Here is a 57,437-nt window from a genome sequence, read left to right on the forward strand (position 1 = left end):
CGAACTCAGAAGTGAAACCTCTTAGCGCTGATGGTAGTGTGGGGTTACCCATGTGAGAGTAAGTCATCGCCAGCTCATTATTCGAAAACACCCCCTTCAAAGCGAAGGGGGTGTTTTTTTATGCGGGAGGGAAAGGTAAATAAGAAGAAAAGCAGAAGAATAGAATAGGAAAATGAATAAGTTAAAGTGACGAATAAATGAAGATTTCTGAATCAAATATAAAGTTAATAGTCTTCAATATTTCTATAAAGTTTATTGATCCGCTGAAATAATTGATTGCGTTGCAGCTTTAAGCATATATAAGACTTGGCCTAATAAAATGTCCTTATCAGTCAATGCCACAATAATCATGGGGTGATTTTGCGCAGCAACAGATGTGAGTATTGCTTTTCCATTTTCTGCATCTAACGTTATATTCTGACAACCGACCAAATGAATTTCTTTGATAAATGCTGACACCATTGCAAGGATAGAGCTGCTAACCGCAGCTAACTTGCTATTGTTATATTGCCCACGTTTGTAAACACTCGTTAGCTCAAATCCATCTGTTGAACACACCATGATGAAATGAACGCCTCGTGCATTGTTAATAATATTATTTATTTGTTCACGGGCATGTTGTATTAACTCATTCGAAGCGGTGCGTTTTGTGACATTAAACATGTTTTGCTCCTTATGCAGTGATATAGTGATTTACTTCAATTGAGGTAATTAAAGCTTCAAGTAGCAGTAAAACGTCAGATTTTTTGCGACAGTCAATAAAGAATAGGGGCGAATATAAGTCCTGACTAATCAGCCAATCTTTGTAGATAGCAGTATTCGTTGAACTTGTGATTTCGTCTGTATGGGTAATTCCAATGGCTATGTTATCTGTATAGTTTTGGAAGGTTTCTAAGTAGCTTTCGAGTTCACTTAAGGGGTCATTAACATTATGATCAATCAAAATAATTGTACCGATTGCGCCTTGACAAATCACAGGCCAAATAAAATCAAAACGACTTTGTCCAGGGGTACCATATAAACCTATTTTTAAACCATCTTCTAAGGTCACTTCTCCGTAGTCGATACCTACTGTGGTTTCAAGTTTTTGATGGCTGGTTTGATCTGTATTAAACGCCTCGGTCAGTAAAACTGGGATATCAGAAAGTGAACGGATCGCTTCAGTTTTTCCAGCACCCATAGAACCAGCAAAGACAATTTTATATTGCTGAAGAATCATGTTTGATGTCCTATTCTAAAATCCAAATTTACGCCGTAATTTACGAAAGAAGTTTTGTACAAAGTTCTTTTCTTCTGTTGGTTCATGCGTTTCAGGTGGCGTGTAATGTTTATCCCAAAGATTTATTTTTTTAATATTCAGTGATGCCATATTCGCAGCAATGAACTGCCGAACGGTGCTGAGGGGTATATCATATTGTTCTGCAATGGTTGATATCTTTGCACCCTGGATAAAACATGCAGAAAGTTGAAAAATTTGTTTATGAGATAAATGTTCAGCAGGTTTTGGCCAGCTTAAAATTCGAAAATGACCATCTTCAGGAACTGTTTGGTAAAAATTCGGAGTTTGCCAAAATAGATTCCATATCCAGTCTTGAAGGATGACGGGGTGCTTTCGACTTACATGGGTCATATCTTCAATTGATGCGAAATCATATTTAAAACTAGCATCTGTGTGTTGAAGTTGACGCTCGAGGTTGAGCCAAGCTATATTTTGCGCGGTATCGATTACCGCTATTGTGCCTAGATCATCATATAGGTGTAATTTTTGATGATTATCTTCTGCATACATTTTTTTGAAGTAATCATCCTCCAAATTAAAATCGCTAAAGCTCTGGATTTGAACATGTTGAGCATGCTCAATGGATTCGTTAAGGTCATTATGGCTGACGAGATGTTTATCAATCCATTGATTGAGCTCTTGATTGTCATCCACGGGTAGGAACAGCGTATTATTTCTGACGCGCCCTGATTGTTGGTTGTCTTTCGAGATCTTGAGCCACGGTAAAGCGCGGCGTGTTAATATTTGTTGAATTCCTTCGGTGTCAAAAAAACGCTCATGAATAAATAGGCAATCGAGATTCACATCAGATGCACTTTTCCATTGGATATTAAAGTGCTGTGGAAAAATTGCGTAAAGCTGATGTTTGAGTTGATCTGAATCATGAATACTTAATCCAGCAATGCCGATATTGATATATTGCTTATTCATGGTGTTCCTCGACTAATTTTATTCAAATCTGTAAAACATTTTGGGAATAAAAAACCCTCTTATTGGCATAAGAGGGTTGGGTGAAATTAAGCAAAATCTAAATTTTTTTCATAAGTTTTTAATTCGTGTCGAGCCATGGCTAGGTTTGCTTTGGCACGATCAAGTACTAAATATAAGAATACGGATTCATTATTTTCCAGTGGACGAATCAAGTGATACTGCTTTCCTAAGGTAATTAAAATATCGACAATGTGATCATCTAAATTGAGTGACTGAGCAACACGTCTTTTGGAGCGAACCACTTCAGTATTTCCAGCAGCTGCTAATTCTAAATCAATATCTCCACCGCCTTGTGTCGCCATAGCTAGGCCACTTTCACCGTCTACCAGTGCCGCTGCATGAAAACCGTCGATTGTTGTGAGTGATTCTAATGAAACTTTAGCCATTTTTATGCCCCTCTTTTAGGTTATACATGATTATTATTTGTAGATATTTAGGTAATTAAACTAGCGTTTTTAACTACATAATTTAATTATAGGAAGCGTATGGGGCTTTGCAATAAAATTAATTTTTTGCTTTAAAAGGATAATATTTTCTAAATATAGCGTTAAGTTTTAGGATTTAAAAAATGTGATTTAATTTGCTATATATATTTTTTTATGTGTTTTCGGACTTTATTTTTGATATAAAATTTACCAAAAATTCAAATGTAATATTTTGTAAATGGTGTGACAAAACTCAATTTTTGCAGAATAAAGCTGAGTGATTTACATAAAGAAAACAAAAAGTGATCTAAAGGCGTGTAATTTAGAATATTCGATTTAAAAAAACCTGCTTAAGAAGCAGGTCATTGTTTTAGACAAATGAAGCCACTTAAGAAAAAATATTACAAGCTGCAGATGCCAGAATCCATAAAATCACCACTGCAACGATAGGCTCTACAATTTTTGACCAAGTTGGCACTTGTACTTCAGTTGTCACATCTTCTTGAGTATGTTGTTGATTAACCATTTGATTGAACTCCTTCATTGATGCTTCTAATGATATCTCTTCTTGCAGATTTGGTTTAGAACCAAGAAGCTCTGTTAGGTTGTTTGTTGACCAAACCCAATCATCCGCTTGACCAGAAAGGTGTTCAATTTGTCCATTGAGTAATTCTTGAATGCTTTGTGGTGAGTGTGAGCCGGTATCATGAAGTTGCTTTAATTCATTTAATTGTAAATGAAAAATTTCAGTTGTTAGGTGTTCAAGTTCAGAGCGTTCTAATATTGATGCATTCGATGGATTGGTGGTCAGATGGCGTGAAACTTCTTGAATATAGAGTTCATCAGGATGAGTAATTTCTTGATAAACCTTTTGAGCATTATTGCGGAGCTGATGAATCAATTCACCTAAAGTTAATGCATTAATTTCACGTATATGTTGACGTTTTTCTTCACGATTTAAATGACTTAAAAGCATAGGCTTTTGAGATTCTATTTGTTCGACAAAATATTGTACTAAATCAAAAGCCATTATTCGCTTCCTTATTCTTTAATCGAGCAACCTTAAACCTGGTTTTTTCTTCGGCTGCTCTTGTTGTTCTTGGTTGTTTGATTTTAAAGCATTTTGATCATTCTGAATACCTTCATATTCTTGAGGATCGAAGAACATGCCTTGACCATTTTCACGTGCATAGATACCTAGAACAGCAGAAAAGGGGATATAGAGGTTTTGCGAAACGCCACCAAAGCGTGCAGAGAAAGTAATCGTCTCATTGCTCATATGCAGCGCATGAGTTGCATGGGGTGCAATATTCAGGACAATTTGGCCATCTTGGATATATTGAACTGGCACCATCGTACCATTCTGTGTCGCATCGACAAGTAGGTACGGTGTAAGTTGATTGTCACAAATCCATTCATAAAGTGCCCGTGTTAAGTATGGACGCGTTGGAGTGAGTTGTAGTTCTTGTTCAGACATAATGCTTACTCGAATATTAATGGGAAATTAATTTTTTGCTAAAAGCTCGCTATAGCGATTTTTTTCCTGCAATGTCATCGATTTGATAAATGCAGGACGGCTAAAGATGCGTTGGCAATAGAGAAATATAGGGCGGCATTGCTGTTTGGGAAGCTCAATCCCCATGGCTTTTAGGCGCAGAAATACAGGTGCGAGCATACAGTCTAACATGCTAAATTGTTCAGACATAAAATAAGGATAATGCTGAAACAAGGGGGTTAGTGAAATGAGTGTATCACGTAATTGTTTTTGTGCTTTTTGCTTGGCTTTTTCATCGAGGGTATCGGGATGGCGAAGCATAATATCGGCAAGTCTTAACCAATCTTGTTCGAAGCGCCATACATATTGACGTTGCTCTGCACGAGGCATGGGTGCATCTGCATACAGTTTATTTTGACGATATCGGTCATCCAAATATTCGGCAATAATACTGCTGTTATAGAGTTTTAGGCCATTTTCAATCATCATCGGAAGTTGATTGTAGGGATTTAAACTCGCAAGATCTTCGTCTTCATCATCAGCAATAATTAAATTATGTTTGATTTGCTTCTCTGCAAGTACATAGCGTATCCAGTGTGAGCGAAAGTCATCCGCATGACTGTAAAGCGTAATCCCTTGGAGAGGTGCATTTTCGACTGACATAATCCGAGACGATGAGAAATGAATAAGATAGGATACTAAAATTAGACAGTAAAATCACGGAGACTTTAGCAATATCAATGCAACTACAGTGAAAATTACAGTTTTGTTTTATTTGATTTTATCTGATAGCTTTTCATGTCATATATTTACCTGATCGTCACCGCATGATGACCATTGCACTTGTACAAAAATTATTATTTTTAGCTGCTGTTATTTTTATGGGCATTGGCTTTTATACGGCACTCGCTGGAGGTTATGCCTCTGATTATGGAGCAGAGGATGATAGTCCTGAACAAAAAAGCAAAATGACCATTTGTACAATTACACTAACACTGTCGGTTTTATGTTTTATTGCGAGTTTGAGTCTCTTTGTTTATCGGATCGTTATTCTATTTGCATCATCTTCATAAAAATTAAGACATAAAAAAACCTTGGCATAAGCCAAGGTTTTTTGTCCGATTCGGTAAACGAATTAACGTTTAGAGAATTGAGGACGTTTACGAGCTTTACGTAAACCAAGTTTCTTACGTTCAACTTCACGAGCATCACGAGTAACGAAACCAGCTTGACGAAGAGCAGGTTTAAGAGTTTCGTCAGAAGCGATCAATGCACGAGTAATACCGTGACGGATAGCGCCTGCTTGACCACCGATACCACCACCAGCAACAGTGATGTAAAGGTCATATTTCTCAGTAGCTTCTAAAAGCTCAAGTGGTTGGTTAACAACCATACGAGCAGTTTCACGACCGAAATATTGTTCTAAAGAACGGTTGTTGATTACGAGTTTACCAGTACCAGCTGATAGGAAAACACGTGCAGTTGCGGTCTTACGGCGACCTGTACCATAGTTAGTAGCCATGTGCTGTATCCCTTAGATGTCCAAAACTTGTGGCTGTTGAGCAGTATGTGGATGCTCAGTACCAGCGTACACTTTCATTTTCTTGATCATTGCATAACCAAGAGGACCTTTTGGCAACATGCCTTTTACAGCACGTTCGAAGATTTCTTCTGGTTTGTGAGCAACTAATTTTTCGAAATTAGTTTCACGAATACCACCAGGGAAACCAGTGTGGCGATAATATTTCTTATCAAGTGATTTTTTACCAGTCACTTGAACTTGCTCAGCATTGATAACAACGATGTAGTCACCAGTGTCAACGTGAGGAGTATAAGAAGTTTTGTGCTTACCGCGTAAACGACGAGCGATTTCAGTCGCAAGGCGACCTAAAGTTTTGCCAGAAGCATCAACAACGTACCAGTCGTGTTGAACTTCAGCTGGCTTAGCGCTGAGAGTTTTCATTAAACCACTACCTATTATAGTTGGTTTGGACTATAGAAGCTGTCCAAACAAAAGGAGACGCGATTCTATACGAATACGTGAAGAATCACAAATGAAAATATAAAATTTCAAGCGCTGTATTGTAGTATATTTCTTCAGCAATAAACAGCAGATAATCCAGAAATTATAAAAAAAGTGGATGAAAGTAAATCATGTCGAATTCTAATCTGTTAAAAAACACATCTGAACCCTCATTTTGGCGGCAATGGTTGCAATTAATGGGCTTATGTAGCGCCTTGGTTTTAAGCCCAACTTTTTTGTATTTGGTGTATTTGCACGGGGCGGATGGTGCGATCATCGTTTTGTTAATGATGCTCACTTTATTTTTCCTTAGTTATTTATTGGTTTATCTGTTGATTGGATTATTGCTTGTGGGGGGTATGTCTTTTTGGCTGATAACGAAGTACCCGCAACATGTGTCAGCCGTTCAGCGCGGCATTGTAATTCTTATTGCATTGATTTGGATCATTGGCATTTCAGGTTTTGCTTTCGATTTCATTCCATACAATGTCGCACAACGCGCTTATTTTTGAGTTTTAGTCCAATATTTTTAGTCAATAAAATTAGGTCTGTCATGTGCATCACACAGTATAATAATGCTATTGCACACACAGGATACTCGCATGTTGCCTTTATATATCACCAGCGGTGAACCCGCAGGTATAGGACCTGATATTTGTTTGAGTCTAGCCAATCGAATAGATGAAAGGCCAATTGTGGTTCTTATTGATAAAGATTTGCTGATCAAGCGTGCTCAACAGTTAAAGCTCGAAGTTGAACTGATTGACTATGTTGGGCAGGAGGAGTCGGCAGCTCTAGGTCAGCTTTATGTAGAACATGTGCCTGTGACTAAACCTGTCATCGCAGGTCAGTTAGATGTAAGTAATGCAGCCTATGTGTTGGAACAATTACGTCGTTCTGCAGATTATGCGATGTCTGGCAAAAGTGTAGGTGTTGCAACTGCACCTGTGCAAAAGTCGATTATTAATGATGCCGGTATCCATTTCAGCGGACATACGGAATTTTATCAAGAATTTGCAGGCGTTGAACGTGTCGTGATGATGCTTGCGACCAAAACGCTCCGTGTCGCATTGGCAACAACACATTTACCGCTTCGTGATGTTTCAGATGCCATTACTCAAGAACGTTTGCATCAAGTCATTGATATTTTAATTCATGATTTAAAAACCAAATTTAAAAAAGATCATCCGCATATTTTAGTCTGCGGTTTAAATCCGCATGCGGGTGAAGATGGCTATTTGGGCATGGAGGAGATTGAAGTGATCAATCCGGTGCTAGAGCGTTATCGCGCTCAAGGGGTGAATATGAGCCTGAGCTTACCTGCTGATACCTTATTTACCCCTGAAAATTTAAAAGATGCCGATGCGGTTTTGGCGATGTATCACGATCAGGGCTTACCTGTGTTAAAGTCGCAGGGCTTTGGCGAAGCCATCAATATCACTTTGGGCTTACCGTTTATTCGGACTTCAGTGGATCACGGCACAGCACTGTCACTGGCTGGAACTGGTCTTGCTAAAAGTTCGAGTTTACAGGTGGCGGTTGATTTGGCTTTAGAATTAGCACGTGCGAAAAATAACGAAACTTAATAATAAAGGTTTGAATTTTATATGAATAATAGTAAAAAATTATCAAAAATAAAACAGGAAAATAACAAGATGCTTAGGGCGAAATCGATCATTCGCCCATTTTTTGGGATTGCGTTAGCGTTGATGCTGTCAGCATGCTCAACGCTCGCTACAGATCATCATTCTTGTGAATTAAAAGTATTATCGCTGCAAATTCCAAAACAGACGGAAGGATTTATACGTTTTGCATCACCGGCTGCCGTGGATGGCTTTAAACATAATCAGCAAAAATTTAATCAAGCGCTGACTGCGGTGCATAAAAAATATGCGAATCGTGATGGTGCTGATAAAATGCTTCAAGATGGACAGGCAATCAATGCTAATATTGATCTGCTTGTACAGCATCAAAATAGCCTGAGTGCGCTATATGAATCTCAACTTCTTGTAAGTGAAACCATTCCGGGTATTCAAGCTGAATATAACATTCTGGCTGATATGATGGCTAGAGGAAACAATTCAGCTATTCAAGCAATGATTGCCAAAAATCAAGTCTATATTGCGGGACGAATGTTGAGTTCTTTGCTGAAGTTAACTGATGTGAATTCTATTCATCCAGACGATTTAGATGACTTTTTAGCAGATTTTGAAACTTTCAATATTTATTTGAAGGCTCAACTGAATGGTAATCCCGAACTGGGTGTAGAGCGCGTAAACAATGCTGAAATGCGTGAAAGTTTGCTCTCTATTCAGGCGGAAACTGAAGAAATGATGAAATCTGAAACAATGGCTTTGTTGCAACAAAGAGAGCCATTGCTCAGTGTAATTAAAGCGGCTCGGGATAATGTGACCAAGTCCGAAGAAATTTTTGCTCGCTTGAGTGAATTTGAATCAAGTCAGTAATCGTTGTAATAAACCTATGCGGAGAATTTTATGTATCAAATTAATGCCCTAAACCCAAAAGATGAAGGGCATCACACGCGTAAGCGGTTTGGACAGAATTTCTTACATGATCAACGTGTTATTGCCAAAATTGTACGTTCGGTAAATCCGCGTACTGGTGACAATATTGTCGAAATTGGTCCCGGTCTTGCTGCGCTTACATCGCCTTTAATTGGTGAATGCGATGCTTTAACTGTGGTTGAGCTGGACCGTGACTTAGCCGCAGGTTTGCCGGGCCGTGTGCCTCATCCCGAGCGCTTGACCATTGTTGAAACCGACGCGCTGAAATATGACTTTACCGAGCTATTTGCCGAAGGCCGTCCACTGCGTGTGGTTGGCAACTTGCCGTATAACATCTCGACACCGCTGCTGTTCCATCTCTTGGAGTTTGGCGACAAAGTCAAAGACATGCACTTCATGCTGCAAAAAGAAGTCGTGGACCGTATTACCGCTTCACCGAATACCAAAGAATACGGCCGTTTATCGGTGATGATCCAATACTTCTGTAAACCGACGTTTTTATTTGAAGTGCCGCCGGGTTCGTTTAATCCGCCGCCAAAAGTCACCTCTGCGGTATTCCGTTTAGAGCCTTATGCCGTTAAACCGATTGTGGCGAAAGATGAAAAAGCGCTTGCGCGTTTGGTTTCACATGTCTTTACTCAGCGCCGCAAGACCTTGCGTAACAGCTTAAAAGGCATGTTGGTTGAAGATGGTTTTGAAAATGCAGGGGTTAATCCAATGGCGCGTCCAGAAACCCTAACACTTGCAGAATTTGTCGCATTAGCAGATCAAATGGTGGCTTAAATAATTATGACTCGCTCTATTCGCTATAACTATGTCATTGGTGATGTTCAAGGCTGTTTTGAAGCATTAAAAGCTTTACTGAAAGAGATTAAGTTTGATGCAGACCAAGATTTTATATGGTTTGCCGGTGATCTCGTCGCACGGGGTGAAAACTCGGTAGGCGCTTTACGGTTCATCAAAAAATTAGTGGATAGTGAAGTTGCGGCGACGGTACTGGGCAATCATGATCTGACTTTGCTGGCATGCGCTCGCGGTATTAAGGATATCAATCCTAAAGACAATATCGATGATGTGATTCACGCTTTAGAAAGTGATGATTTGATTGATTGGTTACGCAAGCAGCCGCTGTGTCTATTTCCGAATGAGCAAACCATTTTGACTCATGCGGGTATTCCTTTGAATTGGACTGCGCAGCAAACCGCAGACTTGGCAAAGGAAGTGGAAGCGGTGATTGGTCATGACGACTTTGATGTAGTCGATGCGTTTCTTCAAGTGATGTACGGTAAAGAGCCGAACCTATGGTCGGATGATTTATCTGGTCATGCGCGCTTACGCTGTATTACCAACTATTTGACCCGCATGCGCTTAACCGATGCAGAAGGCTGTTTAGAGTTTAGTTTTAAAGATTCACTCGATGACCCTATGCCGAAGGGTTTTCAACCATGGTTTGAGTTTGAGTCACAAGCAGCGCAGACCCATCAAATTCTTTTTGGTCACTGGGCGGCTTTGCAAGGAAAAAGCATTTCAGCAAAAATCCAAAATGTGGATGGCGGATGTGTCTGGGGCAATCAGTTGATGGCTTATCGTTTAGAAGATCAGCACATGTTTGCGGTCGATAATCCTGTGATGTAAGTATTTAAAAATAAAAAAGCCGCATTGATGCGGCTTTTTTATTGGTGTGAGGATTAGTCTAAACGAATCCAAGTTTGGTTACGGCCCAAGACTGAAACGCCAATACTTGCACGGATCGAAATACGTTTTCCTGTGCTGTTTAAGCGCACTTTAGCATCATAAACCTTGCCAGAAAGAGGGTCGATAATACGACCTTTTTCATAATTATTTGTATTATTAATTTGCTTTAAACCTTTAACAATTTCCATGCCGAGAATCGGTTGGTTGGTATAAGGCGCAGGGCACTTATTACAGTTTTTTTGCGGTGTATAGCCAGGACGTGGCGTAATTTTAATAATTTTACCGGTATAGGTATTATTGGATTCTTTGTGAATCGAAATAATCGCTTTGGCAGCTCCTGTTTTATCGTCAATTTGTTGCCACGTGCCAGTAATGTCATTTGCAAATGCGACATTCATCAATCCGAATGTACATAGGCTGAATAATATTTTTTTAAACATAATCGCTTTTCCCCTAGAAGCGTGATTTATGAGCACGTATGTTAGAAAGTTCACGAGAATAGTCAACTTAATTTTTTAAAATAATTTGAATACCTTAGGCATAAAAAAACCGCCATGGCGGCGGTTTTTATGACACTAAGCTTATTCTTGGCGAATCCAAGTTTGGCTACGACCGAGTGCTGATACACCCATATAGCCACGTAGCGTGAGACGTTTGCCACTGGCATTTAAGCGAACTTTTGTGTCGTAAATTTTGCCAGAAAGTGGGTCGATAATACGGCCTTTGTCGTAGTTATTGGTCCCTTCAACATGTTTTAAACCAGTTAACACATCAAGGCCTAAAATCGGTTTGTTTTTATAAGGTGCAGGGCAATTTACGCAGGTGTCGCGCGGTGTATAGCCTGGACGCGGCGTCACTTTGATGATTTTACCCACGAATGTTCCATTACTTTCTTTACGGATTTCAATAATGGCTTTTTGTGAACCTGTTTTATCGTCAATTTGTTGCCAAGTCCCTGAAAGGTCTTGAGCAAAAGCTGAACCACTCATTACAGCAGCTAAGAATAAGAGGCTCACTTTTAATTTTTTCATCAGATATTCCCTGTAGGTGGTTCACCTATATCAAATCAATTTACTGAATAAATTTAAAATTTATTCAACGCGAATCCATGTCTGTGTACGACCAATCGCGGAAATCCCCAGATATCCACGTAAATGTAAGCGCTTACCATTGGCAGAAATTTTGCCTTTTAAGCTGTAAATTTTGCCTGCTAAAGGATCAATAATTTTTCCTTGAGAGTAGGTATTTTCACTTTCAAGTTTCAGCCCCTTAAATACATCCATCCCTAAAATAGGCTGGTTGGTATAAGGTGCAGGGCAATTCACACATTTTTCCTTTGGTGTATAACCCGGACGTGGCGTCACTTTGACAATTTTGCCGGTATAGGTGTCTTTGGCATCTTTTCGAATTTCGATCAGTGCTTTAGGCGAACCGGTTTTATCGTCAATTTGTTGCCAAGTCCCTGTAAGATCTTGAGCATAAAGTGCAGAGCTTGTTACTACAGCACCGAATAATGCAGCCCATTTCAAACTTTTTCCGATCATATTAATAATCCTTTATCAATACACTTTGTGAGGGTTTATTGATCATACTAGGTAATATTTAAACTTAGAGCAACTACTCTAAGCATAAATATTTACATTTTATTCGGGAAAGTTGACATGTTGCACAAAAGTGCCTTTACCAAAAATGTAACATCCACAGCACATCGTTCAATGTGTTGTGGTGTACCCTAGAATTTATATTAAGTTTATTTTTTATACGAAACAATCATTTAAAAGTGATTGCTCAGTCACATATTTTGTAGATAGAGTATGAAAGTTGGCAACCAGATTGCTGTGAATACTGCATTTACCGCCATGCCAAATGCCGCATAGCGCCCAGCAATGCTGCCGCGCTGCCAAGCTTGAGCTGTGCCAATCGCATGTGCAGCAAGTCCTAAGGCGAGTCCTGATGCACGTTCATCATGAATATTTTTAAGTATGATGGGTGAAAATGCTGCGCCAATCACCCCTGATAAAATCACAATCAAAATCACCAAAGGAATCGGGGAATGCAGCAGCGTCGCAATGTTGATGGCAATAGGGGTGGTCACTGCCCGTGTAGCAAAAGCCATAATGGTTGGATCTGACAAATGCAGCAAATAAGCCAGCCCCATAGGGAGGGCAACGGCACTGATACTGGCAAAGACTAAAATCCCGCCCACGGCTTTTAAAGGCAAGTCATCGTAGCGCATCGCTGCTAAAGGAATAGCCAAGGCCACTGTGACATAGCCGAGTAAGTTATTGAACAGTGGATTCACGTGTGCCATATAACTTTCATAGGAAATGCCAAAAAGATAGAGCATACCAATGACGAAAAACATCCCAATCACAATCACGGGGATTTGCGGTAATTTTTTATTAATAGGTTTTGCGACAAGATAGGCGATCAGGGTAATGATGAATCCAGAGATGATTGAAAGCATGTTGATTCTCCTATAGCCATTTCTTAGACATTTTTGCGTAGACCCACAGCGGTATGAGGGTGCTGACAAAGAGAACAATCAAAAACATCGGAATTTCATCACCTAAATGCATCATCATCAGCAATGAGCCTGCACTAATGGGTAAGAAGGCAAACGCACTTTCTTTCATGATTTTATTATTGGTATCGACCAAACTGGCTGGAATTTTGTTGAATTTTCTCCAAAATGAAAGCACGATCAAGAGGGCAATCAAACCGACTAGATTGCCTAATTCTGGGTGATTGAATTGCTTCATGACCCAGACCGCGCCTTCACGGAAAATAATAATTAATGCAATAGTGCCTATCCAGGCTTTCCAGTCGATGCGCTTGATCCAGTCCATTTTTGTCTTTCGTTAAAATTATACTAATCAAGTTTTAACCGATTTAGTCTTTAATTTCAAATTCTTCAAGTGGACGTTGGAATTGTTGCGCACGCGTTCCCAATATTTCATCAATGGGTAAATGCGCCTGTTTAATCAGTTGTTCTAACTTATTCGGGGCGATGATGACATGCAAAATTAAGTTGCCTTGTTCATCATAACTTTCATTTTGGATCACATTGAGCGCATACAGTTGTGTTCTTAATTTGCCATAAGCTGGTTTTAGACGGACTTCAAAGCTTTGAATTTGGCCCATTAAGCACTCTTGAACCGCTTGGCGTAATAAGGGAAGACCTTTACCACTATGTGCTGAGACATAGACACGTTCCGGCTGATGTGGCTTGCCATAGATGATTTTAGGATCTTCGCCACTGACATCAATTTTGTTATAAACGCGCAGAATCGGAACATCGACACCAATTTCTTTCAGTACTTTTTCGACAGCCTCGATTTGTTCCATCATGTCCGGACTGCTGGAGTCAACGACATGTAACAATAAGGTCGCCTCCAACGTTTCTTCTAAGGTGGCTTTAAACGACTCGACCAGTGAGTGCGATAAATTACGCACAAAACCTACAGTATCTGCGAGAACTAAGTTGCCGATACCATCCCAATGTAGACGGCGTAAAGTTGGGTCAAGTGTCGCAAAAAGTTGGTCTGCTGCATAGACATCACTTTTTGCTAAATTATTAAATAAGGTCGATTTACCCGCATTGGTATAACCCACCAATGACACGGTAGGAACTGCAGCTTTTTGACGTGCCACACGACCTTGCATACGTGTTTGGCGGACTTTCTCCAGTTTCACTTTGAGTTGCCCCATACGGAGCTTGAGTAGACGTCGGTCGGTTTCCAGTAGCGTTTCACCCGGTCCACGTAGGCCGATCCCACCTTTTTGGCTATCGAGATCGCCACGACTACGAATCAGCCGTGAAGCCATATGTTGTAATTGAGCCAACTCAACTTGCAATTTACCTTCATAGGTACGTGCGCGTTGGGCAAAAATATCTAAAATTAATTCTGTACGATCGACCACACGACAACGCATGATGCGTTCAAGATTACGTGCTTGGGCAGGGGTGAGAGCATGGTCAAAGATGACCAATTCGGCTTCATATTCTGCGACTACTTCTGCAATTTCTTCAGCTTTCCCTGAGCCAATAAATAATTTGGCATCAGGCTTAATACGCTGAGCATGCACATGTTGCAGAATATTGGCACCTGCAGATTGAGCAAGTAAGTGGAATTCTTCGGCATCAAGGTCTGCAAGCATTTGTACTGCCACACTGACTAAAATTACGCGTTCACCGCTCGCTTGATGTTGATTTAAATTTTCCACTCAGCACACACTCCTGTTTAAAGATTCATTTTAGGCGAAAATGCAGTGCGGTGGTTAATCTAAGTGATGGATTAATGGCAAAGTTGCTGTACGACCTGCAGTTCAATTAGAGAAAGCTGCGAAAGCTCAGTGCCAGTAAAAAAAGCACACTCATATATATCAATGAAAAACCAGCAATGGCTTTTAACGCTTGCCATGAAGAAATAGGGGGATTGTCTGAATATGAATGATTCATAATTTTAACCTTTAAAACCGATATAAAAATAATATTTGATTTTTAAAAACGATTAAAATGGGAAAATATTATCTTCGACTTCGGTTTTTATGATCAATGCAAAAAAACTGTCTTCGGTATATGATGATGAAAATTTACGCCAAATTGTGGCACCGTGTCCTTTTAGTGAACCGTTTATGAATCAACCTCAAATCGTCAATACACCGCAAATTAATGTGTTTTCAAAATTTTATTTGTATTGTAAAAAAGTCGGTGCAGCAGCTGTTGCCGTGACGCAGGGTTTTTATTTGGTTTATCGTCATCAATTGTATAAAGACCCGAATAACCCGCAAAATACCCGCTATGTGCAGTATTTTTGTCGCAAGTTATGCAAAGTATTTAATCTTGAAGTCAAAGTGCATGGCGAAATTCCACGTCAACCAGCCCTTTGGGTAAGTAATCATATTTCATGGTTAGATGTGGCAGTTTTGGGTTCTGGCGCACGTGTTTTCTTTTTGGCGAAAGCTGAAATTGAAAAATGGCCAGTGCTGGGTAATTTGGCGAAAGGCGGTGGCACCTTATTTATTAAGCGTGGCTCTGGCGACTCGATTAAAATTAAAGAACAAATTACGGGCTTCTTAAAACAAGATACGCCGGTACTCTTTTTCCCAGAAGCCACCACTTCAGATGGCAGCAAAATTAAAAAAATTCATGGTCGTATTTTAGGTGCGGCGATTGAAGCTGAACGTCCAGTCCAAATTTGCTTAATTTGCTATGTGAATCAGGACGGTGAACTCGATAATATTGCGCCCTATGTCGGAGACATTAGCTTTGATCGACATGTCAAAAATGTCTTAGAAATGCCGAAAGTCACAGCGCATCTGATGACATTGCCCGCAATTGATTCGGCAGGTCATACTGTTGACAGTCTGACACAAGAAGTGCAGCAAAAAATGAATCAAGGATTGGCAGAACTTCAAGCCAAAGTCCTTAAAGCACCAGTTCCAGTTGAAGCTTAATGAATTAATGATTCAGGCTGCAAGGGGATGCCTTTGCAGCATAATCCTTACATAAAGCCTTCGAGCGGCAACCAAGAGATAAATTTCACCCCTGCTTTTTGCCACCACTTGATTTTCGGTTCACGTGGATAAATACGCGTTTGACCATTTGACAGCTTAATTTTCCAATTGATCTGTTGGTCTGCATTGAGCACTAACTTATAGGCATATTTACTCAAATTTTCATCCATGGTGTAGTGGACTGCTTTGGCTAAGCGTGGGCTATTCAGTAATACCCCAATTTCAGTATTTAAATATGCTGAGCGAGGGTCAAAGTTAAATGAGCCGATAAAGACTTGTTTTTCATCAATTGCCATCAGTTTGGCATGTAAGCTCGAACGGCTTAAGCCCTTCAGACTGACTTTAGCTTTTTCAGCGAGCTCTTTGGTATTGGTATTGAGATTTTCTGCATCAGGTCTAGACAGAAACTCATAGAGTTGAACATCGTGTTCCAAGAGGTCTTGGCGATATTTACTATAAAAAGCATGAACCAATGGCACGTCATTGGCCTGGAATGAGTTAGTCAAAACTCTGACTTTCACGCCATCGGCACTGAGGTTTTTTAGGCGTTCAGCCCCTTTTTTTTCTGGGACAAAGTAGGCTGAAACGATATCGACACTTTGTTCAGGTTTATCTAAACGGTTGAGCAGCTGAAAGTTGAGATGCTCTTCTTTTTTAGCCTTAGATTTGATTTTGCTTGGGGAATCTTTGACCACTTCGGCTTTAACCCAGTCAAATTGGATTTTATTGTTGAGCCAGTCATCAAAGGCATGTGAACGGTTGGCTAAATCCAAATAATTGACCACAGTGGCTTCTTGGTTATAGTCATCGAGTTGTTGTTTGAGACTGTCAAAGCGCAAGCTATAGTGGCGTGGATTGACCAATTGGCGTACTGGAAAGGCATAGTCATCATTCCAATATTCGTCAAAAGAATGGATGATTTCATCGGATGCCGCACCGACCAACATGACGTCGACATCGGAAAATTGATAATTATCACTGACGTTATAGTATTGGTTACTCATATTGCGGCCACCAATCAATGCGATTTGATTGTCTGCAATAAAGCTTTTGTTGTGCATACGGCGGTTGATGCGTTTTAGATCCAGCACCATATCGACAGGGCGGAAATGTCGGAAGCGGTACGGGTTATACAGTTTGACATCAATATTGGCATGTTGGTCGAGTGCCATATAAATGCCTTCCATTTTTTTGGCATTGTTGTCATCGACCAATAAACGAATTTTCACCCCACGATCAGCAGCTTTGATCATGGCATGTAGGGCCAAAGCACCAATTTTGTCGTTATCCCAAATATAGTATTGTAGATCTAAACTTTTTTCGGCCTTATTGATCAGCTCGATTCGAGCTGCTAAGGCTTCTAATGGGTCATATAGAACATGGTAACCAGTTAAGTTAGGATTTTGTTCCCGTAGCGGCAACACAATTTTCGCAAGGCTAGTATCGTCTGTCGGGGTATTAAAAGCATATTCCACAGGTTGAGTTTGCTGTTTAGGCAAGGTACTACATGCAGATAAAGTCAAAACAAGGCTACAACTCAGCAAAACCGCCTTAGTGTGGTTGTGTATGAAGGGCAAATTTTGCTGTTTCGGTGTAGCTGAGTTCATACTGTTAGACATACTAAAAAATTTGATTTGAGTATAAGTGTCAGCTGTGAAAAGATAAATATAGTGACCGAGTTTTCTCGTTAGGCAAATTGTAGAGCAAATGTATGTGGGAATTAGATTCCGTAGTGATGTATTTTTATATCGGGTTGGCTGTGCTGGGCGTTTGGGCAATATCCCAAGCTTGGTTAAGTCAGTCGCGTACGGAAACGATTCATCCGTTTAAAGCCTTCGTACATTTGTTGGCATTCTATCTTTCGTATTTACTTATCCCTTTATTCTTCTTTAGCTTTTATGCAGGCTGGAGTGGCTATTATTCACTACATGAAGCGATTTTTGTCGGTGCTGTTACGGGGCTTTTGTGCTATGCCCGATTTATCGAGCCGCACATGATTCAGGTGAAAAAATGTCAATATCAATTGCATGAAACACGACAGTTATTAAAGCCTGTACGCATTGCTTTAATTGGTGATTTACACATTGGTTTATTTTCGGGCCATGAACGTCAGTTAAAAATGATCGTCGATAAAATCAATGCACAAAATCCTGATTTGGTCGTGGTTGCAGGGGATTGGACTTACGAGCCAGAAAATAAGTTAGCTGAAGAGCTGGCCGTACTAAAAAAAATTATTGCTCCGATTTATTCGGTGAATGGTAATCATGATGAGCAATATCCCGGTCCGCCTATTCAAGAGTTGTTAAAGCATGCATTAGAAAGTAATCATGTGGTGGATATCGAAGGGCAGGTGGTTGAGTTTAATGAGTTTCGCTTATTAGGCGTTGGGGACTTATGGGCTGGTAAAGCCGATATGCGCTATTTGCCAGAATTGCCACAGGATAAGCCTTGGATCATTTTGTCGCACAATCCAGATACCGTCGATATGGTACCTAAACTGCCAGGACGACCATTGATGTTGTCGGGTCATACCCATGGCGGGCAGGTACAACTGCCTTGGTTGACCGATTATGTAATGAAAAAAGTGTCGATTTTAGGCCATAAAAAAGGGCTATATCAGCATGACAATGCAGATGTCTTTGTCACTGTCGGTACGGGCATGGTTGGTGTACCTTTCCGTTTTCTTGTGCCACCGACCATTGATATTATCGAGTTGGTTTAATCAAAATCTACCGTTCATTATCACTAACCGTTTGGTGACTGTTCCTCTTGATGAAGAGCTACAAACCTTGTTTTGTTAATAAAATTGAATCGTGCCATGAAACATTTGTAGTTTGAAGTTGAGTGAATGACCGTGTCTTGGAACAGATGATGTGTATTGCCACTCAGTGGGATCTAAGCTGCATGCATGAATTTAATAATTTAAAATGATGTCAACAAGAGAGTAGCTAATCAGGTCATTGACTCAATTTGAGACATAAAAAAGCCAGCAAATAGGTGCTGGCTTTTTTATTATGTGCAGATTAAACCTGATTATTCACATCATCATTTTTAGTTTCGCGAATCATTAAGAACGCGATCAATGAAAGGATTGATGCCGCAGTTAGGTAGTAACCTACTGCATATAAACCATAGCCAGTTGCAAGTTTAGTTGCGATCAATGGCGCGAAAGATGCACCAAAAATACCTGCCATGTTAAAGGTTAAAGCTGAACCTGTGTAACGTACAGACGTTGGGAAGATTTCAGACAATACCGTACCAATTGGACCATAGGTTAAACCCATGATCGCAAGACCGATACATAGGAATAAGAACACCATCGCAGTACTGCCAGACTCAAGCATGCTTGAGAAGACTAAGCCAAACAATGCAGATACAACACACACCCCAATCGAAGTCGCTTTACGACCAAATTTTTCAGCAAATACTGCAGAAAGTGGAATGAAGGCAGCAAAACAAAGTGTGGCAACCAGTTGAAGTTTTAAAAATTCTTCACGTGTGTAACCAAGCTGGGTTGTACCCCATTGTAAAGCAAACACAGTCGTTAAGTAGAACACAACGAATGTACAAATCGCGGCAATCGTACCGAGAATTAACATCCCCCAGTGCTTAGTGATCACTTCTTTGAACGGAATATTTACTTCTTTTTGCTTATCCAAAACTTTTTGGAACGCTGGTGTTTCATGTAATTTTAAACGAATCCACAGACCGACAATAACCAATAGCGCACTTGCAATGAATGGAATACGCCAACCCCATTGCATAAACTCAGCTTCAGACATGAAGTGACCTAAGGTCAAGAATGAGCCTGTTGCAAGAATAAAGCCGATTGGCGCGCCCAATTGAGGGAACATACCATACCAAGCACGTTTGCCTTCTGGCGCATTTTCAGTTGCAAGTAGCACGGCACCTGACCATTCACCACCTAAACCCAGACCTTGACCTAAGCGACAAAGTGCAAGCATGAGCGGAGCAGCGATACCAATTTGAGCATAGGTTGGAAGCAAGCCGATACATACTGTAGAAATCCCCATGGTGAGGAGAGCGGCAACTAATGTGGCTTTACGACCGATACGGTCACCTAAATGGCCAAAGAATGTTGCACCAATCGGGCGAGCAATAAAGGCAATCGCAAACGTTGCTAAAGATTGAATTGTTGCGGTTGTTGGATCTGTACTTGCAGGGAAGAACAGATGCGGGAAGATAATTACAGCCGCAGTTGCATAGATGTAGAAATCGAAGAATTCGATTGTGGTACCTACAAGACTTGCTGTAAGTACGCGGAATTTTGAATTTGTTGGTTGCTGTTCAGTGGCAGCAGCACTTGAAGACGCCATGGTGGACCTTACACTTACTAAAAATAATTGAACTTAGTTTTAAAAGCGTAATCTTTTTAAAAAAGGCGTAATTTCTTAAAAAAATACGAAATACCAACTTACGGACTGCGGAATTAGGGTCACTAAAGAATGCAGTGTCAGTGGGTTATATCACGTAGAGATAAATCGACAGGAAATGTGATCCTGCACCTATCAATACAAAAATATGCCAGATAGCGTGTGTATATCTTACCTTTTTTAAGGCATAAAACAATGCACCGATTGTATAAGATAGCCCGCCAATGATCAGGTAGGTTAAAGCTTGATCAGATAAAAAGCGTTGCATATCATCCATTACCAGTACTGCAAGCCATCCCATCACCAAATAGGCAATCAACGAAATCTTTTGAAAACGATGAATGAAAATTAATTTGAATAGTGTTCCAATTGCAGCAATGACCCACAGTGCAATGAGTAAATAATGCGCTTTTGCGGTAGGCAATGCGATTGCCAGAAACGGGGTATAAGTACCTGCAATTAAATAATAGATTGCGGTATGGTCGAGTTTTTTGTACCAACCACGGCGCTCAGGAGACTCTGCGAAGTGATATAGACTCGAGGCTGAAAACAATAACAGCATACTGAATGCATACACCCAAAGTGCAAGCCATTGTCCAGCTGGAAGATATGATCCTTTTAAAATCAATAGGATACCTGCGATGGCAGACAGCGCTGCACCGAAAGCATGGGTATAGAAATTCAGTCTTTCTTCAGCTGGGTCATAAGCTAAAAGGTGGGGAGCATTCATAACGTATCTTTTATAATAATTTAAATATACAAGTGTATAATAATTCAATTTTGCTTTTGGTGTAAGAAGATTTAAAATTGTTTTGCAAATTTATCTAGGTTTATATTATGTCATCATTGGCTTCTTCCTCTACGCAAGAGCAGCAATTTTTAGCAGCCTTTCAGCAAGCCATTGAAACACAGCGTTTTGATCGCATGATCTTGAGTCAGTATAAAGGTGAATTAGACCAATTAGAAAAAATGACCTTACGAGTCATTTCGCTGCAAGGTGAGTCGTTTCTTAGCTGTTTATATCGTTACAAAACCCAAGACATCACCAAAAACTATCCAATCGCATCTGCGTATCAACAAGTCGAAAGTTTATTAAGCTGTTGTAAGCAAGCCAACCTGATGACCTTGGATGAAGAAATTCAGCTTAAGAAAAATAAAAAGAAAGCCATGCTAAGCATCAGCAAAAAGCAGCCTGCTTTAGGGAAAAATCCTATGGAGCAGCAAGGACATGATCGAGCAAAACATCGCTATGTCGATCAAGACAGTTATTTCTTACAGCCACTCGGTATTACGGATGCCAAAGCACAAATTATTCCGAGCATGGCGCGTAAATGGAAACAAATTAATAAATTTGTAGAAATTTTTTCAGGCGCTTTAAGTCAGATTAAAGAGACTGATCAATCTCTACATGTTGTAGATTTTGGTTCAGGCAAGGGATATCTAACTTTTGCATTATATGATTATTTAGCAAAACACCAGCAAGTGCCTAAAGTGACAGGGGTTGAGCTGAATCCGAAAATGGTGGAATTTTGCCAAAGCATTGCTCAGCAGTCGAATTTCAGCCAACTGGATTTTTTCCAAGGCGATGTTCGTACGTATGCGCCTGAGCGCTTAGATGTCATGATTGCGCTGCACGCCTGTGATGTGGCAACGGACTTTGCGATTCATACCGGCATTCGATTAAATGCGCAAATGATCATGTGTGCGCCGTGTTGTCATAAAGAACTGCGTCCGCAATTGAAAGCGCCGCAAGTACTTGCGCCGATGTTGCAATTTGGTATTCATGCAGGCCAGCAAGCAGAGATGCTTACTGACACGATTCGTGCACTTTTATTGAAAGCATATGGTTATGAAACCAAAGTCTTTGAATTTGTGGCACTTGAACATACCAGTAAAAATAAAATGATCTTGGCAACCAAACGTGCAGACTATGTCGAACCTGATTAAGCGGTATTGGCGCAGATCCAAGCTTTAAAAGACATGTATGGCATTCAAAAGCATTCGTTAGAATTATTGTTGAATGATCAATGGGACCAGCAAGATATTGGCTGTAAATGCTAAAGGATGAAGGGATGCAGCAGTTAAATATTCAATTTGGTCCGTGGGAGCAACTGGAATCTGCAGCTCGGCCGATACGTGAACAGGTGTTTATTTTAGAACAGCAGATATCGCCCGAAGATGAATGGGATGCAGAAGATGCGATTTCACTGCATTTTATTGTTCATGATGGGATGAAAGCTATTGCAACTGCACGTTTGTTGAAAAATAACAGTATAGGTCGTGTTGCTGTTTTAAAGGCCTATCGCGGTCAGGGGATTGGTAAAATCTTGATGCAAGCCATCATTGAACAAGCGAAATTAGAGCAACGTGAATATTTAAAACTATCATCACAAGTGCATGCTATACCGTTTTATGCAGCTTTAGGTTTTGTTGTTGAAGGTGATGAATATTTAGATTGTGGTATTCCGCATCAAGATATGTACATGGCTTTGGCTTAAATACGTAAAATTGGACATCTATAAATAAAAAAACGCTTAATATTTTAAGCGTTTTTTTTATATAGATGAGGTCAAAGCTTAGTGACCATGATCATTCGATGCAGTAGGTTCAGGGCTCATGTCATCCATATGTGCATGTTGTTCTTCAGTCATCTGCATATCTGCTGCAGTCGGCGCAGAAGCTTCACGAGCTGCTTGATCAGCTTGCGCCTTTTTCAACGCTTCTTCTGACATCACAGGGGCATTTTTAAATGCATGCTGTTGAGTATTGTCTTTTTTCTGTTGGCTCGGCATATAGTCTGGTTCATTGGTCACAGCAAGCCAGAAAATACCCATGAATAGCGTACCTAAAATACAGAAAATAATCAGTGCTTTCCAGCCCCATGGTGATTTTTCAGGAGAAGTATGATCAGTCATAACAAGCTACTCAATCGGATATAAAGAAATCAAAGAACTTGTTACTTTATAACATAAAACTGATGAGAGTTCGCGTAAATTCTAGGCTTGTTTGCAAACACGCGACTGAGAAGGAAAATAAAAAGGAGCCGAAGCTCCTTTTGATGTGATTGAACAGCAAAATTTGCATGCTCAAAATCAATAATTAAATCTGCTCAGCTTTCGCCACTTTGTCTTTCAGCAATTGCGGTGCTTTGAAGCGTTCGCCATATTTTGCTTCTAGTGTATTGGCACGAAGTAACGCTTTTTCCAAACCATATTGGTTTAAAAATTGAAGTGCACCACCTGTCCAAGGGGCAAAACCAATCCCGAAGATTGAACCGACATTGCCATCGACAGTCGATTCCAAAACACCTTCTTCTAGGCAGCGTAAGGTATCGAGTGACTGTACAAACAGGAAGCGGTCAATCATTTCCTGTTCAGAAATAGCATTATCTTTCTGCCATTTGCTCAAGCCATCCCAGAGGTGCTTTTTACCGCCTTCAGGATATTCATAAAAACCTGCGCCGGCAGCTTTACCTTTACGTCCGAACTCATGAATCATTGTCTGAATCACCTCATCCGCACCTGAACGTGGTAGGTCTTTGCCTTCGGCTTGCAAGGCTTTACGTGTCTCGGCCGCAACATGCTCAGAGAGTGTTAAAGACACTTCATCTTGAATCGCCAATGGGCCTACAGGCATGCCAGCTTTCAGAGCTGCCATTTCAATGCGGGCAGGGTGTACGCCTTCAGCCAATAGACGTAAACCTTCTTGCACAAAGGTGCCAAAGACACGGCTGGTAAAGAAGCCGCGGCTGTCATTCACCACAAGTGGCGTTTTGCCAATTTGCTGCACAAAGTCAAAGGCTTTAGCCAAAGTGTCTGCTGATGTGTTTTTACCTTTAATAATTTCGACCAATTGCATTTTGTCGACAGGGCTAAAGAAATGCAGACCGATAAATTTTGCTTGATCTTGAGATGCATTGGCCAAGCCTGAAATCGGCAAGGTTGAGGTGTTGGATGCAAAAATACCGCCCTCTGCCAAATAGGTTTCTGTTTCTTGCGTCACTTTGGCTTTCAATTCGACATTTTCAAATACAGCTTCAATGATCAAGTCGCAGCCTTGTAAATCTGCCGCATTTGCAGTGGCATGTATCAGGCCTAAGACTTGATCACGTTTTTCTGCACTTAAACGGCCTTGAGTTACTTTTTTATCCAGCAGTTTTTGGCTATAGGCTTTGCCTTTTTCAGCAGCTTCTACAGAGATATCTTTAAGTACAACTGCAATGCCTTTTGATGCTGTGGCATAAGCGATGCCTGCACCCATCATGCCTGCGCCTAAAATACCAACTTTGGTGGCTCGCCATTTCGCGACGTCTTTTGGACGACTTGCACCAGACTTAATAGCGTTGAGACCATGCCAGAAGGTGCCGATCATATTTTTAGAAATTTGACCGGTTGCAAGGTAAGTAAAGTAACGTGATTCAATCGTGAGCGCCGTATCAACATCGACCTGAGCGCCTTCAACAGCAGCCGACATAATGGCTTCAGGCGCAGGGTAACAGCCCTTGGTTTTGTCACGTAGCATAGCGGGGGCAATGGCGAGCATTTGCGCCACAGCAGGAGTCGATGGCGTCCCGCCCGGAATTTTATAGCCTTTTACATCAAAGGGTTGCTGTGATTTTGGATTGGCTTTCACCCACGCAATGGCTTTGTCCATCAATTCTTCAAGGCTATCTGCAGTATCTTGAATCAGCCCCAATGATTTGGCTTTTTCGACACCAATTTGTTTGCCTTCCATCAAGAGCGGAAATGCATTTTGCAGACCCAATAAACGTACCATACGAACAATACCGCCACCACCCGGCAGTAAACCTAAGGTTACTTCAGGTAAGCCAAATTTCGCTTTAGCATCATTAAGGGCGATTCGATAATGACAGCCGAGAGCTAACTCCCAGCCGCCGCCAAGCGCTGTGCCATTTAAAGCTGCGACAACTGGAATGCCGCGGGTTTCGATATAACGCAGTTTGGCTTTCATCTCTTCAATCATATTGAAGAATTCAGTTGCATGCTCAGGTGTAGCTTGAATCAGTTCGTCTAAATCACCGCCGGCAAAGAAGGTTTTTTTTGCGGAACGGAAAATAATCCCTGCAATATTTTCATCTGCTTGCAGTTTGTCTACCGTTTCAGCCAGTGCCGTGCGAAAGTCTGCATTCATGGTGTTGGCAGATTGGTTTGGAGAATCTAAAGTTAAAATGACGATATTGTCGGCATTTTTTTCAAATTGAATTGCGCTCATTTTTATTCTCCTTATACCAACTCAATAATCGTTGCGATGCCCATACCGCCACCCACGCAAAGTGTTGCTAAACCGCGTTTTTTACCTTGGCGTTCCAGTTCATCCATCAGGGTGCCTAAAATCATGGCGCCTGTTGCACCCAGCGGATGTCCTAATGCAATTGCACCGCCATTCACATTAACTTTGGTAGGATCAACTTTGAGTTCGGTAATAAAACGCATCACGACTGCTGCAAAAGCTTCGTTCACTTCAAATAGGTCAATATCATCAATGGTTAAGCCAGCTTTGGCTAAGGCTTTACGTGCAGCAGGTGCAGGGCCAGTCAGCATAATGGTCGGATCAGCACCTACCAATGCTGTTGCCAACACTTTGGCGCGTGGTTTTAAACCTTGTTCTTTGACTGCTTTTTCAGAGGCAAGCAACACCACGGCAGCACCATCTACGATGCCCGATGAGTTGCCTGCATGGTGTACATGGTTGACCGCACCCACTTCAGGATATTTTTGTAAGGCGATGGCATCAAAGCCCATTTGCCCCATCATGGCAAAACTTGGGTTGAGCTTGCCTAAGCCTTCTGCTGTGGTCGTTGGTTTAATAAATTCATCTTTGGCTAAAACGGTCACGCCTGCTTTGTCTTTAACCGGAACGACAGATTGGTCAAAATAACCATTGGCTTGAGCTGCTGCGGCTTTTTGCTGAGAGTTGGCTGCAAAGGCATCCACATCTGCTCGGCTGTAACCGTCAATGGTGGCAATTAAATCTGCCCCAATGCCTTGTGGAATAAAATCACAGGCCATATTGGTTTCAGGGTCAAGCGCCCAAGGACCGCCATCTGAGCCCATCGGCACACGAGACATCGACTCTACACCGCCAGCCACCACAAGGTCTTCCCAACCAGAGCGGACCTTTTGCGCGGCCATATTCACAGCTTCTAAACCTGATGCACAAAAACGGTTGATTTGAACGCCTGCCACATCATTATCCCATCCGGCCGCAATCGCTGCGGTTTTGGCAATGTCCGCACCTTGGTCACCAATGGGGGTCACGCAGCCCAATACAATGTCGTCTACTGCAGCGGTGTCAAATTGATGTCGGTTTTGTAATTCGTTCAATAAACCGATCAGTAGGCTAATCGGTTTAACGGCATGTAGTGAACCGTCTTTTTTTCCTTTGCCGCGCGGTGTGCGAATGGCATCAATGATGTAAGCCTCGCTCATAATCCTGTCCTTATGATCTATAAATTTTTATTGGTTTTTTGAGTGTACGGATTAATCAACCCAGTGCAATGATGAGAACGGGTGAGTCGTTTGATATGTTTGGTCAACGCTTGCTGCTGAATAAGATAAAAATCAACCTGCATATTGAAAGCGAGGATCGGCTAAGATCAGTTGCTATCGATTTAGTTCAAATTGAAGATCTGCTTATGCATAAAAATGTGAAGCGAGTGTTGAAAGGTCTGGCTTGGCTAGTACTAGTAGGCTGCTTAGGTTTTGTATGCATGATCGGTTTTTATGTTTATATGATCTATGGCATTCATCCCTCAGATGAGGGGACGGGCGGTTTAGCCTGTGAGTATGATCGAAATGATCATGTGACCAAGGCAGAAATGTATCGGATACAGGATGGCAAACGCGTGATCACGCCCGTCGATCCATTGCTTTGTCAAAAACAACGTGCAGATTTTCCGAAATAAAAAAACCTGATCGAGATCAGGTTTTAGAGAATGCTATTTTTGAATATTGCTTAGTGATAACCATGTAATTGGCGATATAGGCCTGGTGTTACACCGGTCCACTTTTTAAATGCACGGTGGAAAGTACTGGTTTCACTAAAACCGACTTGCTGTGCAACATCTTCAAGCGTTAAGTCTGGATTAAGCAATAAGTGAATTGCAGCATCACGACGTAAAGCATCTTTTACACCTTGGTAGCTCTTACCTTCAGCGGCTAAACGACGACGTAGTGTTTGCGGCGATAGATACAGCATTGAAGCAACATCGTTCAAGGTTGGCATTTCTTCGCCAATTTGACTCTTCAGCACATCACGGATACGAGATGTTAATGAATTGGTATTTTTAAATTTAACCAATAACTGTGCAGGAGCCGCTTTTAAGAATTCTTCAAGCGTTTCTTCGTTTTGACGAATGGGTAAATCTAAATAATCCGCTGCAAATGTAATTTCAGTTCGTGGTGTATCAAACTGCATGACAGGTGCAAAAAACAAGGCATCATATTCGTCAGCATGTTCAGGACGTTCATAACCGAAGTGAACACGCTCTAAAGGCAGACGACGTTCAATCAACCAAGAAGCGAGACCATGCCAAATCATCAGCATACTTTCTGTAATGAAATGGTCTGGGTCCATAGATTTTGGAATTTGAGGAACTAAACGTGCTTCGTGCTTATCACGTTCTAGTGTCACCGACCATTCATCACCAAACAGTTTGTAGAACTGCGAAGACAATTCGAGTGCATCACCGAGGGTTTTTGCATGAATAATCAATTGGCACATAATGGCAAAAGTACCCAAGCGGCGCGGTTGAATATCAAAACCGACATGTTCGTCTTGAGTCACCATCCACAACATTTTAATAAAACGTGTGTATTGTTCAGGTGAAATACGGGCTTTGGGTTGGCGTAGAAGTTCAGCCTCAATGCCAACATGAGACAATAAAGTTTCGACATCCATGCCGAGACGTTTTACACCAGTTAAGGCTGCGTTGACGAAATGGATACTGATCGTATCACGACTCATGTTTAATCCTTCAGTCTCTTTAATGTTCACAAATGTTTGACCTAAATGACGCTAAAAAAAGAAATCATGGCAATTTACAACAGCGGTTTTGCCATTTTTACATGGTAAATTGCCGAAACTATCAAGGTAAATGGCTGAACATGACATTGTTTTAATCATTTTATATTTCTACCATGGATAAAAAATCTACACAATTAGAGAAAAATATCCATGGAAGCAGCTTTAAAAGGATTGAAAGTACTCGACTTTTCGACATTACTCCCTGGGCCATTTGCGACCTTGTATTTGGCTGATATGGGTGCGGAAGTTGTGCATATTGAGTCACCGACACGTCCCGATCTGGTTCGTTTGATGCCACCTTATGCCAATGGGCAAGCCACCGCGCATAGTTATTTAAATCGCAATAAACAATCCATCGCATTGGATTTAAAAGATCCGAAAAGCATAGAACTGATCAAAGCGAAAATTTCAGATTTTGATATTGTGGTAGAACAATTTCGTCCAGGTGTTATGCAACGCTTGGGTTTGGATTATGCAGATTTGGCCGAAATTAATCCGCGACTGATTTACTGCTCGATTACGGGTTATGGTCAAACCGGACATTACAAAGACCGCGCAGGGCATGACATCAATTACTTGGCTTTATCAGGCATTTCAGGTCATAGCGGACGCCAAGATAGTGGCCCGCCACCGATGGGAATTCAAATTGCCGATGTCGCAGGCGGATCAATGCATGCGCTTACTGGCATCTTAGCTGCGGTAATTGAGCGTTACCGTAGCGGTTTAGGACAATATATTGATATTTCCATGGCCGATTGCGCCGTCGCATTGAACAATATGGCTGCAGCTGGCGTATTGGCTGCCAATGCGGTAACCGCGGCAGAGACGGCGCATCTGAATGGCGGAAGTTTCTATGACTATTATCGAACCCAAGATGGTCGCTATCTGTCTATAGGTGGTTTGGAGCCGCAGTTTTTACATGGATTGGCGCAAATTCTAGATTTACCCGCTTTAGCGACGCAAGGCATGTCATTTGATCCACAGGATCAGACTGAAATTAAGCATGCTATTGCCAGCAAGATACTGACCAAAACATGGGTAGAGTGGAAAATGATCTTTGCCTCTCAAGATGTGTGTGTGGAACCAGTTTTAAGTTTGGATGAAGCCCTAAATTCACAATTGGCCCAAGAGCGGCATTGGTGTGTTGAAGTTCCGCTACAAGAAGGCGACACAATGACACAAACTCAACTGGCATGCCCGATTAAATTTTCTAGATCAGCATTGATTTATACCCATGTGGGTAAAACTTTAGGTGCGGATAATTGGTTATGAGTGGTATAAAAAAAGGTGATAAGTTAAACAATAAAACCTTTAAAATCTCTTAATTAGATAAACATCTATGTAAATATTGAGAGTTGTTAACAAAAAAATAAATAAATTATACAAATGTGAGAGTATTATATGAACTATTAACACAATTGGTATATAGGTCTCCAAATGAAAATAGCTGTGAGTAAACTTGGATCTTTATATCTTAGCCTCGGAATAATGCTTGCGGGTTCAGCAACCCAAGCGGCAACTACTGCAGATGCTTTCAGTTCTGAAAGCCCATGGATGTTCGGTGATTGGAACGGTCAACGAACAGCGCTTCAACAGAAAGGTTACGATTTTAGTTTTAGTTATGGTGGCGAATTAGCCACTTTGTTAGATGCAAAGCATGCTTCTGGTCATGGCACTGAATATGCGGACCAATTCGCGATCGGGGCACATCTCGATTTAGAAAAAATTGCGGGTTGGAAAGATACCGAAGCGCAAATCAATATCACTGAACGTAATGGTCGTTCATTGTCTCAAACTTCAGATGCATTAAATGGTCATTTAAGTGCAACACAAGAAGTGTGGGGTCGTGGTCAAACTTGGCGTTTGACTGATTTTTGGATCAAGAAAAAATTCTTAGACCAAAAATTAGATATTAAAGTCGGTCGTTTTGGTGAAGGTGAAGATTTCAACAGCTTTGACTGTAACTTTCAAAACTTAGCACTTTGTGGTTCACAAGTGGGTAACTGGGTCGGTGACCAATGGTACAACTGGCCAGTCAGCCAATGGGCTGCTCGCGTGAAATATAACATTCAGCCTGAACTCTATGCACAAGTCGGGGTTTATGAATACAACCCTGAAAATCTAAACCGTGGTAAAGGTTGGAACTTGAGTACCGATGGTTCAAAAGGTGCGATTATTCCTGCTGAAGTAGTGTGGACGCCAAAAGTAGGGACACAAAAGCTTCCGGGGGAATACCGTGCAGGTTACTACTACAGTACCGCTGATGCCGATGTCATTGATAGCCCAATAAATGAAAAAGATCACCATCAAGGTGGTTGGATTGTGGCGAAACAACAACTGACAGCACACAAAGACGATGCCTCACGTGGTTTGAGTGGTTTTGTAAATGTCACAGTGCATGACTCAGACACCAATAATGTGAGTGATATGCAAAACATTGGCTTGGTCTACAAAGGTGCATTCGATGCGCGTCCCAAAGATGAAATCGCAGTAGGTCTTGCCCGTATTAGCATCAATGATGACCTCAATGATGGTCGTAGTGAAGAATACGATGCCGAAATTTACTACGGCATTCATGCGGCAAACTGGCTGACTATTCGTCCAAATATTCAATATATCCGTCACGTCGGTGCTTACAAAAATGGTGAGAATGCGTGGGTCGGCGGTATCAAATTTCAAACAGCATTTTAATTGATGTCCGATTAGAGTTCTTATAAAAGCAATTCGGTAATTCTGAGAAAAATTACGATATTTCCCCTTGAATTGTTTTTGTAACAACTTCTCTTTGCGACATAAAAACGGTGGTGTGTTGAATGTGTTTCACGCACCAAATACAACATTCGACAATAGAGGTGGTCAACATGAGCAACCCATCTACCGGAACTGGGATGCGAACATTTACCGTCGTTGTGATGGCAATTTTCGCCTTGGTTCTATTGATTGGTGGTATCTGGCTGGCAGTCCTTGGCGGTTCTTGGTACTACATTATCGCCGGCCTGTTAATGCTGGCTTCAGCAATATACTTAAGAAAAATTCAAAACAGTTCTTTATACATTTATGCAGCGTTGATGCTGGGTACAGTGATTTGGGGACTTTGGGAGGCAGGTTCTGACTTTTGGGCACTTGCACCGCGTTTTGATATTTTAGGCTTATTGGGCCTTTGGTTACTGATTCCTGCCGTGACACGCGGTATGGAAAATGGCAAAACTGCGAAAATTACATTATCAGGCACACTGGTGATTGCGATTATCGTGATGATCTATTCAATTTTTAATGATCCGCAAGAAATTCACGGTGAAATTAAAAATGCACAACCTCAAACAGCCAAAGCGATTGAGGGTATTGCTCCTGAAGATTGGCCTGCCTATGGTCGTACACAAGGTGGTGTACGTTATTCTCCACTCACCCAAATCAATAGCGACAACGTTAAAGATTTAGAAGTAGCATGGACTTTCCGTACAGGTGAGTTACCAACAGAAAATGACTCAGGTGAAACCACAAACCAAGTCACTCCGATTAAAGTCGGCAATGACATGTTTATGTGTACAACTCACCAACGTTTAATTGCACTTGATCCTGCGACAGGTAAACAAAAATGGGCATTCGATCCTAAACTTAAAGCGGACAATACCTATCAACATTTAACATGTCGTGGTGTGTCTTATTTTGACGCAGCAAATACCACTCAGTTTGCAAAAAGCTTAGAGAACAAACGCTCGACTTCAACTGAATGTCCGCGCAAAGTGATCTTGCCTGTAAATGATGGTCGATTGGTTGCAGTCAATGCTGACACAGGTAAAGCATGTAGTGATTTTGGTCATAACGGCGAAGTCGATCTACAAAAAGATATGCCTTATCCGTATCCGGGCGGTTATATCCCAACTTCACCTCCAGTGGTTACTGGCACAACCATTGTGATTGGCGGTTCAACAACTGATAACTTCTCGACTAAAGAGCCATCTGGTGTCATCCGTGGTTATGATGTTAATACTGGTGAATTATTATGGATCTTTGATACGGGTGCACAAGACCCGAATGCCATGCCAGGCGAAGGTCAAAAATACTCTGTAGCCTCACCGAATGCATGGGCACCTTTAGCATATGACGAAAAATTAGATATCGTCTATGTTCCAACAGGTGTAGGCACACCAGACATTTTTGGTGGTCACCGTACGCCATTAGATGAACGCTATGCAAACTCAATGTTGGCATTAAATGCATCAACAGGTAAATTAATTTGGAATTTCCAAACCACACATCATGATTTGTGGGATATGGATGTACCATCACAACCTTCATTGGCAGATATCAAAGATAAATCAGGTAATACTGTTCCTGCGATCTATGTCTTAACCAAAACAGGTAATGCATTCGTCCTTGACCGTCGTACCGGTAAAGCGATTGTGCCAATCACCGAAAAAGCAGTTCCACAAACTGTAAAACGTGGTCCACAAACTAAAGGTGAGCATTATTCTGCAACTCAACCGTTCTCTGATTTTGATTTAGCACCAAAAGATAAATTGACTGATAAACAAATGTGGGGTGCCACTATGTTTGACCAGTTGATGTGTCGTGTGTATTTCAAATCACTTAACTACGACGGTATTTATACACCACCTTCTGAAAATGGCACATTGGTATTCCCAGGTAACCTTGGGGTATTCGAATGGGGCGGTATGTCGGTGAACCAAGACCGTCAAGTCGCTGTGATGAACCCAATTGGCTTGCCATTTGTGACTAAGTTGATTCCTACAGATCCGAACCGTGAGCAAACTGCGAAAGGTGCGGGTACTGAACAAGGCGTACAACCGATGTATGGCGTACCTTATGGTGTGGAAATCAAAGCCTTCTTGTCACCACTTGGCTTACCTTGTAAACAACCTTCTTGGGGCTTTACTGCAGGTGTAGATTTAAATACACATGAAGTGGTCTGGAAAAAACGTATTGGTACAATTCGTGACAGTTTACCGAAATTGTTCCAATTACCTGCTGTGAAAATTGGTGTACCGGGTCTTGGTGGATCAATCTCGACTGCTGGTAATGTCATGTTTGTCGGCGCAACACAAGATAACTATATCCGTGCAATCAATGTAACGAATGGTGATACTTTGTGGGAAGGTCGTCTACCAGCAGGTGGTCAAGCGACTCCAATGACTTATGAAGCAAATGGTAAACAATATGTTGTGATCATGGCAGGTGGTCATGGTTCATTTGGTACAAAACTTGGTGATTACCTCGTTGCGTATGCGTTACCCGATAAAAAATAAGTGATTTTACATCACTCAATAAAAAGCCCGATAAATCGGGCTTTTTATTGGCTGAAATTCTTTATGTAAATTTATGCTAAGTAATGGAAAAATAATTCAATATATTAATAAATAAAAGATAAATGATCGAATTCCGCTATATCAGTGAAATTGCGACAGTCTTATCAATAAAATCGCTATTAAATATGTAAAAAACGCATTTTCTTGATAGATGAAATCTCGTTATGCTGTGCATTGTTATAATAGAAATTACTAGCTGTACGCCATGTATTTATATACTGATTTTGACCAGCAACTGGTTAATGAACGTGTTGCACAGTTCCGTGATCAAACGGAACGTTATTTAGCAGGTAAATTGACGGAAGATGAATACCGTCCACTGCGTCTTCAAAACGGCCTTTATGTACAACGTTATGCACCGATGCTACGTATTGCAGTACCTTATGGCCTGATGAATTCTAAACAATTACGTAAAATTGCGTCATTGGCTCAGGACTATGACCGTGGTTATGCGCACGTATCTACTCGTCAAAACATTCAGTTTAACTGGCCTGCACTAGAAAATGTGCCTGACATGTTACAAGAGCTTGCATCTGTTCAAATGCACGCGATTCAAACTTCGGGTAACTGTATTCGTAACACCACAACTGACCAATATGCCGGTGTGGTTGCAGGTGAAATCGCTGACCCACGTCCAACGTGTGAATTGATTCGTCAATGGTCAACTTTCCACCCAGAATTCGCTTTCTTGCCACGTAAGTTCAAAATTGCAGTTTCAGCACTGGAAGAAACTGATCGTGCGGCAACGTCTTTCCATGATATCGGTGTGTATATCGTGAAAAATGAAGCAGGCGAGATTGGCTATAAAATCAAAGTTGGTGGTGGTTTAGGCCGTACACCAGTGATTGGTAGCTTTATTCGTGAGTTCTTGCCACGTGAAGATTTGATTGCTTATTTAGAAGCGGTACTTCGTGTATACAACTTACACGGTCGTCGTGATAACAAATATAAAGCACGTATCAAAATTTTGGTGAAAGCATTAACACCAGAAGTATTTGCAGAGAAAGTGGAAGCTGAATTTGCACATACCATCAAAACTTTAAAAATTGATGCTGATACCTTGGCGAAAATGGATGAGAACTTCACACCATTTGATTACCAAGATTATGCGGATGAAGATTTTGCAGAGCAATTTGCCGCAGAGCCGAAATTTAAACAATGGTTCAACATCAACACCAATGCACATAAAGTCAAAGGTTACCGCATCGTTACGATTTCTTTGAAACGTGCGGGTATTGCACCGGGCGATATGACTGTTGAAGAAATGAACCTGATTGCTGACTTGGCTGACAAATATACCTTTGGTGAGTTCCGTACCACACATGAGCAAAACATTGCGCTTGTTGATGTACCGCAAAAAGATTTGTTTGATCTATGGAAAATCCTTGATCAACACAATCTTGCACGTGCGCATATTGGGTTCTTAACCGATATCATTTGCTGCCCAGGTGGTGATTTCTGTTCATTAGCAAATGCGAAATCGATTCCAATTTCTGAAGCCATTACACGTCGTTTTGATGACTTAGATACCATTTACAATTTAGGTAAATTGGATCTGAACATCTCTGGTTGTATGAATGCGTGTGGTCACCACCATGTGGGTAACATCGGTATCTTAGGTGTAGACAAAAAGGGTGCTGAGTTCTATCAAATCACTTTGGGTGGTAATGCAGACCATGATGCATCGATTGGTGACATCTTAGGCCCATCATTTGCAGCCGAAGTTGTACCAGACATCATCGAAGAAATCTTAAATACTTATCTAGACCTTCGTGCAGAAGGCGAAGAGTTTATTGATACTTACCGCCGTGTTGGCATCCAACCATTTAAGGAGCGTGCATATGCTTAATACAGCACTACAAGTCCTCTCTAAAGATGGCTCGATTGCAGACAATACTTACCAAGTCATTGGTGAAGATGGTGTGTTGCCCCAAGGTGACGTGGTTTTAACAGTTGAGCAGTTAGATCAACTTGCGAATGTAAGTGGTAAAAAAGCACTTTTCGTAACGGTGGATGCTTCACCTGAAACCAATGAATTCCCGCTTGACCAGTTAGATGCTATTTTCATCGAATTTGCCGGTTTTAACGATGGTCGAGGTTACTCATTTGCTGCATTGTTACGTCGCCAAGGTTTCCAAGGAGAACTACGTGCGACAGGTGATGTATTCAAAGACGTGTTGAACTACATGAAGCGTTCAGGTTTCGATACTTTTGTAGTGAAAGAAGGTAAAGATATTGCTGAAGCTGCTGCTGGTTTAGGTGATTTTACCAATCCATATCAAGCTTCAACTGCAGTGCCGCAAGCGCATTATCAAACTGGTGCTTAAGTGCCTTGATCAATAAAAAAGCCTCCATTCGGAGGCTTTTTTATTGATCAAAATAATTTTAATGAGTGATTATTCGTTTTCAAGCTGGCAATTGACCATCCATTTAATACCGAACTGATCGGTAAATGCGCCATACAGCGCACCCCAAAAGGTCTTTTCGAGAGGCATTTCTATAGAGCCTCCTTTGGACAAGCCATCAAACAGTCGTTTGGCTTCAGCTTGTTCACTGCTGTCTAAATTAATCGAAATATAATGATTGCTGCCTAAGGTAAAGGGTTGATTGGATTGCGCACAGAATTGTTCGTTGACATCTGAGGCCATCAGCACGGTAAATTCATTGATCGGTAGGGAAATATGCATAATCTTTTGCAGTTCTGTATCGGATAGTGAAATGCCATCCTCAGCAGGCATATCACCATAACGCATCACATTGAGGAACTCTCCACCAAATACAGAACGATAAAAATTAAAGGCTGCCTCGGTATTGCCTTGAAAATTCAAGTAGTGATTGAGCTGCATGGTGGTCATCCATTTTTATTATGTCGACATTTATTTTAAGAGCCTTGGCTGAGTTGTATGTGAACAATTTATGTCTAAAATGTAAGCATAAAAAATCCCTCTTACAGAGGGATTTTCAGTCTCCCTCCTTTATTAAAGTAGGGGTTAGGGGAGGATTAAAGAATATTCCCTCTAAATCGCCCTTTGTGAAGGGAGTCAGCAGAGGATTAAAGCAATTCAATCGCCACAGCAGTCGCTTCACCACCGCCAATACACAGCGCTGCAATACCACGTTTACCGCCTGTACGTTTTAATGCATGGATCAGCGTTAAGATAATGCGTGAACCTGTAGAACCAACAGGATGTCCAAGCGCACAAGCACCCCCGTTGATATTTACTTTTTCAGCATCTAATTTAAATTCATCAATAGGGCACATCGTGACCATGGCAAAAGCTTCATTAATTTCCCATAAATCGACATCAGCAACATTCCAACCCGATTTATCTAGAACTTTTTGAATTGCGCCTACAGGTGCAATAGTAAATTCTGAAGGATGCTGTGAATTTGATGCATAAGCCACAATTTTTGCGAGCGGATTTAAGCCCTTTGCTGATGCTTGTTCTGCTGATGTTAATACTAAAGCAGACGCACCATCAGAAATAGAACTGGCATTGGCAGCGGTAATTGTTCCATCTTTAGCAAAAGCAGGGCGCAGTGTTGGAATTTTTTCGATATTGGCGTTAAACGGCTGTTCATCTTTATCGATAATCACATCGCCTTTACGACTCGAAACAGTGACAGGCACGATTTCGTCAGCAAAATAACCCTCAGTAATTGCAGTTTGAGCACGTTTAAGCGAGCGAATGGCGAAGTCATCCATTTGTTCACGTGTATAGCCTTTTGTGTTTGCCATATCCTGCGCAAAAGAACCCATGAGTCGGCCCGTTTCTGCATCTTCTAGGCCATCTAAGAACATATGATCTTTAACGTCACCGTGGCCCATACGGTAGCCAGCTCGTGCTTTGGTCAAGACATACGGCGCATTGGTCATTGATTCCATACCACCTGCAACTACGACTTGAGCTGATCCTGCCTTGATCATATCCGCCGCTTGCATCACGGCCTTCATACCTGAACCACACAGCTTGTTGATGGTTACGGCACCAGTTGAATCTGGAAGACCGGCTTTACGCATCGCTTGACGGGCAGGACCTTGTTTCAGGCCAGCCGGAAGCACACAGCCCATAATGACTTCTTCAACATCTGTGGGTTGTAAACCCGCGCGTTCGATGGCTGCTTTAATCGTAACTGCGCCTAATTCTGGTGCAGTAACTGCGGCTAAACTCCCTTGAAAACCACCCATTGCAGTACGGGCACCATTCACGATGACGATATCAGCCATTACATGTCTCCATTTTCTTATACATTAATATTTGAATACGTCAGCAGTATAAGTAAAATTGAACAGGAATAAAGCAAATTTAAAAGGCTGCTTTGCACTCACCGGTTCTCAAATTAGCAAGTGGCTGGGTTTTCAAATCGGATATGTCCCATTCGACTTAAGACTGCCCGGATCGGTTGAAGTGCTGATTTTGAACAGTAGTAGAAACTGCCATTTGAACCATTGGGTAAACCTGAGCTAGCTTGAAAGGTGAGACTTGGAATGTGTAGAGTCCCACGCCAAGAGAGATCGCCATATTTTAAGTTGAGTTTATCTTGCAGTAATATTTTTTCATTTGCATCGACTTGACGGTTTTTATTACTGTCAATAAATATGATCAGTCCACTGTTCCAGTTGTTAGGTTGGCAAAGTTTAAAGTCAAGACTAGGACAAATCACAATATTGGAGTGATAAATTGTGGCCTGAGCCCGTGCGAAAGCATTGTGATTCTGAATAGTCGATTTTATGTTATTCGCTTCTCGCTGCGCCATTAAATTGTTGAAATGTGGTAAAGCTATCGTCACGATAATGACCATAATCGCAATTGAGACCAAAAGTTCAAATAACGTAAAGCCGGTTTCTTTATTGTAAAGCATTGATTTAATCCAAAATTTAATATTATTTTTATATGTCTAATGTTATATGTGTTTTTAATGGCGATATTAATTTTGAGTATAGAATTTTATTACTCAATTTTAGATAAAGCTGTTAAAATGAAAATAGCAAGTGACAATAGGCGATTCACTGCTCAAAATTGAGTAAAAATTTACCGAATTACAACGGAAATTGTAAGTAATTTTGTCAATAATTTACTTGATTAGATTAATCAAGCACTTGGAAAAAGAATAAAGTGTTTGTATGATTCAGCGTGAATAGCTTAAAAAAAAAACTGGGGTATAAGAAAGCCTATCTCAGGATAGCCAATTTTTCGGCTTGAGCTTGAACAACAATTGTTATCTCTGGAGGATAAATCCATGAAAATGAGTCGTATTGCATTAGCAATGCTCGTAGCTGCTCCTTTAGCAGCTGCAAACGCAGGCGTAACTGTTACTCCATTAATGCTTGGTTACACTTTCCAAGATTCTCAACACAACAACAGCCGTGGTAACTTAACTGAAAGTCCTGAGCTACAAGACGACTTGTTTGTTGGTGCAGCACTTGGTGTTGAATTAACTCCATGGTTAGGTTTCGAAGCTGAATATAACCAAGTTAAAGGTGATGTTGATCCGCTTGACAGCGAATACAAACAAACTCAAATCAATGGTAACTTCTATGCTACTTCTGATTTGATCACTAAAAACTATGACAGTAAAGTTAAGCCATATGTATTGTTGGGTGCTGGTCACTACAAATACAAATTTGACGAAGCTGCTGCTCGTGGTTTAGCTCCATCTGCACAAGCTCGTGGTACTACTGAAGAAGGTACTTTGGGTAATGCTGGTTTAGGTGCTTTCTGGCGCTTAAACGATGCTTTATCTCTACGTACTGAAGCTCGTGCTACTTACAACATCGACGAAGATTTCTGGAACTACACAGCTTTAGCTGGTCTTAACGTAGTTCTTGGCGGTCACTTGAAACCTGCTGCTCCTGTAGTTGAAGTTGCTCCTGTAACTCCAGTTGCTCCAGTTGCTCCAGCTCCTCAAGAGTTGACTGAAGATCTTAACATGGAACTTCGTGTGTTCTTTGATACAAACAAATCTAACATCAAAGATCAATACAAACCTGAAATCGCTAAAGTTGCTGAAAAATTAGGTGAATACCCTAATGCTACAGCTAACATCGAAGGTCACACAGATAACACTGGTCCACGTGCTCTAAACGAACGTTTATCACTAGCTCGTGCTAACTCTGTTAAATCTTCACTTGTTAACGAATACAACGTTGACCCAGCTCGTTTATCTACTCAAGGTTTCGCGTGGGATCAACCGATCGCTGACAACAACACTAAAGAAGGCCGTGCTATGAACCGTCGCGTATTCGCTACGATTTCTGGTAGCCGTACTGTAGTGGCTCAACCTGGTCAAGCTCAATAATTTGAGTTTAACTTCGGTTAGAAAAAAGCGGCTCTTTTGAGTCGCTTTTTTTTAAATTTAAAAAAGGGACTTAAATTTGGCTAACAGGCACTAACGCAAAAGCGTTATTTACTTTTAAATAATCGTTGGATGTAAAAGGATTTATCTATTCATGTGGCAATTAAGCATGTAAAAATTCAAACTATTTGTATATTAATTAATCATTTATTTACCTTAGAGCTTTAATTGAACATACACAGTTTTTGATTTAATTTTTTATAATATTAATTAAAAAAAAATATTTACATTTATTTTATCTACAATTTATAAAAAATGAATATTTATAATTTTCATTAAAAAAATATATTCATCGGGATTCATGATGCAGTTAAGAATTATTCTAAATATAATAATGATTCTTATTCAAATAAAACTAATCTTGAAATGATGAATAATTTTGCAAAAACACACTTAGTACGTTCTATAACTATGGTGCTACTCGGTGTTGGAGGGGCAACATCTGCGCTTGCATCGGATACAACAGTACTAGAGACAATTGAAGTTGAGGTGCCAGCGGAAAAGCAGCTTGCAAATGGAAAATTGAAAGCGCAGACAGACCTTGGTGCACTGGGAAGTAAAAAAATTGTTGATACGCCGTTTAGCGTAACAGCATATAGTGAAAAACTGATTGAAGAACAGCAAGCGTCAACTGTAGCACAAGTTTTAAAAAATGATGCGAGTATCCGTATTACAACCAACCAAGGTCATTTAAACGAAAACTTTAATATTCGTGGCTTTGACATCAATCACGATGACATTGCACTCAATGGTATGTACGGTATGGCGCCTTATGGACGCGTACCGACTGAATTTCTAGATTCGGTAACGGTTTTAAAAGGCCCGAATGCCTTGGTTGCAGGTATGTCGCCTGCTGGCGGGGTCGGTGGTGTGGTCATCGCTAAAACTAAGCGTGCAGATAAAGAAAAAACTCAAGTTTCAGCTTCAATGGAAGAAGGTGGTTTTTACCAATCAGGTTTTGACGTTTCGCGACGTTTTGGTGCTGAAAAAGAATTTGGTCTACGTGTGAATGGTGCTTATGGTCAAGGTGAGCACATTATTGAAGGCATGGAAGATAAACATGCATCAGGCGCTATTGCTGCAGACTATACAACGGATAAGTTAAAACTTAATTTTGATGCTTTTGCGGTACGTGATGATCGTAATGGTGGGTCACCTGCAATGGTCGCGTTCGGCGTGAAAGACGCACATGGTCATATCTATAATGGCGTACTTGATGCGCCTAAAGGCGATACCAATTATTTTAGTAATTTAGAAGGTCATACAGATAGTGAGTTTGTAGGATTAAGTGGTGAATATGCATTTACACCTGATTTAAATGTGTATGCAGGTGTAGGGCATATTGAAAAGGCCTATAGCGGGCACATTTTTGGTACGCGTCTTATCGTAGGGCAAGCTGATGGTCATGCTACTTCACAGTACTATCGTACAGGGTCATCTGAGTCGATTACATCAGCCAATACAGGTTTCCAATATAAGTTTAATACAGGTGCTGTAAAACATGCCTTAAATATAAGAGCTGACTACTTGACCAAAGAAACAGATCAGCATGTGAAAGCGACGCAAGAGAATATTGAGTCAACCAATTTATATGATCCTAACACCACTATCGGTATGCCCTCAGCTTATCCTGTGGTTCAACCAAACTTAGACAATAAATATGTCAGCTATACGGTGTCTGATCAGATTTCGATGTTAAATGATAAATTGCAGCTGATTGTTGGTGCACGCTATCAGGATATCGATACCAAGAATTTACAAAGAAAGACTGGCTATCAAGATGATAAAATTTCGCCAAGCTTAGGTGTCGTGGTTAAACCTTTTGGTGAGAATCTTTCTATTTATGCAAACTATGTAGAGGGACTTTCTGAAGGGGTAACGGTGAATAACGTTGCAGATGCCAACAATAATGTCACCTTTGCGCCATTCCAAACCAAACAATATGAATTGGGTGCAAAATATCAAGCAGGTTCTTGGTTGAATACATTTGCCCTTTATCAAATTGAAAAACCATCGACCATGGTATCTTCATATTCTGATGGTCAACCCAATAGTACAATCAATCAAATTACCACAGATGATGCAGAAACACGTTCACGTGGCGTGGAATGGGCATTTTCAGGAGAGATTTATACAGGTCTAAATCTGATGGGTAGTTTGGCTTATATCGATGCTGAATATACCAAAGCAGCGGTGAAAAATGGTGTAACTAATCAAGGTAATTCGGTATATGGTATTCCTGACTTTACCGCAACGCTTGGCTTAGATTATGCAGTACCGTATGTGGATGGTTTGAATGTCAATGCGCGTGCAAACTATGTGAGTGAACAGTACTTAAATGAAACCAATGCACTTAAACTACCAGACTATACAATTTTAGATTTAGGTGCGCGTTATAAAACCAATTTGGGTGGTGTAAATACTACATTCTTAGCCAATGTTGATAACGTGACTGATGAGCAATATTGGGAAGGTACATTCAACTCAGGTTATGCCTTAGTGGGTGGTCCACGTACCTATAAAGTTGGCGTGACTTTTGATTTCTAAGTTAGTTTAGTTTTTTTATATAAAAAGCCACCGTCAGGTGGCTTTTTTGCAAATGAATGATTTACGGAATATATTGCTTAACCACACCGTCAACGAGTAATTGTTGGAAATGCTCAACCACACTTTGTTGAATATTTCGGTACTCAATGCCCAATTCTTTTTTACTTTTTTCAGCATTAAAGTAAATTGGGTAACCCATATTCAGTTCAACAAACTTTCGTGGGAAACCTGCAAGAGGGCCAAATGCTTTAAAGGCAAACTTCGGTAAGGTATTGCGTGGAAAAGGAAATTTATTACCAAAATGCGAGCGTAATATTTTCCCCATTTCTAATAAACTTAAAGTACCACCGCTAATGATATAACGACCTGATGCTTTAGGGTTTAATGCTGCTTGTACGTGCGCTTCGGCGACATCACGGACATCGACGATACCATTCCACATTGGTGGAACACCCGCCAAAGTCATACCGTTGGCAAACTGCTTTAACACCTCAATACTGCCAGACTGAGTCGATGCTGTTAATGAAGGGCCCATCACTAAGGCTGGATTTACACAAACCAAATCCCAGCGTTGTTGTGCTTTTTGCATATCCCATGCTTTTCGCTCTGCCATAACTTTTGAATACGGATAAGGCTGATGGGTTTCTGAGCTGGAGGTATTCCAGTGCGATTCATCAAATTCATTATGCTCGGTCTGTAGAATATCAATGGCATCACCATAGGTTGATGCGATGCTTGAAGTCACGACAACACGTTTTACTGACTCAGTTTTATTGACACTGTTGAGCACATTTTCAGTACCTAAAATGGCCGGCTCAATAATATCTTTTATTGCGTCTTTATAGTTGGTCACTACAAAAGGGGATGCCATGTGGATCACAATGTCACAACCTTGCATGGCTGAATCAAATGCACCCTCATCTAATAAATTGGCTTGGAACAGTTTTAAAGTGCCAGTTGTATCAGCTGCAATTTTTTCGAGATGTGCAAATCCTGATGTTTTATTCAGATCACGAACTGTGGCATGTACCGTGTGCCCTAATTCGAGTAAATTTTTGATGACCCAACTGGCAATATAGCCTGTCGCGCCTGTGACGAGTATCTGTCTTGTTGTCTTGCTATTCATATTCTTCAACTTTAATTGACGCATTTTTTTATCATATTGAGAATATTTAGTTTTGTCTTTGATTGATTTGAAAAAATATATGTTGATGATTGGGTTTAATGCGCACTAAATTCAGCAGAGAATGCATGTGAATGCTGAAAAAGTACTTTTTTATTGATCTTAAAATATGCGAATATGGGATGAATGTTGGATAGATGTATATTCTTATGAGTATGGACGCAAAATCTCACAGAAAAATGGACAAAGAGTCATATCTAACTTGTGAGCTTTAATTTAAAGCCTAGATCTTAGGTCTTGGTTTTTTATTTCGTATAACCTCTATGATGTTAAATAGGCTTCAAAAGCCACCCATGAATGACATTAATCTGATGCTTTATAGCATCTATTAAATGAGGTGAATTTTCGATTGTCCATGTTTCATCGCACCAGTCACAAGCGTCATAGAGGTCACCTATCCATTCGGGATAGTAAGCTATGTTATTTTCAAGTCCTCTTGGTGCATCAAGGAACCCTTTTTCTAAATTACTAAAAATTTTACATAGCTTAAGAGGGCTTAAATTACCATTTTTATAGTCAGCTAAAACACCTAAAAAGAATTTAGCTGCCAATATTTCGGCTTCTAAACAATTGGATGAAAATTCAGAATCTTTTATCTGTATTACACTGAGTAATAGTGGTTCATAATTAGGATATAGTTCAAGTAATTAAGCAGGAGTATTTTCATTGTTATCAATATATTCAATTAATTTTTTCTCCTTTCTGAGTAAGAATATTCTCCATAATAAAGTTCTATATATAACGCTTTTAATGTCATTGATTATTCCAACTGATTCTTGATTTTCTCTAAAATTAGCATAATACACGTGATGCGAAGTTGAAAAAAATGATACTATAGACTTAATTTTTATATATTTTTTAAATTTAAAGCCTAGATCTTCGGTCTAGGCTTCTTCATTTTGTATAACAGCCATTATGTTAAATAGTTTATTTCTATTAGCTTCTGTAAAGCTCAATAGTAAATTAAGCTAGTTTCTTAATGTGACAGAACCTTATTATTTGCAGGAATGTATTTGAGATTTTGGTAAGTAGATCAGAAATTATGGAACAAAGAACAAAACGTAAGAGAATTAAAGAAGGTGATGTGATTGCAATTAATTTGGGGAATCTAAGCTATGGCTATGGCATAGTTTTAAAATCTCCATTGGCAGGGTTCTACAATTTACAGACGAAAAATTTAGAATTGAATGTTAATTTCATAACATCACATTCGATTTTGTTTAAAGTACCTGTCATGAATTACGCATTTAAATCCGAGAAATGGCATATTATTGGGAATGTAGAATTAAATGACGATTTAAAACAGAAGGTTTACTTCTTTAAGCAAGATATGTTTGATCATTCAATTTCTATTTATTATGAAGATGGAACTGAAGGTATCGATATTCCAGCAACATATGAAGAAGTAAAAGATTTGGAACGTGCTGCTGTATGGGATCCTGATCATGTAGAAGATCGTTTAAGAGATCATTTTAATGGTGTTCCGAATGAGTGGGTTAAACAATTACGCCCTAAACCCTCTGCATCTTAAAATTAACATAATACACCTTATACGAAATTCTATTTTTTATTTCATATAAATCAATATCTTATACTTATATAAAAAGCCCAATCAACACTGATTGGTTTTTTTTGTTGATTCTTCATGTTTCGCGACTATTATTCAATCAATGTTCCGCGGTTTTGTTTAATGATATAGCAAACAAAAATGTCCAGATTAAATATGAATAGTTATCCAAGTCGTTATTCATTCTGAAGATAGACAAATAACAGGATTGGGGCGTCATTGACGCCTTAAATTCACGTACAATATTAGTTAATTTGCAGGTATAGATCCTGCCTTATCAGATAATTCTGTTCTCCCGTTGATTATTGGCATACACATGGCGCAAGCAAAGAAATCTTTTCCGCAGCAAAAATCGGAATTACATACAAGAAATCTGCATCGCAGTCGTTACGATTTTCCTCAGTTGATACAGAGCTGTCCGGAACTTACGCCTTTTGTCAGCCCAAATAAATATAATGATTTATCGGTAGATTTTTCTGATCCACACGCAGTGAAAATGCTGAATAAAGCATTGCTCAAGCATTTTTATGGCATTCAATATTGGGATATTCCCAAAGATTTTCTTTGCCCGCCTATTCCGGGCAGGGCTGACTATATTCACTATTTGGCTGACTTGTTGAGTGCCAACAACAAAGGGCAGATTCCAACAGGACACAACGTTCAAGTCTTAGATATTGGGGTGGGGGCGAACTGTATTTATCCGATTATTGGTCATCGCAGCTATGGCTGGAAATTTGTAGGCTCAGACATACATGCTGCATCGGTTAAAAGTGCCCAATTTATTGTGGAGGCCAATCCGAATCTGCGTAAAGGCATTCAGATTCGATTGCAGAAAAAAGCGAGCAATATTTTCAATGGTGTGATTAAACCTTCAGATCGTTTTGATTTGACCATGTGTAATCCACCATTTCATGCCTCACAAGATGAAGCCAACGCGACAGCAACGCAAAAATTAAGAAAACTGGGCAAGCCAGTTGATCGGAGCAAGGTGGTATTAAACTTTGGCGGTCAAAAGAACGAACTCTGGTGTGATGGCGGCGAAGAGCGATTTGTCTGCCAAATGGTACAAGAGAGCATCCAGTTTGCTGAACAATGTCTTTGGTTTAGTACGCTGGTTTCCAAGAAAACAACATTGCCAGTGCTTTTAAAGGCCTTAGCGAAGAGCGGTGCAGTGGATGTAAAAACCATTAAAATGACGCAGGGACAAAAAGAAAGCCGTTTTGTCGCTTGGACTTTTCTGGATTTAAGGCAACAGCAAGCGTGGAAGAATGCACGTTGGACTTCAGCTTAAGTCTGTCTTCGTTGGAGATTTTCGCCTTGTCTTTGACAGCAGTGCATATGGCATCAATATAAAGTTTCCCATAGCGATAAGCACCGTGTGTTGAATCAATCAGGAGATATTTTTGCTAAATAAGACGCATTGTTAATTGTTACAAAAAACAGCATCTAGCGATTTTTGATTATTACGTGTTCTAAATGCATTAAATATTCTGCAAGGGCTTCTTTTATATGTGAAAAATGCGCGGAATTGAACTGCAAATGCGTATGTTTATCATTTAAATTTTATATAAATCATAAACTTACAAAAATTATATTTTGCATTCATTTTGAAACTTGTCCATAATATTTGAAAAGGGTATGGAGTGAAGAAAATGCGTGGCAATCCAGAAGTCGTAGACTACTTAAATATGCTGATCGGTGGCGAACTGGCTGCTCGTGATCAATACTTAATTCATTCCCGTATGTATGAAGATTGGGGCTTAAGTAAAATCTTTGAACGTATCGATCATGAAAGCCAAGAAGAAGGCTCACATGCAGATGCATTGATTCGTCGTGTATTGTTCCTTGAAGGAACGCCGAATATGAATCGTGATGATATTGAAGTCGGTACAGACGTCGTGACCTGTTTAAAAGCAGATTTGGCGCTTGAATATCATGTTCGTGAGAAACTAGCACAAGGCGTAAAATTGTGTGAAGAAAAAGGTGACTATGTGACCCGTGACATGCTACGTCAGCAAATGTCGGATACTGAAGAAGATCATACCTACTGGCTTGAAAAGCAAATGCGTTTGATCGAACTGATTGGCTTACCAAACTATATTCAGTCTCAAATGTAAATTGCGAAAGAATCTAAAGACCCAGCACAAGCTGGGTTTTTTATTAAGTCATGAAAACTATTGTTGTAGTTTTTTGATATCTGCCAAAACTTGCGCCGCATGTGTCTGTGTATTCACACTACTGTAGTGATACACAATAATGCCTTTCGGATCAATCAGAAAGGTTTCACGTTTGGCAACTTTCAAAAACCCTAAGTTTCGTACAATACCTAACTGTGTCGCCAGCTTATGCTGTTGGTCGGCAAGAATTGGAAAGGGAAGTCCGAGTGCTTTAGAGAACTTTTGATGTGATGCAACATCATCTAAGCTTGCGCCCAAAACAACCGCATTAGTTTTTAAAAATTGTGGATACAGGGTTTTAAATTGATTGGCTTCTTCTGTACAACCGGGTGAGTTGTCTTTGGGATAAAAGTACAGAACGAGCCATTTCCCTTGATATTGCTTCAGTTCGTGCCATTTTCCGTTTTGATCTTGTAATTTAAAGTTGGGTGCGGGTGTGCCTACCCATTGTTTTTGTTTGTTTTGACTGGTGCTGAGTATTGATGTTTCGGCAACTGTGATTTGGGTGGTTGCTATTAAAGCACATGTCATTAAACAGATTTTTAGCAATGAAGAAACTTTCATAGAGCATCAGTTTATATTGTTCTTTATCTGATCTTAGCAAATTTTAAAGCGCTGTAGGCTAGCTGATTTTTTATTTATTGAAGTAGATTTCGAATGTCTTTTGGCAAATCGGTTGATGTGCTGAAATGCCACTATCAAACGTGCTCTGAACTTTTATACTATGTGGAATCGTTTAATTTTAGAGTTTGTATTGAATCAACATATTTTACTTATTACTGGCTGGGGCGGCGGTCGTAAATTACTTGCTCCTTTACAGCAGGCATTGATCGCTCAAGGTTATCAGGTCGAATTATGGAATATTTTTGATGCCTTAAATCTAGAAGTGCTCGAACAGAAAGTTGAATTGGCGCAGCGATTTGATGTGATTATTGGCTGGTCTCTTGGTGGTCAATTGGCGACGATTTTGGTAGATGAAATTCAAAAAAAATATCAACAACAGAAAGTGCTGATCACATTAGGTTCAAATCCAAGTTTTGTGGCTGATGAACAGTGGCCTGCTGCGATGGATCAAGTCAGTTTTCAAAGCTTCAAACAATCTTTCGAGCAGGATGCAATTTCGACCCTAAAAAAGTTTGGTTATATGGTTTGTCAGGGTACTGATAGCAGCAAGCAAGATTTCATCACCTTGCAAAGTTTGATTCAAGCGCAAAATTTAGATGTGCTTCGAGCAGGATTGAACTGTTTGGAGAAGCTTAATAATGTCAGTATCTTGAAAAACTACATAGGTCATCAATATCACTTGTTTGCTAAGCAAGATTATTTGGTTAGTTACAAAGTTGAACGCTTACTGCGTAATTTAGCTGTAAAGTTTTTGGAGACTGAATTGGTTTCTGGCTCACATGGCTTTCCATTGTTTCAATCTGAAGTCATAAGTTGCAAAATCTGCCAATATTTAAAGAAAATAGAACAAATCTCTGAATAGCTGGGCTTTATGGCAATTTATTTTTCCTTGCCGTGGGTTTAACATCTTGCCACATTGATGTTTAAGCCTGATACATGGAGTGAGGGATGGCCAATTTAACCGATCTACAATTTGATCAGCAGCATATTTGGCATCCCTATACATCGATGACTCAGCCCCTTCCAACGTTTAAAGTGAAACGTGCGCAAGGGGTGATGATTGAGCTTGAAGATGGTCGTCAATTGATTGATGGTATGTCTTCATGGTGGTGTGCGATTCATGGTTATAACCATCCTGAGCTAAATCAAGCTGTGACCGATCAACTGCAACAGATGTCTCATATCATGTTTGGTGGATTGACACATGATCCCGCGATTCAACTGGCTAAATTACTGTTAAAAATCACCCCGCCCAGTTTAGATAAAATCTTCTTTGCTGATTCAGGTTCGGTTGCTGTCGAAGTAGCCTTGAAAATGGCAGTGCAGTATTGGGCGTCTTTGCATCAACCGAATAAAACCAATTTTATCACACCACGTTCTGGCTATCATGGCGACACTTGGAATGCGATGTCTGTGTGTGATCCCGTGACTGGGATGCATCAAATTTTTGGCCCAAGTTTGCCCAATCGAATTTTTGTTTCTGCGCCGCAAATTGGCTTTGAGCAAGCGTGGAATCCTGCGGATATTGCTGAACTAGAAAAGACTCTCTCAGAACAGCATGAAAATATTGCGGGATTGATTCTAGAGCCGATTGTGCAAGGTGCAGGAGGCATGCGTTTCTACCATCCTGAATATTTGTGTCAAGCTAAATTACTCTGCGAAAAATACAATATCTTGTTGATCTTCGATGAGATCGCGACAGGTTTCGGGCGAACAGGAAAACTCTTTGCTTGGGAATGGGCCGCAGTTGAGCCAGATATTATGTGTATTGGCAAAGGACTGACAGGCGGTTATATGACCTTGTCTGCAACCCTGACTACGCAGAAAGTCGCGAATACGATCAGCCAAGGCGAAGCGGGTGTGTTTATGCATGGCCCAACCTTTATGGCAAATCCGTTGGCATGTGCTGTGGCTGTAAAAAGTACCGAACTGCTACTTTCTCAAGATTGGCAAGCCAATATTCGACGTATCGAAGCTCAATTGAAGTTTCATTTACTAGCACTTTCATCGCTTGAACATGTCAAAGATGTGCGAATACTTGGTGCTATTGGTGTGGTGGAATTGACCTTTAATGTCGATATGAAAACCTTGCAACAGGAATTTGTGCGACGCGGAATTTGGGTGCGCCCTTTTGGTAAACTGGTGTATGTGATGCCGCCGTACATTATTTCTGAGCATGAATTAAAAAATTTGCTAGAACAAATGGTTGAGGTGGTGAAAAACATGGTGCAGCCAGCATGAATCTGCTCAACCATTTTTCAGATCAACTTGATCAATTAAAACAGCAAGGCAACTTACGTCAGTTCACTTCAAATCATCAGCATGATCGTTACATTAGTATTCACGATCATACCATGTTGAATTTAGCGTCAAATGACTATTTAGGTTTGGCTTCAAACCTACATCTACGTGAACAATTCTTTGATGAAACCCCGAACGCACAGCGTTGGATGAGTTCATCCTCATCGCGTTTATTGACAGGAAACTTTCCTGAATATGAACAACTTGAATCAACATTAAGTGATGCCTTTCATGGCCGATCTGCACTGTTATTTAACAGCGGCTATCACATGAATATCGGGATTTTACCTGCACTGGCAGACAGTAAAACCTTGATATTGGCGGATAAGCTGATTCATGCCAGTATGATTGATGGCATGCGATTATCGACTGCGAAATATGTACGTTATCGCCATAATGATTTGGCGCATCTTTCTCAGCTTTTATGCAAATATCATGAAGATGAGGCTTTTGAGCGGATCATTGTGGTGACTGAATCGATTTTCAGTATGGATGGTGATGAAACTGATTTGGCTGAACTGGTACGGATCAAAAAACAATTTCCCAAAGTGATGTTGTATGTCGATGAGGCGCATGCAATCGGTGTGCGCGGTGAGCGCGGTTTAGGTTGTGCTGAACAATATCGGGTGATGGATGATATTGATCTTTTAGTCGGTACATTTGGTAAAGCACTGGCTTCAATAGGGGGGTATCTCATCTGTCATTCGATTATTTGTGACTATTTGATTAACTCGATGCGACCGTTGATTTTTAGTACCGCACAGCCCCCGATCTGTATGGCGTGGACAGATTTTATTTTCAAGAACGTTTTAAATTTAAAAGCAGAGCGTCAACATTTACAGCAAATCAGTCAAAATTTGCAGCAAGCTGTGCAAGCCAAAGGTTTTGATTGTCCATCTACATCACATATTGTGCCGGTCATTATTGGCGAGTCGAATAAAACTGTGGCAAAGGCTCAAGCTTTGCAAGCGGCAGGTTTTTATATCATGCCTGTACGTCCACCCACTGTGCCGCAGCATAGTTCGCGCTTACGCATTTCACTCACTGCTCAGATTACACAAACTGATCTGGATCATTTGACTCAATTGTTGTGAGTGACTTGTGAATAATATTGAGATTGATAAATCCCAAGTGGCGTTGCGATTTGCTCAGGCAGGGCACAGCTATGCTGAACATGCCGTTGTACAAAAAGAGATTGCTCAACATTTATTTGAGTTGATGCAGCAGTATTGTTCAAAGTTGCAAAATCATCCTATAGAAATGGTTTTTGAAATTGGATGTGGCTCGGGGAATTTAAGCCATTTGATGCTGGAAAATATGCAAATCAATCATTTGGTTTTAAATGATCTATACGCAGAAATTCAACAGCATTTTCAGTCAAGTCCGCAGATTCATTACTGGCTTGGAGATATCGAACAACTTGAATTTCCACAGCATATCGACTTGATCGCATCGAGTTCGGCTTTGCAATGGGTAGGGAACTTTGCGGGCATTGTCGAAAAAGCCTTTCAAAGTTTAAATCCAGAGGCATATTTTTGTTTTTCGACCTTTGGACAGCAGAATTTACAGGAAATAAAAGCTTTGACTGGGCAGGGTTTGGACTACCTCGATATCGACATGCTTCAAGCTATATTAAGTCAAAATGGTTTTGAAATTCTGCATCTTTCAGAGCAGACAGCGGCATTATATTTTGATCATCCAAAGCAGGTTTTGCAGCATTTAAAAGCGACAGGTGTGACTGCGACAGCATCACATTTTCGTTGGACGAAACAATCGCTCTTTGATTTTTATTCAGCATATCAACAGTTTTCTTTGCGTGATGAGTCTGGGCAGATGCGTTATGCACTGACCTATCATCCGATTTTTTGTATTGCACGGAGAATGCCATGACAGGGCAAGTTTATTTCATTAGTGGGATCGATACAGGCATCGGTAAAACATATACCACGGGCTATTTGGCTAAAATATGGAATGAACAAGGGGCGCGAACGATCACGCAAAAGTTGATCCAAACAGGCAATGTCGATATTTCTGAGGATATAGAACAACATCGTCAAATTATGGGTACGGGGTTGTTGGTCGAAGATGAAACCAAACTCACGATGCCTGAAATATTTAGTTATCCTGCGTCGCCACATCTCGCCACCAAAATCGATGGACGTGACATTGATTTTGCTAAAATTGAATACGCGACTAAACGTTTAACTGAAAAATATGACAACGTTTTACTTGAAGGTGCGGGTGGGTTGATGGTGCCATTAACCACGGATCTTTTAACCATCGACTATGTTGTAGAGAAGCAATATCCCGTTATTTTGGTGACATCTGGGCGTTTGGGCAGCATTAACCATACGATTTTAAGTTTGGAAGCACTAAAAAGTCGTGGCTTAGTGCTTTATGCACTGGCTTATAATTTAAATGATGAATCGCAAGATGCATTGATTTCTAAAGATACTGCTGAATATTTAAAAGCATATTTAGCCAAACACTTTTCAGGGGCGTTATGGATTGATGTTCCTGTAATTCCGTCTGTATAAAGAAACAAAAAACCGCTCAAATGAGCGGTTTTTTTATACTTAAGAAATTAAAATTTCTTAAAGCCTTTGTTGTTTCCGCTAAATGCACGACTTGGCACAGAGTCATTACGACGCTCACGATTGCCAAAATTGTCGTTACGACGTTCACGGTTACCGAAGTTTTCACTGTTGCGATCATTACGGTTATTGTTGAAACCTTCGTTGCGACGCTCTGAACGATTAAATCCATTGCCTTGGAAACCACCTTCAGTACGACTAGTACGACGTTCGCCACGATTGTCTTGATAACCATTGCTTTGTTGTGGCTGGTTTTCGTCACTGTCACGACGTTGTTGGCGTAAGTAACCACCGCGACGTGCTGCCATTGGTTTGTCTTGCATACGTTCAGTACGACGTTTAGCCATACCAAACAGGCCAGTACCTTGACGTGGTTTAAGCTCAACAGACTTGGTTAAGTTGTCGATATCTTGTTTATCTAGCTCGATCCAGCGACCAGTACGCAGTTCGCGTGGCAGAATCACTGAACCATAACGTGTACGTAAAAGACGGCTCACTTTTAAGCCTTGAGATTCGAAAATACGACGAACTTCGCGGTTACGACCTTCTTTTACGACCACTTGATACCAACGGTTAATACCGTCACCACCAATTTCAGAGAATGACTCAAATTTTGCAGGGCCATCATCTAAAACAACGCCTTGTAACATGTTGTTTTTTAACTGAGGAGTGACTTCACCCATGACACGAACAGCATATTCACGCTCGATTTCGCTAGAAGGGTGCATTAAACGGTTCGCCAGTTCACCGTCATTCGTGAACAGCAATAGACCTGTAGAGTTGATATCTAGACGACCTACCATTACCCAACGATCACCGGTAATTTGAGGTAATTGTTCAAATACCGTTGGACGGTTTTCAGGGTCATTGCGTGAACAAATTTCGCCTTCTGGTTTATAGTAAATCAACACACGGCGACGAATTTCGTCTTCAATTTGGAACTGAACTTTACGACCATCGATGCGAAGCTCATCACCCGGTTCAATACGTTCACCCACTTGGGCAACTTGTCCATTTACGCTCACACGACCAGCGGCAATGACTTCTTCCATATAACGGCGAGAACCCAAACCAACGCGTGCGAGCACCTTTTGCAATTTTTCACTCATGACAGCATAACCTTAGAAATTATCATCAACAGTTCACCTATTTATGACTTCGGTGCATTCGCATCGAGGGCCATAAAAGCTTCCTTGGCATCCTGCAGGGGAGGCAATTGGCCCAAAGAGGTTAGACCAAAAGCATTTAAAAATTGAGGCGTTGTAACTAACAACGCGGGTCGTCCTGGGAGTTCACGAAAACCAGATTCTTTAATCCAGTTCCAGTCAAATAACGTACGTAAAATTTGACTATTGTTGGTCACCCCGCGGATTTGCTCAATATCTGCGCGGGTTACCGGTTGATGGTAAGCAATGACAGAAAGAGTTTCGAGCAAGGATGGCGATAAACGAGTTGGTCGTTCAGGCCAGGTCTGTGCAATAATATTACGATATTTTGCACGTACTTGAAAACGGAAACCTTGAGCGGTTTCAACAAGTTCAATTGATCTGCCGTGTTGCAGCATTGAAAGTTGCTGCAAATATTGGCGTAATTCGGTTTTACTGAAACGATCTTGGAAAGCCTCTTTTAAACGGGCAATACTCACTGCCGCTTCACTGGCAAAAATAATGGCTTCAAGCTGCATCAAAATTTCATGCAGATTATCTTCTGAAGACACTGCAGTCATTTGTTTAAGTTCAGTGTTCATGCACGTGCTCCCTGAATTGCAAGCGGTGCTTCTACACCTGATGCGACAATTTGGACTTTTTGTTGGCGTGTCAGTTCCAACACGGCCATAAATGTCACGACAACACCCATGCGGCCTTGGCTTGGTTTGAGTAAGTCCGCAAAGTCTAATACTTCACCTGACTCTAGCTTAGTTTCAATATAAGCAATACGTTCTTCGAGTAAGACAGGCTCTTGTAAAATTTGGTGGGTAACCGGTTCTGGTCGATTAAAAACACAGAGTATGGCATCACGAAGTAATTGAATGTCATAGCCATCATTGGTTTCGATAATCGTTCCTAAACTGACATTGGTATCGAATGTATCTCGATCCAACACTGACATTTGACCTAATCTTTCCGCAGCTTGTTTGATGCGCAAATACGTTTCTAAACGGTCAATCAATTCTTGTTTAGGATCTTGTTCATGTGCCGCGGTCGATTTAGGTTTTGGCAATAATAGGCGCGATTTTAAATCGGCCAATAGGGCTGCCATCACCATATAGTCTGCGGTTAATTCAATATCTAGGGATTTCATTGCATCCATATAAGACAAATATTGGGATGCAATCGGGGCAATATCGACTTGTAATAAGTCGAAGCCATTTTTTTGAATCAGGTAAATCAGAAAGTCGAGTGGTCCTTCGAAATGCTCTAATAGAATTTCAAATGCAGCGGGTGGAATGTACAAATCTTCTGGAATAGCTTCTTGCCACTCATCCAAAACGCGAATGTGTGGAGCATCTTCCATAGAATTATGGACAGTTTGGTTCATTGCAATTATAGGCCACGCGAATTTTCAAAGGCATGCAGACAGCTTTCGCTTCGATCTCACATCGAAAGTAAAAGCACAAAAGTTATAAGGAATAGTGTAATGGAAAAATGCGTTTAAAGAAATTACTGAACGGTTGAATTGGGTAAAAAACTTAAAATTTATAGGGAATAGGCTTTATTTATACACATGTAAAATTTTAAAGCTGTGATATCGATCACATCTTGTGTTAATTGTAAAAAATACACTCATCACTCAATGAACTCATTTAAGCTGTGATATCTGGATGATGGGCGTCCAGCATGAAATGATTTGAATGAATTGACTAAAAGAATATTTGCTATGCCACAACAATATAATCAATGGGGTCAGGCCGTAGGGATGACGTTGGCGCAGTTTGAACCTTGCCAGTTCAGGTGTAAAACCGAAGAGGGGCAATCTGTTCGACTTATTCCAATGTTGCCCGATCAGCTTGATGACAGTCTTTTGCAGCGGCTATGGCAGACAGTACAACAAGAACCCGATGAACGCTGTTGGACGTATTTGCCTTATTCTCAAATTCAAAGCATGCAGCAATTGCGTGATTATTTTCAGCAATCCTTTCATTTTGCGGGTTCGATGCATTATGTCATTGAGGTTGGTGATGCCATTGTAGGATGGGTTGCTTTGCTCAATGTACGCCCAGCACATGCTGTCATCGAAATTGGTAATGTCTATTTTTCAAGTTTAATGAAGCGATCAACCGCCGCAACAGAAGCCATTTATCTATTGTTAAAAGCATGCTTTGCAGCGGGATATCGACGGGTGGAGTGGAAGTGTGATGACTTGAACACACCTTCGAAAAATGCAGCTTTACGTTTTGGCTTTCAATTTGAAGGGTTGTTTCGTCAACATGTGATTGTAAAAGGTCGTAATCGTGATACTGCTTGGTTTGCGATGTTGGATCAGGATTGGCCAATATTGTCTCAAGCTTATACAGCATGGCTCGATACAAACAACTTTGATGAGCAGGGGCAACAAAAAATTCATTTAAAGGAATTTATGCAGCTTTATTGCGCTTGAGCAAAAGTACACGATCAAGGCTTTGAACCTGTTAGTAAGACCCTTTGTTCAAGTGCAAATTCGATGATGACTTGGCACTGCGCTTGCGAACAGAGGTTTTGATTAGCTCTACGTTTAAACAGCGATTTGACTGTTGATGTATGTAGAAAATAATGAAAAGCCTGAGGTGGTGATGTTGATGAAATTAAATTTTTATCAGATGCTGCCCTTAGTTGAGCCGTGGATTCTAACGTCCATGGCTCACTGGCATATATAGCAAGATGATTGAGACTGTTTTTCTTAGAGATACTGAGGTCTGTCGCATTTTGGAGTTTGAGTAAAATTTGAAATAAAGTCATCAGGTCGATTCCTTTATCGAAAGGTGCTTTAACTGCGTTTTGAGCAGATGACCTTTACATGCTGTGCCTCTGATCGGTAACAGCATGTATTTAACAGTACATGCTATTCAAAGGCACTGACATCACCGACACCGCGGCGGATCACTTCTGGGTATTCACCTGCAAGGTTTACAACGCTAGTGGTATTCAAAGTACCTAAACCTCCATCAATCAATACATCTATGCGTTTACCGATTTGCAGTTCAATTTCGTAAGGATCATCAATCGGTTCTTTTTGACCCGGTAAAATTAAGGTCGATGTTAATAAAGGCTCACCCAATTCTTGGAGTAATAATTGGCAAATCGGGTTGCTCGGAATACGGAGTCCAATGGTTTTCTTTTTAGGATGCATTAAACGGCGAGGAACTTCACTGGTCGCAGGTAAAATAAAGGT

At 40.6% G+C, this 57,437-nt stretch carries 59 protein-coding genes and 1 pseudogene (1 of these 60 running past the window's edge); 27 read left to right on the plus strand and 33 right to left on the minus strand.

From position 1 onward, the window contains the following. Positions 1-252: 252 nt before the first annotated feature. The 7 genes from FTU75_RS16655 to FTU75_RS16685 form a co-directional block, all read right to left on the minus strand. The gene (locus FTU75_RS16655; protein ID WP_111884989.1) at positions 253-663 is read right to left on the minus strand and encodes a roadblock/LC7 domain-containing protein; all 411 of its coding nucleotides are present in this window, start codon (positions 661-663) and stop codon (positions 253-255) included. Between the two features lie 10 nt (positions 664-673). Beyond that, positions 674-1,219, minus strand: coding sequence for an ATP/GTP-binding protein (locus tag FTU75_RS16660; protein WP_078194282.1), 546 nt, complete (start codon positions 1,217-1,219; stop codon positions 674-676). A 15-nt stretch (positions 1,220-1,234) separates the two neighbouring features. Then, entirely contained in the window at positions 1,235-2,209 is a 975-nt protein-coding gene (locus FTU75_RS16665; protein WP_180116494.1) for a hypothetical protein, read from the minus strand. An 86-nt stretch (positions 2,210-2,295) separates the two neighbouring features. Beyond that, on the minus strand, positions 2,296-2,655 hold the full coding sequence (locus FTU75_RS16670; protein ID WP_180022868.1) for a roadblock/LC7 domain-containing protein: 360 nt from the start codon (positions 2,653-2,655) through the stop codon (positions 2,296-2,298). Positions 2,656-3,082: 427 nt separating this feature from the next. After that, complete coding sequence (locus tag FTU75_RS16675; RefSeq protein WP_180116495.1) at positions 3,083-3,724, minus strand: hypothetical protein; 642 nt, start codon at positions 3,722-3,724, stop codon at positions 3,083-3,085. 18 nt (positions 3,725-3,742) lie between these two features. Next, entirely contained in the window at positions 3,743-4,171 is a 429-nt protein-coding gene (locus FTU75_RS16680; RefSeq protein WP_180035895.1) for a ClpXP protease specificity-enhancing factor, read from the minus strand. Positions 4,172-4,198: 27 nt separating this feature from the next. Continuing rightward, on the minus strand, positions 4,199-4,852 hold the full coding sequence (locus tag FTU75_RS16685) for a glutathione S-transferase N-terminal domain-containing protein (RefSeq protein ID WP_111884994.1): 654 nt from the start codon (positions 4,850-4,852) through the stop codon (positions 4,199-4,201). Between the two features lie 164 nt (positions 4,853-5,016). Here FTU75_RS16685 and FTU75_RS16690 point away from each other — a divergent pair, with 164 nt between their 5' ends. Beyond that, positions 5,017-5,262, plus strand: coding sequence for a hypothetical protein (locus FTU75_RS16690; RefSeq protein WP_180116496.1), 246 nt, complete (start codon positions 5,017-5,019; stop codon positions 5,260-5,262). A gap of 62 nt (positions 5,263-5,324) precedes the next feature. Here the strand turns inward: FTU75_RS16690 and rpsI are convergent, their stop codons facing one another. Continuing rightward, positions 5,325-5,711 (minus strand): 30S ribosomal protein S9, encoded by a 387-nt coding sequence (rpsI, locus tag FTU75_RS16695; protein WP_078190115.1) that lies wholly within the window; start codon positions 5,709-5,711, stop codon positions 5,325-5,327. 12 nt (positions 5,712-5,723) lie between these two features. Beyond that, on the minus strand, positions 5,724-6,152 hold the full coding sequence (rplM, locus tag FTU75_RS16700; RefSeq protein ID WP_004722943.1) for a 50S ribosomal protein L13: 429 nt from the start codon (positions 6,150-6,152) through the stop codon (positions 5,724-5,726). A 191-nt stretch (positions 6,153-6,343) separates the two neighbouring features. Between rplM and FTU75_RS16705 the strand changes: the two genes are divergently transcribed. The 5 genes from FTU75_RS16705 to FTU75_RS16725 all read left to right on the plus strand — a co-directional run bounded on the left by FTU75_RS16705 (position 6,344) and on the right by FTU75_RS16725 (position 10,372). Next, on the plus strand, positions 6,344-6,724 hold the full coding sequence (locus FTU75_RS16705; protein WP_143221714.1) for a hypothetical protein: 381 nt from the start codon (positions 6,344-6,346) through the stop codon (positions 6,722-6,724). A gap of 90 nt (positions 6,725-6,814) precedes the next feature. After that, complete coding sequence (pdxA, locus tag FTU75_RS16710) at positions 6,815-7,798, plus strand: 4-hydroxythreonine-4-phosphate dehydrogenase PdxA (RefSeq protein ID WP_180116497.1); 984 nt, start codon at positions 6,815-6,817, stop codon at positions 7,796-7,798. Between the two features lie 21 nt (positions 7,799-7,819). Beyond that, entirely contained in the window at positions 7,820-8,677 is an 858-nt protein-coding gene (locus tag FTU75_RS16715; RefSeq protein ID WP_180116498.1) for a pilus assembly protein PilJ, read from the plus strand. 30 nt (positions 8,678-8,707) lie between these two features. Further along, positions 8,708-9,520: a 16S rRNA (adenine(1518)-N(6)/adenine(1519)-N(6))-dimethyltransferase RsmA gene (gene rsmA, locus FTU75_RS16720; RefSeq protein ID WP_180116499.1), complete on the plus strand. Its 813-nt coding sequence runs from the start codon at positions 8,708-8,710 to the stop codon at positions 9,518-9,520. Positions 9,521-9,526: 6 nt separating this feature from the next. Beyond that, complete coding sequence (locus FTU75_RS16725; RefSeq protein WP_180116500.1) at positions 9,527-10,372, plus strand: symmetrical bis(5'-nucleosyl)-tetraphosphatase; 846 nt, start codon at positions 9,527-9,529, stop codon at positions 10,370-10,372. Positions 10,373-10,425: 53 nt separating this feature from the next. On the opposite strand, the gene FTU75_RS16730 is transcribed toward FTU75_RS16725, so the two are convergent. The 6 genes from FTU75_RS16730 to hflX form a co-directional block, all read right to left on the minus strand. Beyond that, positions 10,426-10,872, minus strand: a complete 447-nt coding sequence (locus tag FTU75_RS16730) for a DUF2147 domain-containing protein (protein ID WP_180024993.1) — start codon at positions 10,870-10,872, stop codon at positions 10,426-10,428. A 141-nt stretch (positions 10,873-11,013) separates the two neighbouring features. Continuing rightward, positions 11,014-11,463 carry a DUF2147 domain-containing protein gene (locus FTU75_RS16735; protein WP_078190108.1) on the minus strand — a complete coding sequence of 150 codons (450 nt, stop codon included), beginning with the start codon at positions 11,461-11,463 and terminating at the stop codon, positions 11,014-11,016. Positions 11,464-11,523: 60 nt separating this feature from the next. Continuing rightward, entirely contained in the window at positions 11,524-11,976 is a 453-nt protein-coding gene (locus tag FTU75_RS16740; protein WP_180116501.1) for a DUF2147 domain-containing protein, read from the minus strand. Between the two features lie 248 nt (positions 11,977-12,224). Then, entirely contained in the window at positions 12,225-12,899 is a 675-nt protein-coding gene (locus FTU75_RS16745) for an LrgB family protein (protein WP_180077471.1), read from the minus strand. A 10-nt stretch (positions 12,900-12,909) separates the two neighbouring features. Next, positions 12,910-13,281 carry a hypothetical protein gene (locus FTU75_RS16750; protein ID WP_078194269.1) on the minus strand — a complete coding sequence of 124 codons (372 nt, stop codon included), beginning with the start codon at positions 13,279-13,281 and terminating at the stop codon, positions 12,910-12,912. A 43-nt stretch (positions 13,282-13,324) separates the two neighbouring features. After that, on the minus strand, positions 13,325-14,659 hold the full coding sequence (hflX, locus tag FTU75_RS16755; RefSeq protein ID WP_180116502.1) for a ribosome rescue GTPase HflX: 1,335 nt from the start codon (positions 14,657-14,659) through the stop codon (positions 13,325-13,327). Between the two features lie 411 nt (positions 14,660-15,070). Between hflX and FTU75_RS16760 the strand changes: the two genes are divergently transcribed. Next, positions 15,071-15,892: a 1-acyl-sn-glycerol-3-phosphate acyltransferase gene (locus tag FTU75_RS16760; protein ID WP_180026730.1), complete on the plus strand. Its 822-nt coding sequence runs from the start codon at positions 15,071-15,073 to the stop codon at positions 15,890-15,892. A gap of 47 nt (positions 15,893-15,939) precedes the next feature. Here FTU75_RS16760 and FTU75_RS16765 read toward each other — a convergent pair whose 3' ends face one another. Next, positions 15,940-17,559, minus strand: a complete 1,620-nt coding sequence (locus FTU75_RS16765; RefSeq protein ID WP_257223821.1) for a phospholipase D family protein — start codon at positions 17,557-17,559, stop codon at positions 15,940-15,942. A 104-nt stretch (positions 17,560-17,663) separates the two neighbouring features. Here FTU75_RS16765 and FTU75_RS16770 point away from each other — a divergent pair, with 104 nt between their 5' ends. Continuing rightward, complete coding sequence (locus FTU75_RS16770; protein WP_180074192.1) at positions 17,664-18,674, plus strand: metallophosphoesterase; 1,011 nt, start codon at positions 17,664-17,666, stop codon at positions 18,672-18,674. A gap of 301 nt (positions 18,675-18,975) precedes the next feature. Here the strand turns inward: FTU75_RS16770 and FTU75_RS16775 are convergent, their stop codons facing one another. Continuing rightward, positions 18,976-20,289: an MFS transporter gene (locus FTU75_RS16775; RefSeq protein WP_180116503.1), complete on the minus strand. Its 1,314-nt coding sequence runs from the start codon at positions 20,287-20,289 to the stop codon at positions 18,976-18,978. 145 nt (positions 20,290-20,434) lie between these two features. Then, positions 20,435-21,076 (minus strand): hemolysin III family protein, encoded by a 642-nt coding sequence (locus FTU75_RS16780; protein WP_180116504.1) that lies wholly within the window; start codon positions 21,074-21,076, stop codon positions 20,435-20,437. Between the two features lie 107 nt (positions 21,077-21,183). On the opposite strand from FTU75_RS16780, the pseudogene FTU75_RS16785 reads away from it, so the two are divergent. Together FTU75_RS16785 and FTU75_RS16790 are read left to right on the plus strand one after the other, a co-directional pair. Beyond that, positions 21,184-22,407, plus strand: a pseudogene (locus FTU75_RS16785) (SAM-dependent methyltransferase). A gap of 11 nt (positions 22,408-22,418) precedes the next feature. Beyond that, on the plus strand, positions 22,419-22,844 hold the full coding sequence (locus FTU75_RS16790; RefSeq protein ID WP_257223822.1) for a GNAT family N-acetyltransferase: 426 nt from the start codon (positions 22,419-22,421) through the stop codon (positions 22,842-22,844). Positions 22,845-22,922: 78 nt separating this feature from the next. Here FTU75_RS16790 and FTU75_RS16795 read toward each other — a convergent pair whose 3' ends face one another. The 3 genes from FTU75_RS16795 to FTU75_RS16805 all read right to left on the minus strand — a co-directional run bounded on the left by FTU75_RS16795 (position 22,923) and on the right by FTU75_RS16805 (position 26,795). After that, on the minus strand, positions 22,923-23,261 hold the full coding sequence (locus tag FTU75_RS16795; protein ID WP_180025000.1) for a hypothetical protein: 339 nt from the start codon (positions 23,259-23,261) through the stop codon (positions 22,923-22,925). A 184-nt stretch (positions 23,262-23,445) separates the two neighbouring features. After that, positions 23,446-25,578 carry a 3-hydroxyacyl-CoA dehydrogenase NAD-binding domain-containing protein gene (locus FTU75_RS16800; RefSeq protein WP_180116506.1) on the minus strand — a complete coding sequence of 711 codons (2,133 nt, stop codon included), beginning with the start codon at positions 25,576-25,578 and terminating at the stop codon, positions 23,446-23,448. Between the two features lie 11 nt (positions 25,579-25,589). Next, on the minus strand, positions 25,590-26,795 hold the full coding sequence (locus FTU75_RS16805; RefSeq protein ID WP_180116507.1) for an acetyl-CoA C-acetyltransferase: 1,206 nt from the start codon (positions 26,793-26,795) through the stop codon (positions 25,590-25,592). A gap of 95 nt (positions 26,796-26,890) precedes the next feature. On the opposite strand from FTU75_RS16805, the gene FTU75_RS16810 reads away from it, so the two are divergent. Beyond that, positions 26,891-27,271 carry a hypothetical protein gene (locus FTU75_RS16810; RefSeq protein ID WP_257223824.1) on the plus strand — a complete coding sequence of 127 codons (381 nt, stop codon included), beginning with the start codon at positions 26,891-26,893 and terminating at the stop codon, positions 27,269-27,271. Positions 27,272-27,321: 50 nt separating this feature from the next. On the opposite strand, the gene FTU75_RS16815 is transcribed toward FTU75_RS16810, so the two are convergent. Further along, complete coding sequence (locus FTU75_RS16815; protein ID WP_078190094.1) at positions 27,322-28,332, minus strand: AraC family transcriptional regulator; 1,011 nt, start codon at positions 28,330-28,332, stop codon at positions 27,322-27,324. A gap of 210 nt (positions 28,333-28,542) precedes the next feature. Here FTU75_RS16815 and FTU75_RS16820 point away from each other — a divergent pair, with 210 nt between their 5' ends. From FTU75_RS16820 to FTU75_RS16840, 5 genes are all read left to right on the plus strand, one after another. Next, positions 28,543-29,664 carry a CaiB/BaiF CoA-transferase family protein gene (locus FTU75_RS16820; protein WP_180116508.1) on the plus strand — a complete coding sequence of 374 codons (1,122 nt, stop codon included), beginning with the start codon at positions 28,543-28,545 and terminating at the stop codon, positions 29,662-29,664. A gap of 216 nt (positions 29,665-29,880) precedes the next feature. Continuing rightward, complete coding sequence (locus tag FTU75_RS16825) at positions 29,881-31,083, plus strand: carbohydrate porin (RefSeq protein WP_257223831.1); 1,203 nt, start codon at positions 29,881-29,883, stop codon at positions 31,081-31,083. A 170-nt stretch (positions 31,084-31,253) separates the two neighbouring features. Next, complete coding sequence (locus FTU75_RS16830) at positions 31,254-33,659, plus strand: glucose/quinate/shikimate family membrane-bound PQQ-dependent dehydrogenase (RefSeq protein ID WP_180060212.1); 2,406 nt, start codon at positions 31,254-31,256, stop codon at positions 33,657-33,659. A gap of 265 nt (positions 33,660-33,924) precedes the next feature. Further along, positions 33,925-35,568, plus strand: a complete 1,644-nt coding sequence (locus FTU75_RS16835; RefSeq protein WP_180116510.1) for a nitrite/sulfite reductase — start codon at positions 33,925-33,927, stop codon at positions 35,566-35,568. After that, positions 35,561-36,046, plus strand: coding sequence for a DUF934 domain-containing protein (locus FTU75_RS16840; RefSeq protein WP_168379542.1), 486 nt, complete (start codon positions 35,561-35,563; stop codon positions 36,044-36,046). The genes FTU75_RS16835 and FTU75_RS16840 overlap by 8 nt, the downstream gene beginning before the upstream one ends. Positions 36,047-36,115: 69 nt before the next feature. Here FTU75_RS16840 and FTU75_RS16845 read toward each other — a convergent pair whose 3' ends face one another. From FTU75_RS16845 to FTU75_RS16855, 3 genes are all read right to left on the minus strand, one after another. Then, positions 36,116-36,565: a VOC family protein gene (locus FTU75_RS16845; RefSeq protein WP_180116511.1), complete on the minus strand. Its 450-nt coding sequence runs from the start codon at positions 36,563-36,565 to the stop codon at positions 36,116-36,118. Between the two features lie 206 nt (positions 36,566-36,771). Continuing rightward, positions 36,772-37,947 carry a thiolase family protein gene (locus FTU75_RS16850; RefSeq protein ID WP_180116512.1) on the minus strand — a complete coding sequence of 392 codons (1,176 nt, stop codon included), beginning with the start codon at positions 37,945-37,947 and terminating at the stop codon, positions 36,772-36,774. A 113-nt stretch (positions 37,948-38,060) separates the two neighbouring features. Further along, positions 38,061-38,582 carry a GspH/FimT family pseudopilin gene (locus FTU75_RS16855; protein ID WP_180116513.1) on the minus strand — a complete coding sequence of 174 codons (522 nt, stop codon included), beginning with the start codon at positions 38,580-38,582 and terminating at the stop codon, positions 38,061-38,063. Between the two features lie 378 nt (positions 38,583-38,960). On the opposite strand from FTU75_RS16855, the gene omp38 reads away from it, so the two are divergent. Together omp38 and FTU75_RS16865 are read left to right on the plus strand one after the other, a co-directional pair. Beyond that, positions 38,961-40,019 (plus strand): outer membrane protein Omp38, encoded by a 1,059-nt coding sequence (gene omp38, locus FTU75_RS16860; protein ID WP_180116514.1) that lies wholly within the window; start codon positions 38,961-38,963, stop codon positions 40,017-40,019. Positions 40,020-40,445: 426 nt separating this feature from the next. Next, the gene (locus FTU75_RS16865) at positions 40,446-42,623 is read left to right on the plus strand and encodes a TonB-dependent siderophore receptor (protein WP_180116536.1); all 2,178 of its coding nucleotides are present in this window, start codon (positions 40,446-40,448) and stop codon (positions 42,621-42,623) included. A 61-nt stretch (positions 42,624-42,684) separates the two neighbouring features. On the opposite strand, the gene FTU75_RS16870 is transcribed toward FTU75_RS16865, so the two are convergent. Further along, positions 42,685-43,773: an aldehyde reductase gene (locus FTU75_RS16870; RefSeq protein ID WP_257223825.1), complete on the minus strand. Its 1,089-nt coding sequence runs from the start codon at positions 43,771-43,773 to the stop codon at positions 42,685-42,687. A 302-nt stretch (positions 43,774-44,075) separates the two neighbouring features. Next, positions 44,076-44,357: a hypothetical protein gene (locus tag FTU75_RS18620; RefSeq protein ID WP_306669988.1), complete on the minus strand. Its 282-nt coding sequence runs from the start codon at positions 44,355-44,357 to the stop codon at positions 44,076-44,078. A 491-nt stretch (positions 44,358-44,848) separates the two neighbouring features. On the opposite strand from FTU75_RS18620, the gene FTU75_RS16880 reads away from it, so the two are divergent. From FTU75_RS16880 to bfr, 3 genes are all read left to right on the plus strand, one after another. Beyond that, positions 44,849-45,337 carry an immunity 26/phosphotriesterase HocA family protein gene (locus FTU75_RS16880; protein ID WP_180116515.1) on the plus strand — a complete coding sequence of 163 codons (489 nt, stop codon included), beginning with the start codon at positions 44,849-44,851 and terminating at the stop codon, positions 45,335-45,337. Positions 45,338-45,689: 352 nt separating this feature from the next. Continuing rightward, positions 45,690-46,664 (plus strand): 23S rRNA (adenine(1618)-N(6))-methyltransferase RlmF, encoded by a 975-nt coding sequence (gene rlmF, locus FTU75_RS16885; protein ID WP_180116516.1) that lies wholly within the window; start codon positions 45,690-45,692, stop codon positions 46,662-46,664. Between the two features lie 361 nt (positions 46,665-47,025). Beyond that, positions 47,026-47,490 (plus strand): bacterioferritin, encoded by a 465-nt coding sequence (bfr, locus tag FTU75_RS16890; RefSeq protein WP_067762676.1) that lies wholly within the window; start codon positions 47,026-47,028, stop codon positions 47,488-47,490. Between the two features lie 57 nt (positions 47,491-47,547). On the opposite strand, the gene FTU75_RS16895 is transcribed toward bfr, so the two are convergent. After that, positions 47,548-48,114 (minus strand): peroxiredoxin, encoded by a 567-nt coding sequence (locus tag FTU75_RS16895; protein ID WP_180116517.1) that lies wholly within the window; start codon positions 48,112-48,114, stop codon positions 47,548-47,550. A 160-nt stretch (positions 48,115-48,274) separates the two neighbouring features. Here FTU75_RS16895 and FTU75_RS16900 point away from each other — a divergent pair, with 160 nt between their 5' ends. The 5 genes from FTU75_RS16900 (at position 48,275) to bioD (ending at position 53,012) form a co-directional block, all read left to right on the plus strand. Then, complete coding sequence (locus FTU75_RS16900; protein ID WP_180116518.1) at positions 48,275-49,036, plus strand: hydrolase; 762 nt, start codon at positions 48,275-48,277, stop codon at positions 49,034-49,036. Positions 49,037-49,122: 86 nt separating this feature from the next. Then, the gene (bioA, locus tag FTU75_RS16905; protein ID WP_180116519.1) at positions 49,123-50,415 is read left to right on the plus strand and encodes an adenosylmethionine--8-amino-7-oxononanoate transaminase; all 1,293 of its coding nucleotides are present in this window, start codon (positions 49,123-49,125) and stop codon (positions 50,413-50,415) included. Continuing rightward, on the plus strand, positions 50,412-51,569 hold the full coding sequence (locus FTU75_RS16910) for an 8-amino-7-oxononanoate synthase (RefSeq protein WP_180116520.1): 1,158 nt from the start codon (positions 50,412-50,414) through the stop codon (positions 51,567-51,569). Before bioA ends, FTU75_RS16910 begins: the two co-directional genes overlap by 4 nt. Positions 51,570-51,576: 7 nt before the next feature. Continuing rightward, a complete protein-coding gene (gene bioC / locus FTU75_RS16915; RefSeq protein WP_180116521.1) occupies positions 51,577-52,365 on the plus strand; it encodes a malonyl-ACP O-methyltransferase BioC in 789 nt (262 codons plus the stop codon). After that, positions 52,362-53,012 (plus strand): dethiobiotin synthase, encoded by a 651-nt coding sequence (gene bioD, locus FTU75_RS16920; RefSeq protein WP_180116522.1) that lies wholly within the window; start codon positions 52,362-52,364, stop codon positions 53,010-53,012. Before bioC ends, bioD begins: the two co-directional genes overlap by 4 nt. A 47-nt stretch (positions 53,013-53,059) precedes the next feature. Here bioD and rluB read toward each other — a convergent pair whose 3' ends face one another. Genes rluB through FTU75_RS16935 form a run of 3 tightly spaced genes read right to left on the minus strand, consistent with a single transcriptional unit; the run spans position 53,060 to position 55,607 of the window. Then, the gene (rluB, locus tag FTU75_RS16925) at positions 53,060-54,178 is read right to left on the minus strand and encodes a 23S rRNA pseudouridine(2605) synthase RluB (protein ID WP_180116523.1); all 1,119 of its coding nucleotides are present in this window, start codon (positions 54,176-54,178) and stop codon (positions 53,060-53,062) included. A 41-nt stretch (positions 54,179-54,219) separates the two neighbouring features. Next, a complete protein-coding gene (scpB, locus tag FTU75_RS16930) occupies positions 54,220-54,816 on the minus strand; it encodes an SMC-Scp complex subunit ScpB (RefSeq protein WP_078190063.1) in 597 nt (198 codons plus the stop codon). Further along, on the minus strand, positions 54,813-55,607 hold the full coding sequence (locus FTU75_RS16935; RefSeq protein ID WP_180116524.1) for a ScpA family protein: 795 nt from the start codon (positions 55,605-55,607) through the stop codon (positions 54,813-54,815). Before FTU75_RS16935 ends, scpB begins: the two co-directional genes overlap by 4 nt. Positions 55,608-55,946: 339 nt before the next feature. Here FTU75_RS16935 and FTU75_RS16940 point away from each other — a divergent pair, with 339 nt between their 5' ends. Beyond that, positions 55,947-56,666, plus strand: coding sequence for a GNAT family N-acetyltransferase (locus FTU75_RS16940; RefSeq protein WP_180116525.1), 720 nt, complete (start codon positions 55,947-55,949; stop codon positions 56,664-56,666). A 14-nt stretch (positions 56,667-56,680) separates the two neighbouring features. Here FTU75_RS16940 and FTU75_RS16945 read toward each other — a convergent pair whose 3' ends face one another. Beyond that, complete coding sequence (locus tag FTU75_RS16945; protein ID WP_180116526.1) at positions 56,681-57,004, minus strand: hypothetical protein; 324 nt, start codon at positions 57,002-57,004, stop codon at positions 56,681-56,683. A 103-nt stretch (positions 57,005-57,107) separates the two neighbouring features. Further along, positions 57,108-57,437, minus strand: the 3' portion of a protein-coding gene (locus tag FTU75_RS16950) for an L-threonylcarbamoyladenylate synthase (protein WP_180116527.1). It continues 288 nt past the right edge of the window; the window shows 330 of its 618 coding nt (coding positions 289-618); its start codon lies off the right edge, out of view — the gene reads right to left on this strand; its stop codon occupies positions 57,108-57,110.

The sequence above is a fragment of the Acinetobacter sp. YH12140 genome, from assembly GCF_013418475.1.
In the GTDB taxonomy this organism is placed as follows: Bacteria; Pseudomonadota; Gammaproteobacteria; order Pseudomonadales; family Moraxellaceae; genus Acinetobacter; species Acinetobacter amyesii.

Excerpts from the sequence above, each read along its gene's own strand:
- FTU75_RS16655 (WP_111884989.1), bottom strand. The coding sequence starts at position 663 with ATGTTTAATGTCACAAAACGCACCGCTTCGAATGAGTTAATACAACAT.
- FTU75_RS16660 (WP_078194282.1), bottom strand. The coding sequence starts at position 1,219 with ATGATTCTTCAGCAATATAAAATTGTCTTTGCTGGTTCTATGGGTGCT.
- FTU75_RS16665 (WP_180116494.1), bottom strand. The coding sequence starts at position 2,209 with ATGAATAAGCAATATATCAATATCGGCATTGCTGGATTAAGTATTCAT.
- FTU75_RS16670 (WP_180022868.1), bottom strand. The coding sequence starts at position 2,655 with ATGGCTAAAGTTTCATTAGAATCACTCACAACAATCGACGGTTTTCAT.
- FTU75_RS16675 (WP_180116495.1), bottom strand. The coding sequence starts at position 3,724 with ATGGCTTTTGATTTAGTACAATATTTTGTCGAACAAATAGAATCTCAA.
- FTU75_RS16680 (WP_180035895.1), bottom strand. The coding sequence starts at position 4,171 with ATGTCTGAACAAGAACTACAACTCACTCCAACGCGTCCATACTTAACA.
- FTU75_RS16685 (WP_111884994.1), bottom strand. The coding sequence starts at position 4,852 with ATGTCAGTCGAAAATGCACCTCTCCAAGGGATTACGCTTTACAGTCAT.
- FTU75_RS16690 (WP_180116496.1), top strand. The coding sequence starts at position 5,017 with ATGATGACCATTGCACTTGTACAAAAATTATTATTTTTAGCTGCTGTT.
- rpsI (WP_078190115.1), bottom strand. The coding sequence starts at position 5,711 with ATGGCTACTAACTATGGTACAGGTCGCCGTAAGACCGCAACTGCACGT.
- rplM (WP_004722943.1), bottom strand. The coding sequence starts at position 6,152 with ATGAAAACTCTCAGCGCTAAGCCAGCTGAAGTTCAACACGACTGGTAC.
- FTU75_RS16705 (WP_143221714.1), top strand. The coding sequence starts at position 6,344 with ATGTCGAATTCTAATCTGTTAAAAAACACATCTGAACCCTCATTTTGG.
- pdxA (WP_180116497.1), top strand. The coding sequence starts at position 6,815 with ATGTTGCCTTTATATATCACCAGCGGTGAACCCGCAGGTATAGGACCT.
- FTU75_RS16715 (WP_180116498.1), top strand. The coding sequence starts at position 7,820 with ATGAATAATAGTAAAAAATTATCAAAAATAAAACAGGAAAATAACAAG.
- rsmA (WP_180116499.1), top strand. The coding sequence starts at position 8,708 with ATGTATCAAATTAATGCCCTAAACCCAAAAGATGAAGGGCATCACACG.
- FTU75_RS16725 (WP_180116500.1), top strand. The coding sequence starts at position 9,527 with ATGACTCGCTCTATTCGCTATAACTATGTCATTGGTGATGTTCAAGGC.
- FTU75_RS16730 (WP_180024993.1), bottom strand. The coding sequence starts at position 10,872 with ATGTTTAAAAAAATATTATTCAGCCTATGTACATTCGGATTGATGAAT.
- FTU75_RS16735 (WP_078190108.1), bottom strand. The coding sequence starts at position 11,463 with ATGAAAAAATTAAAAGTGAGCCTCTTATTCTTAGCTGCTGTAATGAGT.
- FTU75_RS16740 (WP_180116501.1), bottom strand. The coding sequence starts at position 11,976 with ATGATCGGAAAAAGTTTGAAATGGGCTGCATTATTCGGTGCTGTAGTA.
- FTU75_RS16745 (WP_180077471.1), bottom strand. The coding sequence starts at position 12,899 with ATGCTTTCAATCATCTCTGGATTCATCATTACCCTGATCGCCTATCTT.
- FTU75_RS16750 (WP_078194269.1), bottom strand. The coding sequence starts at position 13,281 with ATGGACTGGATCAAGCGCATCGACTGGAAAGCCTGGATAGGCACTATT.
- FTU75_RS16760 (WP_180026730.1), top strand. The coding sequence starts at position 15,071 with ATGAATCAACCTCAAATCGTCAATACACCGCAAATTAATGTGTTTTCA.
- FTU75_RS16765 (WP_257223821.1), bottom strand. The coding sequence starts at position 17,559 with ATGAACTCAGCTACACCGAAACAGCAAAATTTGCCCTTCATACACAAC.
- FTU75_RS16770 (WP_180074192.1), top strand. The coding sequence starts at position 17,664 with ATGTGGGAATTAGATTCCGTAGTGATGTATTTTTATATCGGGTTGGCT.
- FTU75_RS16775 (WP_180116503.1), bottom strand. The coding sequence starts at position 20,289 with ATGGCGTCTTCAAGTGCTGCTGCCACTGAACAGCAACCAACAAATTCA.
- FTU75_RS16780 (WP_180116504.1), bottom strand. The coding sequence starts at position 21,076 with ATGAATGCTCCCCACCTTTTAGCTTATGACCCAGCTGAAGAAAGACTG.
- FTU75_RS16790 (WP_257223822.1), top strand. The coding sequence starts at position 22,419 with ATGCAGCAGTTAAATATTCAATTTGGTCCGTGGGAGCAACTGGAATCT.
- FTU75_RS16795 (WP_180025000.1), bottom strand. The coding sequence starts at position 23,261 with ATGACTGATCATACTTCTCCTGAAAAATCACCATGGGGCTGGAAAGCA.
- FTU75_RS16800 (WP_180116506.1), bottom strand. The coding sequence starts at position 25,578 with ATGAGCGCAATTCAATTTGAAAAAAATGCCGACAATATCGTCATTTTA.
- FTU75_RS16805 (WP_180116507.1), bottom strand. The coding sequence starts at position 26,795 with ATGAGCGAGGCTTACATCATTGATGCCATTCGCACACCGCGCGGCAAA.
- FTU75_RS16810 (WP_257223824.1), top strand. The coding sequence starts at position 26,891 with ATGTTTGGTCAACGCTTGCTGCTGAATAAGATAAAAATCAACCTGCAT.
- FTU75_RS16815 (WP_078190094.1), bottom strand. The coding sequence starts at position 28,332 with ATGAGTCGTGATACGATCAGTATCCATTTCGTCAACGCAGCCTTAACT.
- FTU75_RS16820 (WP_180116508.1), top strand. The coding sequence starts at position 28,543 with ATGGAAGCAGCTTTAAAAGGATTGAAAGTACTCGACTTTTCGACATTA.
- FTU75_RS16825 (WP_257223831.1), top strand. The coding sequence starts at position 29,881 with ATGCTTGCGGGTTCAGCAACCCAAGCGGCAACTACTGCAGATGCTTTC.
- FTU75_RS16830 (WP_180060212.1), top strand. The coding sequence starts at position 31,254 with ATGAGCAACCCATCTACCGGAACTGGGATGCGAACATTTACCGTCGTT.
- FTU75_RS16835 (WP_180116510.1), top strand. The coding sequence starts at position 33,925 with ATGTATTTATATACTGATTTTGACCAGCAACTGGTTAATGAACGTGTT.
- FTU75_RS16840 (WP_168379542.1), top strand. The coding sequence starts at position 35,561 with ATGCTTAATACAGCACTACAAGTCCTCTCTAAAGATGGCTCGATTGCA.
- FTU75_RS16845 (WP_180116511.1), bottom strand. The coding sequence starts at position 36,565 with ATGCAGCTCAATCACTACTTGAATTTTCAAGGCAATACCGAGGCAGCC.
- FTU75_RS16850 (WP_180116512.1), bottom strand. The coding sequence starts at position 37,947 with ATGGCTGATATCGTCATCGTGAATGGTGCCCGTACTGCAATGGGTGGT.
- FTU75_RS16855 (WP_180116513.1), bottom strand. The coding sequence starts at position 38,582 with ATGCTTTACAATAAAGAAACCGGCTTTACGTTATTTGAACTTTTGGTC.
- omp38 (WP_180116514.1), top strand. The coding sequence starts at position 38,961 with ATGAAAATGAGTCGTATTGCATTAGCAATGCTCGTAGCTGCTCCTTTA.
- FTU75_RS16865 (WP_180116536.1), top strand. The coding sequence starts at position 40,446 with ATGAATAATTTTGCAAAAACACACTTAGTACGTTCTATAACTATGGTG.
- FTU75_RS16870 (WP_257223825.1), bottom strand. The coding sequence starts at position 43,773 with ATGCGTCAATTAAAGTTGAAGAATATGAATAGCAAGACAACAAGACAG.
- FTU75_RS16880 (WP_180116515.1), top strand. The coding sequence starts at position 44,849 with ATGGAACAAAGAACAAAACGTAAGAGAATTAAAGAAGGTGATGTGATT.
- rlmF (WP_180116516.1), top strand. The coding sequence starts at position 45,690 with ATGGCGCAAGCAAAGAAATCTTTTCCGCAGCAAAAATCGGAATTACAT.
- bfr (WP_067762676.1), top strand. The coding sequence starts at position 47,026 with ATGCGTGGCAATCCAGAAGTCGTAGACTACTTAAATATGCTGATCGGT.
- FTU75_RS16895 (WP_180116517.1), bottom strand. The coding sequence starts at position 48,114 with ATGAAAGTTTCTTCATTGCTAAAAATCTGTTTAATGACATGTGCTTTA.
- FTU75_RS16900 (WP_180116518.1), top strand. The coding sequence starts at position 48,275 with ATGTGGAATCGTTTAATTTTAGAGTTTGTATTGAATCAACATATTTTA.
- bioA (WP_180116519.1), top strand. The coding sequence starts at position 49,123 with ATGGCCAATTTAACCGATCTACAATTTGATCAGCAGCATATTTGGCAT.
- FTU75_RS16910 (WP_180116520.1), top strand. The coding sequence starts at position 50,412 with ATGAATCTGCTCAACCATTTTTCAGATCAACTTGATCAATTAAAACAG.
- bioD (WP_180116522.1), top strand. The coding sequence starts at position 52,362 with ATGACAGGGCAAGTTTATTTCATTAGTGGGATCGATACAGGCATCGGT.
- rluB (WP_180116523.1), bottom strand. The coding sequence starts at position 54,178 with ATGAGTGAAAAATTGCAAAAGGTGCTCGCACGCGTTGGTTTGGGTTCT.
- scpB (WP_078190063.1), bottom strand. The coding sequence starts at position 54,816 with ATGAACACTGAACTTAAACAAATGACTGCAGTGTCTTCAGAAGATAAT.
- FTU75_RS16935 (WP_180116524.1), bottom strand. The coding sequence starts at position 55,607 with ATGAACCAAACTGTCCATAATTCTATGGAAGATGCTCCACACATTCGC.
- FTU75_RS16940 (WP_180116525.1), top strand. The coding sequence starts at position 55,947 with ATGCCACAACAATATAATCAATGGGGTCAGGCCGTAGGGATGACGTTG.
- FTU75_RS16945 (WP_180116526.1), bottom strand. The coding sequence starts at position 57,004 with ATGACTTTATTTCAAATTTTACTCAAACTCCAAAATGCGACAGACCTC.